The sequence below is a fragment of the Bifidobacterium asteroides genome, from assembly GCF_003202755.1.
Lineage (GTDB): Bacteria > Actinomycetota > Actinomycetes > Actinomycetales > Bifidobacteriaceae > Bombiscardovia > Bombiscardovia asteroides_F.
Genome location: NZ_QGLK01000003.1, coordinates 1 through 56,568 on the forward strand (window position 1 = coordinate 1; position 56,568 = coordinate 56,568).

General features: G+C 55.6%; 55 protein-coding genes (1 of these 55 only partly in view). 13 read left to right on the plus strand and 42 right to left on the minus strand.

Annotated elements, in window-relative coordinates; translation table 11 throughout:
• Window positions 1-128: 128 nt before the first annotated feature.
• From DKK74_RS03705 to DKK74_RS03715, 3 genes are all read right to left on the minus strand, one after another.
• On the minus strand, window positions 129-329 hold the full coding sequence (locus DKK74_RS03705; protein WP_045924384.1) for a hypothetical protein: 201 nt from the start codon (window positions 327-329) through the stop codon (window positions 129-131).
• 330 nt (window positions 330-659) lie between these two features.
• A complete protein-coding gene (locus tag DKK74_RS03710) occupies window positions 660-1,289 on the minus strand; it encodes a class II glutamine amidotransferase (protein ID WP_045924385.1) in 630 nt (209 codons plus the stop codon).
• A complete protein-coding gene (locus DKK74_RS03715; RefSeq protein ID WP_146210531.1) occupies window positions 1,289-2,113 on the minus strand; it encodes a hypothetical protein in 825 nt (274 codons plus the stop codon). Before DKK74_RS03715 ends, DKK74_RS03710 begins: the two co-directional genes overlap by 1 nt.
• Window positions 2,114-2,622: 509 nt before the next feature.
• On the opposite strand from DKK74_RS03715, the gene DKK74_RS03720 reads away from it, so the two are divergent.
• The 4 genes from DKK74_RS03720 to DKK74_RS03735 all read left to right on the plus strand — a co-directional run bounded on the left by DKK74_RS03720 (window position 2,623) and on the right by DKK74_RS03735 (window position 5,949).
• A complete protein-coding gene (locus DKK74_RS03720) occupies window positions 2,623-3,087 on the plus strand; it encodes a helix-turn-helix domain-containing protein (RefSeq protein WP_045924386.1) in 465 nt (154 codons plus the stop codon).
• A gap of 136 nt (window positions 3,088-3,223) precedes the next feature.
• Window positions 3,224-4,207, plus strand: coding sequence for an Abi family protein (locus DKK74_RS03725; RefSeq protein WP_045924387.1), 984 nt, complete (start codon window positions 3,224-3,226; stop codon window positions 4,205-4,207).
• 475 nt (window positions 4,208-4,682) lie between these two features.
• On the plus strand, window positions 4,683-4,901 hold the full coding sequence (locus tag DKK74_RS03730; RefSeq protein ID WP_045924388.1) for an alpha/beta fold hydrolase: 219 nt from the start codon (window positions 4,683-4,685) through the stop codon (window positions 4,899-4,901).
• Window positions 4,902-5,286: 385 nt separating this feature from the next.
• A complete protein-coding gene (locus DKK74_RS03735; protein ID WP_110412869.1) occupies window positions 5,287-5,949 on the plus strand; it encodes an alpha/beta hydrolase in 663 nt (220 codons plus the stop codon).
• Between the two features lie 620 nt (window positions 5,950-6,569).
• On the opposite strand, the gene DKK74_RS03740 is transcribed toward DKK74_RS03735, so the two are convergent.
• Window positions 6,570-7,697: a hypothetical protein gene (locus tag DKK74_RS03740; RefSeq protein ID WP_110412870.1), complete on the minus strand. Its 1,128-nt coding sequence runs from the start codon at window positions 7,695-7,697 to the stop codon at window positions 6,570-6,572.
• An 883-nt stretch (window positions 7,698-8,580) separates the two neighbouring features.
• On the opposite strand from DKK74_RS03740, the gene DKK74_RS03745 reads away from it, so the two are divergent.
• Window positions 8,581-9,207: a recombinase family protein gene (locus tag DKK74_RS03745; protein WP_446002665.1), complete on the plus strand. Its 627-nt coding sequence runs from the start codon at window positions 8,581-8,583 to the stop codon at window positions 9,205-9,207.
• Between the two features lie 49 nt (window positions 9,208-9,256).
• Here DKK74_RS03745 and DKK74_RS03750 read toward each other — a convergent pair whose 3' ends face one another.
• Window positions 9,257-9,853, minus strand: coding sequence for a hypothetical protein (locus tag DKK74_RS03750; RefSeq protein WP_146210532.1), 597 nt, complete (start codon window positions 9,851-9,853; stop codon window positions 9,257-9,259).
• A 162-nt stretch (window positions 9,854-10,015) separates the two neighbouring features.
• Here DKK74_RS03750 and DKK74_RS03755 point away from each other — a divergent pair, with 162 nt between their 5' ends.
• Window positions 10,016-10,387, plus strand: a complete 372-nt coding sequence (locus tag DKK74_RS03755; RefSeq protein WP_110412872.1) for a hypothetical protein — start codon at window positions 10,016-10,018, stop codon at window positions 10,385-10,387.
• Between the two features lie 1,148 nt (window positions 10,388-11,535).
• Here DKK74_RS03755 and DKK74_RS08675 read toward each other — a convergent pair.
• Window positions 11,536-12,030, minus strand: coding sequence for an MFS transporter (locus DKK74_RS08675; protein WP_146210533.1), 495 nt, complete (start codon window positions 12,028-12,030; stop codon window positions 11,536-11,538).
• A 1,404-nt stretch (window positions 12,031-13,434) separates the two neighbouring features.
• Between DKK74_RS08675 and DKK74_RS08680 the strand changes: the two genes are divergently transcribed.
• Entirely contained in the window at window positions 13,435-13,959 is a 525-nt protein-coding gene (locus DKK74_RS08680; protein WP_146210534.1) for a hypothetical protein, read from the plus strand.
• Window positions 13,960-14,684: 725 nt separating this feature from the next.
• On the plus strand, window positions 14,685-15,329 hold the full coding sequence (locus DKK74_RS03775) for an alpha/beta hydrolase family protein (protein WP_181414912.1): 645 nt from the start codon (window positions 14,685-14,687) through the stop codon (window positions 15,327-15,329).
• A gap of 76 nt (window positions 15,330-15,405) precedes the next feature.
• Here DKK74_RS03775 and DKK74_RS03780 read toward each other — a convergent pair whose 3' ends face one another.
• From DKK74_RS03780 to DKK74_RS03800, 5 genes are all read right to left on the minus strand, one after another.
• On the minus strand, window positions 15,406-16,080 hold the full coding sequence (locus DKK74_RS03780) for a response regulator transcription factor (RefSeq protein WP_110412877.1): 675 nt from the start codon (window positions 16,078-16,080) through the stop codon (window positions 15,406-15,408).
• Entirely contained in the window at window positions 16,077-17,357 is a 1,281-nt protein-coding gene (locus tag DKK74_RS03785; RefSeq protein ID WP_181414913.1) for a sensor histidine kinase, read from the minus strand. Before DKK74_RS03785 ends, DKK74_RS03780 begins: the two co-directional genes overlap by 4 nt.
• A gap of 108 nt (window positions 17,358-17,465) precedes the next feature.
• Window positions 17,466-18,266 carry an ABC transporter permease gene (locus tag DKK74_RS03790; RefSeq protein WP_110412879.1) on the minus strand — a complete coding sequence of 267 codons (801 nt, stop codon included), beginning with the start codon at window positions 18,264-18,266 and terminating at the stop codon, window positions 17,466-17,468.
• Entirely contained in the window at window positions 18,263-19,114 is an 852-nt protein-coding gene (locus DKK74_RS03795; RefSeq protein ID WP_110412880.1) for an ABC transporter permease, read from the minus strand. Before DKK74_RS03795 ends, DKK74_RS03790 begins: the two co-directional genes overlap by 4 nt.
• A complete protein-coding gene (locus DKK74_RS03800) occupies window positions 19,111-20,100 on the minus strand; it encodes an ABC transporter ATP-binding protein (RefSeq protein WP_110412881.1) in 990 nt (329 codons plus the stop codon). The genes DKK74_RS03795 and DKK74_RS03800 overlap by 4 nt, the downstream gene beginning before the upstream one ends.
• 327 nt (window positions 20,101-20,427) lie before the next feature.
• On the opposite strand from DKK74_RS03800, the gene DKK74_RS03805 reads away from it, so the two are divergent.
• Together DKK74_RS03805 and DKK74_RS03810 are read left to right on the plus strand one after the other, a co-directional pair.
• Window positions 20,428-21,231 carry a MerR family transcriptional regulator gene (locus DKK74_RS03805; protein ID WP_110412882.1) on the plus strand — a complete coding sequence of 268 codons (804 nt, stop codon included), beginning with the start codon at window positions 20,428-20,430 and terminating at the stop codon, window positions 21,229-21,231.
• A gap of 84 nt (window positions 21,232-21,315) precedes the next feature.
• Window positions 21,316-21,843, plus strand: a complete 528-nt coding sequence (locus tag DKK74_RS03810; RefSeq protein WP_110412883.1) for a VOC family protein — start codon at window positions 21,316-21,318, stop codon at window positions 21,841-21,843.
• 221 nt (window positions 21,844-22,064) lie between these two features.
• Here the strand turns inward: DKK74_RS03810 and DKK74_RS03815 are convergent, their stop codons facing one another.
• The 15 genes from DKK74_RS03815 to DKK74_RS03885 all read right to left on the minus strand — a co-directional run bounded on the left by DKK74_RS03815 (window position 22,065) and on the right by DKK74_RS03885 (window position 36,903).
• Window positions 22,065-22,694: a response regulator gene (locus tag DKK74_RS03815; protein ID WP_110412884.1), complete on the minus strand. Its 630-nt coding sequence runs from the start codon at window positions 22,692-22,694 to the stop codon at window positions 22,065-22,067.
• On the minus strand, window positions 22,691-24,073 hold the full coding sequence (locus tag DKK74_RS03820) for a sensor histidine kinase (protein WP_110412885.1): 1,383 nt from the start codon (window positions 24,071-24,073) through the stop codon (window positions 22,691-22,693). The genes DKK74_RS03815 and DKK74_RS03820 overlap by 4 nt, the downstream gene beginning before the upstream one ends.
• A gap of 98 nt (window positions 24,074-24,171) precedes the next feature.
• The gene (locus DKK74_RS03825) at window positions 24,172-25,857 is read right to left on the minus strand and encodes an MFS transporter (protein ID WP_309146455.1); all 1,686 of its coding nucleotides are present in this window, start codon (window positions 25,855-25,857) and stop codon (window positions 24,172-24,174) included.
• Window positions 25,858-26,318: 461 nt separating this feature from the next.
• The gene (locus DKK74_RS03830) at window positions 26,319-26,723 is read right to left on the minus strand and encodes a DUF2511 domain-containing protein (RefSeq protein ID WP_110412887.1); all 405 of its coding nucleotides are present in this window, start codon (window positions 26,721-26,723) and stop codon (window positions 26,319-26,321) included.
• Between the two features lie 58 nt (window positions 26,724-26,781).
• Window positions 26,782-27,642: an ABC transporter ATP-binding protein gene (locus DKK74_RS03835; RefSeq protein ID WP_110412888.1), complete on the minus strand. Its 861-nt coding sequence runs from the start codon at window positions 27,640-27,642 to the stop codon at window positions 26,782-26,784.
• A gap of 31 nt (window positions 27,643-27,673) precedes the next feature.
• The gene (locus tag DKK74_RS03840) at window positions 27,674-28,432 is read right to left on the minus strand and encodes a murein hydrolase transporter LrgB (protein WP_110412889.1); all 759 of its coding nucleotides are present in this window, start codon (window positions 28,430-28,432) and stop codon (window positions 27,674-27,676) included.
• Window positions 28,429-29,046 carry a hypothetical protein gene (locus DKK74_RS03845; RefSeq protein ID WP_146210536.1) on the minus strand — a complete coding sequence of 206 codons (618 nt, stop codon included), beginning with the start codon at window positions 29,044-29,046 and terminating at the stop codon, window positions 28,429-28,431. Before DKK74_RS03845 ends, DKK74_RS03840 begins: the two co-directional genes overlap by 4 nt.
• Window positions 29,047-29,153: 107 nt before the next feature.
• Entirely contained in the window at window positions 29,154-29,999 is an 846-nt protein-coding gene (locus DKK74_RS03850; protein WP_110412891.1) for a hypothetical protein, read from the minus strand.
• A 14-nt stretch (window positions 30,000-30,013) separates the two neighbouring features.
• Window positions 30,014-30,610, minus strand: coding sequence for an RNA polymerase sigma factor (locus DKK74_RS03855; protein WP_258334446.1), 597 nt, complete (start codon window positions 30,608-30,610; stop codon window positions 30,014-30,016).
• A gap of 201 nt (window positions 30,611-30,811) precedes the next feature.
• On the minus strand, window positions 30,812-31,345 hold the full coding sequence (locus tag DKK74_RS03860) for a ClbS/DfsB family four-helix bundle protein (protein WP_110412893.1): 534 nt from the start codon (window positions 31,343-31,345) through the stop codon (window positions 30,812-30,814).
• 316 nt (window positions 31,346-31,661) lie between these two features.
• Entirely contained in the window at window positions 31,662-33,050 is a 1,389-nt protein-coding gene (locus DKK74_RS03865) for a hypothetical protein (protein ID WP_146210537.1), read from the minus strand.
• 32 nt (window positions 33,051-33,082) lie between these two features.
• Window positions 33,083-33,814: an ABC transporter ATP-binding protein gene (locus tag DKK74_RS03870; RefSeq protein ID WP_258334447.1), complete on the minus strand. Its 732-nt coding sequence runs from the start codon at window positions 33,812-33,814 to the stop codon at window positions 33,083-33,085.
• Between the two features lie 315 nt (window positions 33,815-34,129).
• Complete coding sequence (locus DKK74_RS03875; RefSeq protein ID WP_110412896.1) at window positions 34,130-35,170, minus strand: zinc-dependent alcohol dehydrogenase family protein; 1,041 nt, start codon at window positions 35,168-35,170, stop codon at window positions 34,130-34,132.
• Window positions 35,171-35,484: 314 nt separating this feature from the next.
• Window positions 35,485-36,162: an endonuclease III domain-containing protein gene (locus DKK74_RS03880; protein WP_110412897.1), complete on the minus strand. Its 678-nt coding sequence runs from the start codon at window positions 36,160-36,162 to the stop codon at window positions 35,485-35,487.
• Window positions 36,163-36,228: 66 nt separating this feature from the next.
• Window positions 36,229-36,903, minus strand: a complete 675-nt coding sequence (locus DKK74_RS03885; RefSeq protein ID WP_110412898.1) for an HAD family hydrolase — start codon at window positions 36,901-36,903, stop codon at window positions 36,229-36,231.
• A gap of 284 nt (window positions 36,904-37,187) precedes the next feature.
• On the opposite strand from DKK74_RS03885, the gene DKK74_RS03890 reads away from it, so the two are divergent.
• Together DKK74_RS03890 and DKK74_RS03895 are read left to right on the plus strand one after the other, a co-directional pair.
• A complete protein-coding gene (locus DKK74_RS03890) occupies window positions 37,188-37,526 on the plus strand; it encodes a metalloregulator ArsR/SmtB family transcription factor (RefSeq protein WP_110412899.1) in 339 nt (112 codons plus the stop codon).
• 10 nt (window positions 37,527-37,536) lie between these two features.
• A complete protein-coding gene (locus tag DKK74_RS03895) occupies window positions 37,537-38,265 on the plus strand; it encodes an SdpI family protein (protein WP_110412900.1) in 729 nt (242 codons plus the stop codon).
• Window positions 38,266-38,711: 446 nt separating this feature from the next.
• Here the strand turns inward: DKK74_RS03895 and DKK74_RS03900 are convergent, their stop codons facing one another.
• From DKK74_RS03900 to DKK74_RS03910, 3 genes are all read right to left on the minus strand, one after another.
• Window positions 38,712-39,188, minus strand: a complete 477-nt coding sequence (locus DKK74_RS03900) for a GNAT family N-acetyltransferase (RefSeq protein WP_110412901.1) — start codon at window positions 39,186-39,188, stop codon at window positions 38,712-38,714.
• A 246-nt stretch (window positions 39,189-39,434) separates the two neighbouring features.
• Window positions 39,435-41,543: a bifunctional cytidylate kinase/GTPase Der gene (gene der, locus DKK74_RS03905; RefSeq protein WP_110412902.1), complete on the minus strand. Its 2,109-nt coding sequence runs from the start codon at window positions 41,541-41,543 to the stop codon at window positions 39,435-39,437.
• Window positions 41,540-42,313, minus strand: a complete 774-nt coding sequence (locus tag DKK74_RS03910; protein ID WP_110412903.1) for a pseudouridine synthase — start codon at window positions 42,311-42,313, stop codon at window positions 41,540-41,542. Before DKK74_RS03910 ends, der begins: the two co-directional genes overlap by 4 nt.
• Window positions 42,314-42,483: 170 nt before the next feature.
• Between DKK74_RS03910 and DKK74_RS03915 the strand changes: the two genes are divergently transcribed.
• A complete protein-coding gene (locus DKK74_RS03915) occupies window positions 42,484-43,752 on the plus strand; it encodes an aquaporin (protein WP_110412904.1) in 1,269 nt (422 codons plus the stop codon).
• Window positions 43,753-43,782: 30 nt separating this feature from the next.
• Here the strand turns inward: DKK74_RS03915 and DKK74_RS03920 are convergent, their stop codons facing one another.
• From DKK74_RS03920 to DKK74_RS03980, 13 genes are all read right to left on the minus strand, one after another.
• Entirely contained in the window at window positions 43,783-44,130 is a 348-nt protein-coding gene (locus DKK74_RS03920; protein WP_258334448.1) for a DUF3017 domain-containing protein, read from the minus strand.
• A gap of 160 nt (window positions 44,131-44,290) precedes the next feature.
• Window positions 44,291-45,664, minus strand: coding sequence for an NAD-dependent succinate-semialdehyde dehydrogenase (locus DKK74_RS03925; RefSeq protein WP_110412905.1), 1,374 nt, complete (start codon window positions 45,662-45,664; stop codon window positions 44,291-44,293).
• Window positions 45,665-45,795: 131 nt separating this feature from the next.
• Complete coding sequence (gene purH, locus DKK74_RS03930) at window positions 45,796-47,397, minus strand: bifunctional phosphoribosylaminoimidazolecarboxamide formyltransferase/IMP cyclohydrolase (protein WP_110412906.1); 1,602 nt, start codon at window positions 47,395-47,397, stop codon at window positions 45,796-45,798.
• Between the two features lie 52 nt (window positions 47,398-47,449).
• A complete protein-coding gene (locus DKK74_RS03935) occupies window positions 47,450-48,826 on the minus strand; it encodes a cell division protein PerM (RefSeq protein WP_110412907.1) in 1,377 nt (458 codons plus the stop codon).
• Entirely contained in the window at window positions 48,823-49,746 is a 924-nt protein-coding gene (sucD, locus tag DKK74_RS03940; RefSeq protein ID WP_110412908.1) for a succinate--CoA ligase subunit alpha, read from the minus strand. Before sucD ends, DKK74_RS03935 begins: the two co-directional genes overlap by 4 nt.
• Complete coding sequence (sucC, locus tag DKK74_RS03945; RefSeq protein WP_110412909.1) at window positions 49,743-50,957, minus strand: ADP-forming succinate--CoA ligase subunit beta; 1,215 nt, start codon at window positions 50,955-50,957, stop codon at window positions 49,743-49,745. The genes sucD and sucC overlap by 4 nt, the downstream gene beginning before the upstream one ends.
• Window positions 50,958-50,979: 22 nt before the next feature.
• On the minus strand, window positions 50,980-51,564 hold the full coding sequence (locus tag DKK74_RS03950) for an adenine phosphoribosyltransferase (protein WP_110412910.1): 585 nt from the start codon (window positions 51,562-51,564) through the stop codon (window positions 50,980-50,982).
• A 107-nt stretch (window positions 51,565-51,671) separates the two neighbouring features.
• Window positions 51,672-52,268, minus strand: a complete 597-nt coding sequence (locus tag DKK74_RS03955) for a preprotein translocase subunit YajC (RefSeq protein WP_110412911.1) — start codon at window positions 52,266-52,268, stop codon at window positions 51,672-51,674.
• Between the two features lie 66 nt (window positions 52,269-52,334).
• Window positions 52,335-53,411 carry a Holliday junction branch migration DNA helicase RuvB gene (gene ruvB, locus DKK74_RS03960; RefSeq protein WP_258334449.1) on the minus strand — a complete coding sequence of 359 codons (1,077 nt, stop codon included), beginning with the start codon at window positions 53,409-53,411 and terminating at the stop codon, window positions 52,335-52,337.
• Between the two features lie 3 nt (window positions 53,412-53,414).
• On the minus strand, window positions 53,415-54,026 hold the full coding sequence (gene ruvA, locus DKK74_RS03965) for a Holliday junction branch migration protein RuvA (RefSeq protein WP_110412912.1): 612 nt from the start codon (window positions 54,024-54,026) through the stop codon (window positions 53,415-53,417).
• Between the two features lie 42 nt (window positions 54,027-54,068).
• Complete coding sequence (gene ruvC / locus DKK74_RS03970) at window positions 54,069-54,650, minus strand: crossover junction endodeoxyribonuclease RuvC (RefSeq protein ID WP_110412913.1); 582 nt, start codon at window positions 54,648-54,650, stop codon at window positions 54,069-54,071.
• A 4-nt stretch (window positions 54,651-54,654) separates the two neighbouring features.
• Window positions 54,655-55,410, minus strand: a complete 756-nt coding sequence (locus DKK74_RS03975) for a YebC/PmpR family DNA-binding transcriptional regulator (RefSeq protein ID WP_110412914.1) — start codon at window positions 55,408-55,410, stop codon at window positions 54,655-54,657.
• Between the two features lie 61 nt (window positions 55,411-55,471).
• On the minus strand, window positions 55,472-56,568 hold the 3' portion of the coding sequence (locus DKK74_RS03980) for a glycosyltransferase family 4 protein (protein WP_110412915.1). It continues 190 nt past the right edge of the window; the window shows 1,097 of its 1,287 coding nt (coding positions 191-1,287); its start codon lies beyond the right edge, outside the window; its stop codon occupies window positions 55,472-55,474.

The following is a 56,568-nucleotide window of genomic DNA, read 5'->3' on the forward strand; positions in this document are numbered from 1 at the left end:
ATCGAACAGGAACGGGCACCCCTGCAAGACCCCTATTAACAACCCGACCTATTAACAACCACCCAACACGCTTACAGCCACAAGGCCAAACCCCCAACATAAACAACGCGTTTAGTTCCTATAGCCCCCTAATCCTGGCTGACTTTGAGCCGGAAGTTGGACGGGTCGTAGTTGCCCATCTTGACGAGCTTGTTGAGTGCCCTGGTGGCGCCTTGCTCGGTCTTCCATGATTTTCCGTAGAAGAAGGGGCTCTCCATCCAGTTGGGATCTGGCTGCCAGGGGTCGTCGTAGGTGGTGGGGGTGGTGAACTGTTCGATTGTGTATCGCATGTCTGCTCCTTGTTGGGTTGTCCGTTTGAACAAGTGGAGCGGTGGCGAGCAGCGCACGGAGGGCTCTCGCGTGCGGCGGCTTCGCCGACGCTCCGACGGGCCCGTAGGAGCAGCGCAGTTACAGTCGGAACGACTCAAACGGACAACCCAACAAGGAGCCTGCCGGGAGAGCCAAGGCGGGTCGCCGCTCTGTTCCGTTCCGGGGTCCTCCTTGGTCGGGGCTGGTTGGCTGTCTTGTCCCGACGGATTCCCGCCGTCGCCCGTGTCCGGGTTCCGGCGGGTCCTCAGCTCCGGTTGTCTCCTGCCGGCGCGAGTGGGACGCTGGTTCGCTCAGACCCCGTGTGTGCCGGCATAGTCGGGTATGTCGAGCCCGGCTTCGATGGCCCCTTGCCGGTAGCCGTCGTCCCATGCCTCCTGCCATATGCCGTAGGGGTCGTCCGGGTCCATGAGCGTCCAATTCGTGTTGCTCACTTGGAATGTTCCGCGCTCGCCTTCGATGTCCTGGCCGCCGGCCAGCCATTCGATTCGTCCGTCCTGGTCGATGAGGGCGAACTTGCCTTGGCTGCCGTCCGTGAGCGAGTCCCTGCCGTGCTCCCAGGCGTTGATGGCGTTGCGGGAGTCCGAGGCGTGGGGGCCGTGGGTGTATCGCTGGGCTATGCCGTTGTGGGCGATGTATCCCGTCCGCCCGTTCTTCTTGTAGGCGAAGGGGTGGGTGTTCTCCTCAGCCACCTCGCCGTGGGTGGCCAGGCGGAAGTGCAGGAGGAAGGGGGCCCGGGAGAACGTCTCGTGGTTGGCGATGATGAAGCCCAGGGTCTTGTGGTTGTCGGCGTTGCGGTAGCGGCGCAGCCGCTGTCCGTCATGCCAGGCGATGCCGGCCCCGTCGGGGTTGGCCTCGCTCATGAGGGCCAGTTGGGTGGTGGTGGGCATGGCCCCTGCCGGGGCGGTGACGATGACGCACATCAGACGGTCACCTCCTCGCGCCGGCGGACGGCCAGCCGCTCGGATATCGGCAGGGGTGCTGGCATGGCGGCCCGGTAGGCGGTGCGGCTCATGGCTTGTATGTCCGTGGCGCGCAGGGTGCCCGGCTCACTGTGTTGGAAGCAGCGCCACATGGTGTGGGCCCAGGTGATGGCCGGTATGAGCTTGCCGGCCGTGCCGTGGTGCCAGGGGCCGAAGGTGCGCAGTTCGATGGTGTCGCAGTGCTCGTCGTTGACGGCGCAGAACTTGCTCCCGTAGTGGCCGTGCGAGAGCCTGCACCAGCTGTTTTCGAGCGGCTTCATGTGGCGCATGTTCAGGTCGTCGGCCTGGTGGTCGTCCAGGCCGGACAGGGCCCAGTACCAGCGGGAGGCTCGCTGCCGGGCGGTGCGGGACAGGTGCATGTGGCCGCCCGAGTGCTCCTGCTCCATGTCGGGGCGTATGCCGTCCACCAGGGCGTGCAGGTCGCGCAGGGTGCCGGGGTCGGCGGTCAGGGGGTTGGTCTGGTATTCCAACGACCCCTCCTCGTGCATGCTGCCGTCCAGGCACCAGCCGGCGATGAGCAGGCTGTTCTTGAGCGCGTCCTGGTCGTGGCCGCCTTCGACCTCGATTTCCAGCCCGAAGGTGAAGGGGTCGCGGGCTTTGGCGTTGCCGGCGTAGGGGCTGAGGTATTGCGGCTCCGAGTGGCGCTCCTCCGAGCAGCCGGGGCAGAACGGCTCGTCGCTGTCGTCGCCGTAGGGGTAGTACACGTCCTCGTAGCAGCAGGGGTCGCCACAGGCCTGGCAGGTCCGCCGGCAGTCGGTGCACACCGGCCGGCCGCAGGTCTCGCACCAGCCCGGCGTCCAGGTCGTGTACCTCTCGCCGGGGTCGTCGTCTCTGCCGCATTCCCAGCAGTGGGGGGCGCAGTCCGCGCAGTACCGCAGGGCCCCCCAGCGCCTCGTGCAGTCCGGGCAGCAGCCCTTGCCGCATTCATGGCATTGGGTCGGAGCCTGCTTGCTGCCGCACAGGTGGCAGGTGGCCGGGGTCGTCGTGGTGTCCGTCATGGTGTCTCGCCTTTCGTGAGCTCTCGGATTGGACGGGCACGTCAGGCCAGGCGTGGCGCATGGCATGATGGGTCCGGCCAATCCGCACCCAGGCCAGGTAGAACGAGTCTGGTCCAGTGAACCGCCCTGGGGCGGTGAACGACAGGAATCAGCGCGAGCGATCCGAAGGATCGTGAGCTCCGTCTCCCTTGCGCCGCCGCAGATCCATGATCCTCTTCCGTGATATCCTTATGAGATATTTTGATATCTCTTAGCGATACGTAAGGTGCTGACCGATGACTCGAATCTTCGCCGCGAGCACGCGGTCCAAGGCCGACTTCCAGGCCCTTCGTGACCTGGTCGGCCTGAATCAGGTCGATGTGGCTGACGCCCTTGGCGTCAGCCCGATCACCGTCAGAAAATGGGAGGACCCCAAGGCCTTCGCAATGCCCAAGCAAGCCGCCTGGCACTTCCTGGAGGACGTCTTGGACTTCATCGAACACAAGAGCGCCGACCTGGCCGGCCATGCATATAAAGCCGCCCAACGAGCCCGTGACGCCGGCAAGGAGCCCGAGCCGGTCCTGCTGGTCTACTGGCGCACGCGCGAGGACTGGGACAACTCACCGATCGGCCAGTCCAACGAGATCCCGGTGATCGGCAACTACTGGAAGGTCGAGAACGCCATCACCAGGACCACGGCCCTGCGCCTGGCAAAGGACGCCACCCCGTTCAGCGTCGTCTACGCTCAGCCACGGCCCTAAGCCATAAGCAAAGCATTAGGGTTTGCGCTCGGCGCCGGCATGATGTAGACTCAATCATGTTAGAAGCCGCCACTGCCTCTACTGCCTTTCGGGGTGGAATGCATACTATGGCGGTACTTTTTTACCTGGAGGGCGCATGGCATCCACAACCGTAGCCAAGCTGCCCCCATACCCCAGCCACCCGTACCGCAGTTCCATGGACCTGGCCCAGCTCCTTGTGGACAACGGGCTGACGGGTATCAGCGTCCAGGACCTTGCCGGGCGAATAGACCTGGTCGGCTACTACCGCCTCAAGGGTTACTGGTATCCGTTCCTCACCCCTGTGGCAGGTGCCAGAAAACGCAAACTGCCCTTCCTGTCCCGCACGTCCTGGGATTCCATCTGGGAACGCTACGTGTTCGACCAGGAATTGCGCACCATCGTCTTCGACGGCATCGTCGGCATCGAGGTCCATCTCAAAAGCTACATGGCATCAGAGCTGGCCAAGGCAACTGGGCCGTTCGGCTATACCGCGCCGGATGGCCTGCCCGGGCTCAGCCCCGAGGAACACAGGAACGCGATCGCCAATATCACCAGCGACTACCAGCGGTCGTCGCTGCCTCAGCTACGACATTTCAGAGCCACGTATTCCGATCCGCTGCCGCCCATCTGGATGCTGGTGGACTGCCTTTCCTACGGTGATTTCAAGAAGATCTTCTACAAGGGCGCCGATCCTTCAATCAAACGGCAGTTGGCACTGCAGCTTGGCATCATGTCCAACAAGCCCGGCGTCAGCAACGAGAAACTGCTGCGCGACTGGCTGGAAAACATTCGAATCGCCCGCAACAAGACCGCCCATCACGACCGCTTCTGGAACTGCATCGACCCCAAGATGACACCCATCAAGCCCAAGCTGTACCCCAACGACGCTACTTGGTGGGGCAACCAATGGGAGCCCTTCCGCCGGCCGGAGTCAAAAGGCCCGGCTGGATTCCTGACCATGGAGCACTACCTGCTGAACCAGCTAGGCATCACCTACTGGCGCAACAACTTCGTGGGACTGATGAACCGTTACCCCGGCATCCCCCTGAAACACATGGGCTTCCCGGACAACTGGCAGTCACTGCCCATCTGGCAGTGAAGCCTGCACCCTTTTCACCCAATAATACTGCGACTAGAATAGGCAGGCAGTTTTGGCGTATAGCCTTATTCCAGGCTCGTATTGAGGGGCAAGCTGGTTCCGGTCGCGTGGCGACCGGAACCAGTGCGGCAGCAGTATGGTCGAGCTGATCCAGCTCGGCGGGGTTTCGGGGCGGCGGCCCCGATACAAGCTTTGCTGCCCACCTAAGTCAGATGGCTTTTCACAGAAAGTAGGACATACCCGAACCACTAGATCGCAGGCCACCACCATTTGGGCAGCGCACGGTTCCATAGTGTTATCGCTGGCCATGTCTCAATAATGCAAGATTCACCGATAGTAATCTCAAAGAGGATTCCATCAGAACCTCAACCAGTCATCCAGCTCCTCTGCTCGTTCTCATGTCCGGCTTGTCAAAGCTCTCCCCTGCCAAGCAACCCACCAACCCTGCGATGTGCGACCACTTCACCAGGAGCTGATGGACACGGACTTCACCGACACCCACCACTTCGAGGTGCCGGTCACCTTCTGTGAGGGCAGACAGGACCACCACGTCTCCTCCGCCGTCGCCCGCGACTGGTACGAGACAATCGACAGCCCCAAAAGCTGGCACTGGTTCGATCGCTCCGGCCACTTCCCCCAATGGGAGGAACCCGACCGCTTCCTGGGATGTGTGCTGCAAGACTTAAGTCAATAACTGATCGCAGAACCGGAATCCTTTTTTTGCCGAGAAAGCACTTCCTCAATATGCTTTTACTGCTGCTCTGCCACAAGCTGTCAGCTACTGTAGACTCGTCTATATGCTCCAAGTAATTACGAGGAATCCCCTGGAAGATAAGGGCGAAGCACAATACCGTCAGCTGGTGAGAGTGGGACATAAACTACTGAGTGTCGCGGTGTTCGGGGACACACATGGTAGCGTCCCGAAACTGGTGCTGCTTTCAGGGTGTGGAACCCCTTCCCCTCTGTATGATTTCAAGGCTCTCATTACTAGACTGCAAAACTCATACTGTCTGATTGTGGTGGAGAAGTCCGGGTACGGGTTTAGTGACTGGTCTCGGGACCCCAGAGATATCGACACGATGTTGGATGAGACCAGGGCGGCGCTGCACGGGGCCGGAGTGACTGGGCCCTATGTGCTCCTCCCCCACTCAATGTCTGGGCTTGAAGCACTTTACTGGACCAAGAAGTACCCTGCCGAGGTGGAGGCCATCATCGGATTGGATATGGCCACGCCACAGGCTTATGAGACGCGCAACCTGGTGCCTCCCGCCGCAGCCACAGCACTGTTGGGCGCCCTTTGCCGGACAGGACTTCCTCGTCTCCTGCCCAGACTGACCGCGGACCAGTCACCCGCCATCAAAGCAGGAAATTTGTCTGCTGAAGATAAGGCGGTCTACCGGACCCTCTTCTTCAAGAACTTCATGGATCCAGACATCCAGCGAGAGATCAACACGGTCAACGCCAACGCCCGCAAGGTTGCGGAAGCTGGATTGCCACAGATCAAGATGCTGCAACTGGTTTCCAACGGGAAAGGCACTGGCTTCAGCAAGGATGAGTGGCGATCCATCCAAGAATCCTTCAAAGCGCAGCAAGGTAACTCACAGATACGGTATTTCGATGCCCCTCATTATCTCCACGACTATGTGCCTGAAAAAATGTCCGAGGCCATCAGGGATTTTATAAGCGGAAAACCTGACCGATCCAGCAAGGTTATCCGGCACACACTTACATCTCATCCCTGAATCAGTTCCAAGCAATCTCATTTTATGCAGTCAGACGATTTCTGTGCCAATGTCATCAGACACTTCCTTCTGGCTAATCCAATCGGGCACATTTCGGGCACATCGCTACCCATAAGTACCCGTATCAGCTTGCATCAGTTCATACTTGGAATCTGCTAGAATTGGCAGTATTCCTTGGATAGTTAGCAGCAGTTAAAGGCAGCTCGCATGTACCAGAACAGCGGCTTATCTTACAAGGGGTCGCGGGTTCAAATCCCGCCGGCCCGACCAATAGCAGCGATTCGATTTTAAAGAGCCTCGGAATTATTCCTGAGCGCTTTTGGATTGATGTAAGATTGCATAGTTCGGTTTCAAATTCACTAATGCGTTGGGGTTAATTCCGACGTATTGAGCATCTGTGACTAATTAGAATTGTGCCATTCAGATTGTTCTACAAGTGTACGACGTGTCAAAATCCATAAACTATATCGGTGTACAATATTATTATTGCTACTACTGCTACGGAAAGGTGTGAATTCCTTTTTGCTAAAAATAGTTATTTGATATGTCCTGATGGAAACTTGAGAGCCATTACGTGTGACGGCAAATTTGGATGCATTGCAGTTACATCGTAAAAACCGCTACATATAAGTAATAAAGTTAGAGATTTCTAACAAACTTTTGTATATTTCTTTTTCCAGTACATCTGCCTTCATATCTGGGAATAGCGATCTTACAATGCAGTTTTCTGGGTCGGGTTTATCAAAATTTATCTGTTTTCCGGTATCTAAGTAATGCATGCAGCGATTACGGAGGATATGTCCCTGTTTGGAATTAAACAATTCCGCCACCGGACTGTACACTGTAAGGTCTTTTAATGATGCAAGAGCAGATTCTTCGGTGCTCTGGGGGATTACTTGTCGGATTGTTCTAAAAGAGTGATACGCGATAAGCACAAGTTTGCGAAAATAAGTTCCGTGGAAGTCAAACTCGATCCTGGGCGCAACGAAAAGGATATTATTGATTGCTGACTCAACGAGAAACAGTATTCTTTTTCGCGAAGTAGATAGGCCTGTGGCATATCTGTCTCTAAAATACTTCTCTGAGCAATAATCTTTGCATTCTATTGCCCAGTTGAAATCAGCAGTATTTAAGGAAGGAGGAAGTGCTGTCTTTCCAGTGAATAGTGAGTAGGTAAGACGCAAATCTGCACCATATTCTCTGCATAACTCGTAAAGGTGCATGCTGTCTATTTCTTCAGGATTGTCATAACCTAAATGAAATGTTACTGTTAAATTTGAACCCACGGGTCTATTATTTATGGTGTAAATACCTAGGTCTTTTTGAAATCGTCTCAATACTTTAATTGGATGCATGCAGAATTGGTTCTTAAAAACATCTGAAATTGTTTGGAGCTCTTTTTCCATTGTGGGAATGGAAAATTTAGTATTATCTAGTAATTTCAACCGGTGACGCATGCGCAATTCGTAATTCTTAGCTTCTTTGCTATGGGGCAGTGGCATCTTGCCCAAGCCATGCTTTCTTAATAGCTCTTGTTCCAATTGAAAGCTCTCAACAAGAACTTGCATATAGAATGGAAGCTCAATTATCATAAGTATAGGGCGATTCCATTTATCTTGTTGTATGACACGGAAACTTTCAAGACACCATTGCAGATCAGTAACGGCCATCTTGATGCCCGCCTTCTCATTGGCATCAAAGGTTCTTTTGTGCTGATTCATCTTTACCTGTGCTTCAGATGTTCCCATATCCTTACTCTAATTTGTTTCAGTTCAGTCGAAGAAATCTAACGGTAGATGGTGAGCCAAAATAGTTGTGTGGCTACGCATTGGAAAACACGCATCTGGGCAGTACTCAGGTAGCGGCGTTCATGCTCAAATATTGTGGGCAGAGCTTTGTTAATCCATAATTTGCATGCTTGCGTCGGAGTCTTGTAGGCAGCTAGTCTTGATATGATGTTGGCCTTAGTCTCGTAGAGCGCGGCTCAAGGTGTCCCGAAGAGACCGGGAACGTTTTTCCTTCTTCGACTTAGCTGTGACATCTATGGTCCGGAGAAGCGATTGCGAAAGCCGCACCGAGATCGTTTTCAGATGCACATCTGACATGTGAGGACACCTGGCCTTAATCGGTCCTACCCCAAGCTTGCCAGTTCTCCATCTCATATCCGGCTGCCATGTTGCCAAGTATCTGGTCGTCTACATTAAAATAATTATTGATTTCTTTCCTGTCCATAGTCATCAGTCATCTCCTATAAATTCTCATTCTGCGCAAGGTCTTATTGACTAGCGGTGTCGTTGGGTGATCAATCAGGTATTTTCCAGGGCCAATTTCCGCTGGGCTTTTGTGATAGGCCGCCATTTCCAAGAGTCGGCCCTTGGAATCAAGGCTAATTGCTATCCATGAGTCTGACCTATCCAGTCTTGGTGACGACATTATGGTCAATTGAGACGCATGCATAACGTCGGTAGATTCAAGCTCTTTATGCTTTCAGGAATCGAGGGTACGCAACTGGATCTGGATTAGTGGAAACAAGCAACGTTTTACGGACAAGCGCGCTCGGCCCGCAACCTGGCCTGATACAGCGTAAAGTTTGTGTAGAAATACGTCGATAAATGTATGTATGATAAAGGTATGGAATATTCAGACAGGGCCGGTCTGCAAGTCGGCTACGCGCGAGTGAGCACGCTGGAGCAGAACGAAGACCTGCAGACCGATGCCCTGAAGAAGGCCGGCTGCGAGAGGATTTACGTCGATCATGCGTCGGGCGCCAAGGCAAGCCGCCCCCAGCTGGACCGGATGCTGGACATGCTCTGTCGGGGGGACACGGTGGTGGTATGGAAGCTCGACCGCCTCGGACGCAGCGTCCAGAACCTGGTCGACCTGATGGACCGCTTCCAGAAGATGGGGGTGGAATTCCGCAGCCTGACTGAGAACATGGACACCAGCACGTCGGGAGGGGTGCTGATCTTCAACATCTTCTCGGCTCTGGCCCAGTTCGAACGCGACCTGATCCGGGAACGCACCATGGCCGGCCTGAAAGCGGCCAGGGCCCGAGGGAGGAAAGGCGGCCGGCCCAGCAAGCTCTCCGACAAGGACATCGCCATGATTCGCCAGCTGTACGATTCCAGGACCGTGACCGTCCAGGAGATAGCCGACAGGTTCAACGTCAGCCGAAGCACCATCTACAAGGCCTTGGAACACTCGAAGGAGCGGAGCCAGCAGCATAACGCACCGTTTGGGTATTATTTTCCTGCCTAACGCCCTGTTTACGACCAACAAACCATGCTGTTTGATTAAAGCCGCAGGCTCAATGAGAGAAAATAATAATTAAAACGAGTACGACAAGGGAAAGTGTATACATCACGTACATGGCGTAAATAGCCATTGAAGTATTGGCATTCGACTCTCTCAACGTCTCTATTTGAGCGCTTAGGGTTTCAATGAGGGAGGTTGTTTTTTCTTCCTTGGATTGTTTCTGATTCAGCTTCGTAATATCCTGAAGCTCCTCGTCATCCCAAGAAAACTGGATAGAAGATTTGCAGAGCACTAGTACGGCAATAAACATAGCGCTAAACAAAAGGATAATAAAGAAAACGAAAACGACCCATAATCTTCCTGTAAGACTATTCGAAGTGGAATACGATAAGAAGGCAGCGAAGCCGGATATAGCGCCGAACCCCAGCAGACGCACGGCAAGATCCATCTGCTTGTCGTGCTTATCCTGGAGTTCGTTGTACCTCAGCTGAGTCTGTTCAAGGGTCCATTGAAGTTGTTGCTTTTGGTCTTCGCTCATCTGCTGGCCCTGTTTATGGGTTTGTTGAGAAGTTTGCGTTCGGCCACCTTTCTTGCGAATGAAACCCCGTATTTTTCCCATTGGCTCTGACCATTTCGTCCTTTTCCCCATAACGGATGCCTCCCTATCATGCTGACATGAATAATATTATTGGCCGGCCCATGCCCAGGAATTCATAAAATATGTACCACTCCCTATTCAATTGAGGAAACGGTGCGAGGGCCGTATTTGGCTATTAGAGACCCGGGGAGGAAAGGAAGAGGAGGTCTGATCATGACGATGACAAGCGGGTACATCAAGGAACAGGTGGAGCTTCTGCAGCAGGTCAACCAGGGCAATAGGGCTTTCACCCTGGCCAACCCGTCGTCTCTTCGGTTTACATACCCCACGCGCGAAGAGATCGACTTTGGTTCCGGCCTCAAGCCGCTGATATGCGGGGAGGAGGGCATCCTCCTCTACGACCATGAAGCTCGGCAGTACATGGGGTACTTCCCCGGCCACCTGGAGATTGGCAAGGAGACGCAGATACGTCCATGCACCAACGGCGAGGAATACGACACGACAGGGGAAGAGCATCCGGTCGACGACCCCGTGCAGGAAGAGTACGGCACCTGCACCGTCGCCGGCCCAGTCGAAGAGCATTGAGAGAAGCGCCATGCCGCTCGCATTATTCGGGGAAATGGGACGGCATGGCAAGGCCCAGCCTATGGCCTGGAGTCAAAGCGCTAGGGTCTGGATCGAAGAATATGGATAACCCGGCATGCGGGCGTCTGGTCACCAGCGGCGGACCCTGGGGTACATCTGGCCCGCCAGCAGCTGGCCGATGACGCTGCTAGCCGCCTGCTCGGCCCTGGCTCTGTCCTCCGGAGACACTTCCTCGCCTGTCATGGCCCTTATCGTAAAGACATATGGAGAGCGTACCGTACGCCCATACCATGGGTAAAGGGCCGAGCGTACGTGCGGACGGGCTGTCAGAGCCGCGAAAAAGCATATTAGGGTTTTTCAATCAAAGGATCCGAAGCTGAAGCGAATCCTTGAGGAGGCTGCTCGCCACAGCAAGGCCGCGTATGAAAAACCAACCCTTTCTCACCTAGTGTAATATAAAATTGTATGAAATATTATGCTGCAGAAAACCGAATGGGATACATCTTCCCCCCCCCCCTCCCCTATCGCGAGAACTCAAATTGTGGTATCGGAGCAAATAGATCGCAGAAAGATCAATATTGAGATGCAGTGTTCAGATTATTCTTGCTTCAAGATTATTCATGGTATTAATGCGCCTCAAGTATACTCGACTATTGTCGGTGCTTTGCTGAAGTTTATGGGGAAATCACCGGTGTAGTTTTTTTTTTCAGTCGATCTGAATAGCGTGACTAGATTCCGGCTTGGGCCGGCTTATTGTGTGATTGGTTGTTGTGATTAGGTTCGAGGTTGCGAATTTAGTGAGACCGACCAAATGAACGTGATTACATTTTGCTTGTAATAAGCCGGTTGTTGGTAAATTCGCTCACGGTGGCGTTACTACAGCACTGTGACTCCTGCGAAGGCTGACGAGAAAACTGCCCAAATGGTACGGGCGGTGTGCGTGGTGTTGGCGGTCCACTCCCTAATTCGCTTAGACGGCCCCGCCCTCAAACACTCAACGCCGCGAGTTCCGATTGGCCGATTGCCGCGTCGGGAGTTGGAGTTTCTTGCCCAATCATAAATAGCTTGCATCTCAAATTGGGCAGGACCTCCAATGAATATCGTTGAGCTGATGGAGTGCTATCTAGTCGAGCTTTTTATCCTACAGCTCAGCAATTGGATGAGCGCGCCCGCGGCGGCCAAACAACTCCAACGACGGCCACCCTGGTCCATCCCCAAATTAACAGGATTGGCATCACTAAGGATGAGCCTATGGCACCAGCTGCGTAGTAGAGAGTGAGATACACGCTGCTGTAATTGCCAAACTGAGGTGGATTGATGGATACTACGGCGACTCGGTTAGCTGTTTGGTCGCCGAAGCAACCGGCATCAAAGATGGCGAGCCCGATTACACAAAGTACGGGGTTGCCGATATCGATGAGCAGGATGGTCGCGCCGATTGCGGCTGCGATCAAACAACCGATGACGACGACATGCGGACCGTGACAGTCGGTCAGGCTGCCGGCCCATCTGGTCACGAGCAGTCCCAAGACACCGGCGAGGCTATAGAGCCCAATCTGCGTAGGATTCAGACTGTAAGGCGGTTTGGAGAGTGCTATTGAAAGGCTGACCCAAACGAGATTGAAAGCAGAAAACCAGAGCATGCCGGTTGCGGATGCCAGTCGAAGTGCTGGAGAGATGCGCAGCAATCGAGGAAGCGCTCGCAGAGTGGCAAAGTACGAACCTTTGTTTCCAGTTTGTTCCTGATGTCGAGGCTATACGATTGCGCAGAGCATGCCTGTCGCTACGAGCAGGGCTGCGAAGCAGATAAGCATGCCACGCGCCATCCAAGCAAGCTCGTCAAGGCTCCTCCGACGAAGCGGCTGAGAAGAATACCAGCCGAATTTCCTGCAAGAACGATTCCTACTGGGCTACTACGAACTTCGAGCGGCGTGAACCGCCCGACGGCAGAAACGGCTTCTGCAGCGACTGGGGAAGCGACCCCGACAAGTCCGAATACGCCTACCAATACTCCTGCAGTAGGAGCGCTGGTTGCGGCTGCTAGCACGATGCAAGTCCAACCAATTGAATGGGAACTAATCGACCAGGCGAAAGCGATCAGCCAACGGAGCCAGCAGTACCAGTCCGATAAGATACCCGGCCATCTCAGCAGTAACAATCTGCCCTGTCACAGCTGTTGAAACGCCGAAGTCAGCGGCGACGCTGCCAAATGCCGGTTGTACCGCATATCACACAATGATTATTTAGTGGTAAGGCGTTGATGATGGAACCAGCAAGATTCAAATACCTATAACTGCTCTTTCTGTTACCTGAGTCGCTATAGGTCACATGCATTAACAGTAAAGGTTATTGAAGCCTTACACAAAGATGGTATTTTCTAAAATAGATATAACGATGAGAGAACAATGAACGCATTATAAATGCTATTGTGAAAGCAATGATCAAAATAAAATAATCGTGCGTAAGACTGTATTATATATATCTTATGAGGATAAAGTAAGAAAAATGTAAAGATACCCGCAGCAAAATAGACAAATTTAAAAAAGCCACTTCTTCTTCAAATGCTCAATAATCATTTGCTAGCAAGATATTGTAAAATAGATAACGACTGAGACAAACTAGTTTTGCAAACAAGTCAATTTTGGAATTAGCTACTTCTTACGGCATTGATAGAATTGTCGTAGTTTCTCAAAGACAAAATAATCGTATATAAATGAAGGATTAGTGCAAAGAATCCCAATGAGCAAGGAATTTCTGAAGACCCTTGAAAACATATAAAAGCTATTAGGATAAGACAAATAGCGATACTTAGGCATAGCAAAGCAAGCAGTGCCGAGGAGTCCATAAAAGTCTAGAAGACAACTTTGGTGGCTAGGAATGACAAAGATCTAAAACAAGCTCCACATAAAGAATCTTGGACCGTAATTAATGCTATTGCAAATTCTCAGAAATCTGCTTACGAACCAGCTTTTAGTACATGATACATATACTAAACTATTGAGGTATTAGATGAATTTTCAGATCACTAAATATGGAGGAAAACAAAAATGGATTCCTACCCTATTGGCATTGCATCGCAATCATTGAGGATTCCTGATGAGGGGGCTACATTCCACACAATTCCAGAAGCACTTACTTTCATGGCGCGAAATACGGTTAGTTTTACAAATCAACAAGTTCCGTCAGTTTACAGCTTCTATCAGCATTCCTCATGGTCGTCAACGGTATCTACTGGTTTAAATGCAAAAAATTCACCTCATGTCACTGCTGCCTCTCCAGGTTTAACCAGCCTTCAAATATCATTTTTTAAAGAAGGAAAAGATAATTGGGACTTTGTTTCATCTACACCAAATAGAAAATACATTATTGAGCGTTGGCCAAAAGAAGGGAATTCCAAGCGTGATGGTAATTCAATAGGTCTTAAACGCCATATCTTCATAATGTATAAGCAAGACACAAGACGCAACATATACACATATCTCGGTCAATACAGAATTGTTGCTCTGTTCCCAATCACAGAAAATGAGGCACGGACCGAAGGTTTGCAGATAGCTCTATGGGAGAGAGAGTAATCTTGTTCAAGAAACATGATTAGTCTATATATTCCATCTTCTGTCTTGTAACAATGCAACCCTTGCATAAAGGCATTGTGATCAAAACTGTTAGGACAACTCTATACAACTTTGTCTCAAATTCCACATCTAATAGTTAGATTCCAATTACTATTCGATGGTGGGAGCCGAGTCGAGTTTTATACTGCTTATACGCGTTTGTCTAAACTAATGGTGCGACAGGACGCACTCTAATCACTTATATGGAGTGGTACGCGATTTCCTGGGTGGGTTTTTGGAGGCGGTACTTAGTGAAGCGAGATGCATGGACAGCATGCTAATGGGTTCCGTGTTAGGTTTTACGTTTCGTGTCCATGTCAGTGATCTAAACAAGTTTCTTCAACTCGATGGTGTTTTATTACGTGTTTTGGGAACCATTATGCTCGTGGAATATGAATTCTTGAAGGTTGGGCCAGTCTTATTCGACGTCCAAATACAGCTAAACGACATTAGAAGGTTGAGCGCGATGAGCACGAGCTTAGATTTGCCGGATTTGAGGCTGAAGGGGTTGGGTCGGTCAGTCAAGTGTTTCGTAATACACCTGTAAAGGAACAACGCCGGACATTGAGCAATAGTCCGATTTATTGTGCCCGTACGACCATATTCGATTGCTTTGTGTTAGCACCCCATGTGGTCTCGTAGTATTTCGGATAGATAGCGCTTTTAAATCGTGCTATAGCTGTGGTTTGCCAGGGTTTTGGTATTTTACCCATACTCCCATCGAGATATGTAATCGTCTAATTTCTCTTTTCCTGTTCGGACAGAGCTGGGGAGGCTATGCCGTCGGCGCTGTTCTCAACCTTCACCCAGAGGTCAGGGCTGCAGTCATGGTTTCTGGATTCAATCGTTCGATCGATATGATGCGTCAGCCTGGCAGAAAAATCGCTGGCCCTGCCGTCTCGCTTATCCTGCCCTGCCTGGGCTTGTATGAGCATATAAAGTTTGGGAAGTTTGCGGGCTATACCGCCTTGGATGGCTTGAAGAAATCCAAGGCGGGAATTTTCATAACTCAGAGCCGTGACGATCAGGTGGTCCCGGTCAGATATAGTTATGACCTCTTACATGAGATATTTCAGTCCAACCCACGATTCCTTTTTCGTGAATACCAGGATCGCGGGCACGCCTATGTCTACTATTCACAGGACTCAGTGCGATACTGCAAGCAATTCGACCAGGAATACAAGGAACACATGAGACGACTGGGTCAAAAGCCCTCTAACGAAAGCTATAACGCATATTCGGCCAAGCATTTCGACAAGTCGAAGGGCTTCGAGCTGGATGTGCCGTTGATGAACCAAATGGCGGACTTCTATCGCCAATATAAGAGTTAAAGAGTTAAGACGTAGAAATTCCAGTCAGAGGCGGTTCTTTTTCATCCACGGATGAGCGAGCCAGCATTCAACACGATTACTGGTTCGTCATGTTGGCCTGATACCAGAGAACGGCAATGTTGATCCGGTCCCTGACCTTGATCTTTGCCAGTATGCGGCTGACGGTCTTTTTGACCGAGTCAGGCTGTAGCTGGAGATGCTCAGCAATCTCCGCATTCGTCAAGCCTTGGCTGACCAGCGAAGCGACCTCAAGCTCGCGTTTGCCCAGCTGGGCGAATTTTTCGCGAGCCTTAGACTCATCACTGGCTCTTGTCTTTGGGACTCCTCTCCTGATCACTTCGGCCGTGATGCGCGGCGTAAGAATGGCATCGCCTGCATGCACCGCATGGATGGCTCTATTCAGATCGGCTGTCTTGACATCCTTGAGCAAGAAGCCGGAGGCGCCTGCCCCTAAGGCTGTGAAGGCATAGTCATCCTCGTCGTAGGTGGTCAGAATAAGAATGCTCATTTCAGGGTGGAGCTTTTTGATGCGGCTGGTGGCATCCAGCCCGTCCATGACCGGCATTCGCACATCCATCAGAATCACATCAGGCAGGGGTTGCTGATTTTCGATGGCTGTGGCCAGTTTTTCCAAAGCTTCTTGGCCGTTGGCCGCCTGTGCTACGACATGCAAGGTTGGATCCTTGGCGACCATGAGTGCCAGTCCCATGCGGGTCGGGCGCTGGTCGTCGACGATCATGACACGGATCATGCACTTTCCTCCTTACCCTTGTTGTCAGCTGCCGTAGCAGCTAGCGAGGGTATACGAGCCTGGAAGATCCAACCGTCAGGACCAGGACCTGAATGGAAGCTGCCGCCATGAGCTTGCAATTCGGCTCTTAACCTGGCAAGGCCTGTACCGTTGTCACCGCCATCGTCAGCATCATTGTTCAAGAGCTGGCCATCATCACGAACGATGATGTCTATACAGCCCTGGCTGTCGTGATCCCAGGAGACCACAATGCGATTGACCTTCCGTCCATGGCGGAGGGCATTGGTGACTGCCTCCCTGGTCACGGTGAAAGCGAGGTTGGCCTGTTCGGAATCCTGCGGTCGATGGCCTGTCTCTGTCAGGGCAGTGCTGATTCCGGCTTGGCGGGCGTGGTCGAGAATGGGTTTGATGTCATCCCAGCCATGCCCCTCCCCTATGGACTGCGCTGGGTTGTTTTCAGTTCTTGCCTTTGATTGCAGGGTTTTTACAGCTGTCCGGGTGTCATCCAATCCCTGCCGTGCCAGGTCGTTGATCATAGAGACGGCCTCATCGATTTCCGGCTTTCCGCTGGCATGATCCATCCCCTCGGATAGGGCGATGATGGCGGTCAAGTCGTGACCCACGCTGTCGTGCAAATCGGCGGCGACCCTGGACTGATACATGGCCTGATCCCGCTCATGGGCCAGGGTTAGAGCATGCGAGTGCTCCTTCTCCAATGCCTGCTCTGACAAGTGTGATTGCCTTACGGAGCGTGAGAGGAAGGCGACTGTCAGGCATAGGGCGAATGCCAGACCAGTTGGATACAGAAGGTCGGTGAAGTGGACATCATGATGCCAGTTGGCAGAGAGCGCAATGCAGAGCAGGCCCAGAATGGCGGAACTACACAGCCCGGCTGCCAATGATGCCATGGTCTTGGCTTCTACAGCGCAGGCGTAGAGGCTGACGAGCCAGGGAATGATCAGATAGGTGCATCCCGAGCCATAGATTGCGGCAGAGAGCGCAAGCAATCCACTGACCGCCAGTAGGGTCGCCAAGGGATATAGTCGGCGCAGGCATAGGGTGACAAGTGTGAGAAAAATAATGACCACAAACAGGGGCAATCCCCAGCTGGCGGACTTCACTACCTGGTAGAGGGTCCGGTTGGCGCTGCTCGGGGCGAGGATCAGCCTGGTCAGCATCATCGTCTCGTAGAGGGCGCAGAAAAAGACTGCCACGAAAGCCGTATATGGCCGGGTCCACAACTGAATCCAGCCTTGAGTTTTCTTGCCTGCTCTCATCGGTGAGCCTCTTCCTGATAACTGCCGGTATTCCATTATGCTGTCAGACACTGAGATATGCGACCTTGCGAGTGCTGCATCCTCTTATTATGGATTTTGTATTTGAGGCTAAATGGCTCTGCGGGCCTGGTGTCGGAACATGAGGAGGCTGATCAGCACCCAGAGGATTGCCGCCATGCACGAACCCGCCATAGAAATCGTGGACGCGATATTGCCCATGTCGCGGGCGGCGGATGCAGTGGTGATCAGGGCCAGAGGATAAGGCAGCGCCAAGGCTGGTGCGGCAATCGACAGCGCACAGCCTGCCAGAGTGAGCAGAAACATGATGCTCATGGTTGAGGCAAAGGATTCGGCTCTGGCAGCTATGGCCTGGGTCAGAGTCATAATGACCCACACTGCCAACGTCATCGGTATGCCACGCATAAGATAGGGACCGAGTTCCGCTGGGTCGAAGCCTCCTACCAGAACACCCACGAGTATGAATTCGGATTCGAAGATGGTGACGGTAAGGAGGGAGGCCAGCAGTCCATGCATCACCTTCCCGGCTAGGGCAGTCCCGACCATGCCTGAGGCATTAAGACGCTGCCAGTTTCGTCCCTTGTGCTCGTTGGCTTCAACCTGGGCTGCAAAGGCCGCGACCAGGACTGGCATGAAGACCATGCTTGGCAGAAGGATCGCCTGCCCCCAGACCGCAGCCCAGGTCACCCCTTGAGCCTGGAAGTCCGGTTTGTAGCTCTGATACTGGTCCCAACCGTTGAAGATTCCTACGGCGTCGAAGAGCATGGTGGCCAGCCAGTACCAGAGATTGCCGGCCTTGCGGATCTCCCATTTGAAGGCGGCCGCGATCGATGGCTTGTGGCGATGCATCGGGGTGATGGTTATAGCGTTTGCAGGGTATTGCCTGTTCATCGGCCTGACTCCTTGACCTTGATGATGAATGCTGATATTCCCGACCAGATAATGCAGGCCAGAAGGCTAGTGAGGACTTTTGGCCAGGGATTGGCGACCAAGGTCATTCTGGCAAAACCATCAGAGCTGGCTGAAAACAGGAACGGGCTGGCCGCGGAACTGATCCCGGCTGGGAAGAACCAGCCCAGAGCCGGCATATTCATCGGGCCCAGTCCAGTCCCGATCAGACCGGCTATCACACCCAGACCCAGGCCTATGGCCTGCCTTTCGATAGTCAGGGAGAGGGCGAGTTGTATGGCCGTGACAGCCATGGATGACAAGCAAGCAATCAGTGCCGGAAGGAGTATGTATTCGGCCAGACTGCCATCGAGATGGAACCCTTGTGCTGAAGCTGCCAGCGGTATCCACACCAAAGGAATCACGAAACATAGCGAAATCACACACCCCGCAACTACGAGCTTGGCAAGAAACCTCCCAATCGCATTCTGGCCTAGGGATCGCCATTTGAGATCCATGCGCTCGCTGCTCTCCAGAACGGCAAGCCGGCTGGTCAGCAGCGCTGCAAGGATGGGTGCCAGCAGACCGACAGTTTGGAAGATCTCACCTTGTGCAAGGGCTACGGTACGAGTGGCGGAGTTCGCAGACTCGGCTCGTTTCATGAAGGCCAAGCCCGACCATGCCGAAACCAGGGCAATCATGCCCAAGGCCATCCACCAAAATGAGGAGCCTTTCAACTTGCGAAGCTCCATCGAAAGCAGAACAAGCAGCCTTCCTGGATGGGATGAGCGTGGCGGCTTTCCCGATCGAAATTCTTTGGGCCGCATGGAGAATGATTCGACAGAGCTCATCGTGCGCTCCTCTGTTTATGACCGAACGGCTCCACAGGGCCCTGCGCAACATGGTTCTGCGGGTTTTCCACTAGTTCAAGGAAGGCCTCTTCCAAGCTCTTCCGTTCGGCGGCGACACGGTATACCTGCAGACCATGCGATACCAGTCGAGTTACCAGCGACCCGATTTGCGGATCTGGTATCTCGGGAATGCGCAGGGTTGCGCTCTTCCTGATATATTCGTGTTGAATGCCTTGAGTTTCGAGCATCTCTGACGCGAGCCCAGGATCGGACACCCGTAGATCCATATGACCCTCTTCCCGCAGGCTTTCCAAAGTTCCCTGGTAGAGCAAATGACCATCGGCAATGATGCCAACCACCGGAGCCATCTTTTCAATCTCCGACAGGATATGGCTGCTGATGATGACAGTGACCCCCTCCGAGGCGGCCAAGTCCATAATCATTCGTCGCACCTCGACCACCGCCTCGGCATCCAAGCCATTGGTGGGCTCATCCAGGAGCAGGAGCTCCGGACGCGAGATCAGCGCCATGGCGATGCCCAGCCGCTGCTTCATCCCCAGAGAGTAGGCGCCCGCCTTCCTCTTCTCGTATCCCCGTAATCCAACCTTGGTGAGCACTTCTGAGGCAGCCGAAACTGGCAGATCCAGATAATCGGCTACCATGCGGCAGTTATCGAGACCTGATAGGCCTGGATAGAAGCTGGGTCCTTCAATCATGGAGCCCACACGGCCCGGCTGAATCCTGCTCTTCTTTCCGACCTGCTGTCCAAGCATCCATATGCTTCCAGCAGTCGGTTTTGTCAATCCCAGGAGGAGTTTCATGGTGGTCGATTTTCCGGCTCCGTTTGGTCCCAGCAGTCCGTAGACCCCGCCTGCCGGCACCCGTAGATTCAGTCCATCCACGGCTTTGAATCCGCCATAGGCCTTGACCAACCCCTGTGTGGACACAGCCAGTTGCGGTTCGTTGTTTCCGTCCGTATATGCCATTGCGCCTCCCCTTCCAATCGGAATTCAACTGATTCCTATGCAAGTTCGACGGGCGCAATCCTTCAACGCGGGAAAAGAAACTGTCCCCTGTAGGGGACACGTCGCTGCTGACGAGGCTGATTTACATCCGGGAGAAAGGCGCCTCGCTGGATTGAGTCGTCTTCATGATTGGATAGAGAACACTTCGCAAACGAGCAGGACCAAAGCATCCTCCCCAAGAACCTGTTATTGGGATGCTTGGGGCCGGTGTGTGCATGCACTGCCTCATCCATCCCCAGGAAACAATTGATTTGACCTTGACATGATGGCAGGGTTTAGGGCCAAGGCATGACACGTGAGAGCGAATTCAGTGGCGAAGGCAGCAAGAGCGGCTTGAGCATCGGTCAGATGTCTGAACTTACAGGGGTCAGTAGGAGAATGCTGCGCCACTGGGAAGAGGAAGGACTGATCTATCCCATTCGTGGACTGTCGAATTACCGGCAATATATGCAGGATGATGTCGCACGGCTGGAGCGAATTGTGACCTACAGGGAGATGGGATTCAATGCCAGACAAATGAAGGCATTGCTCAATTGCAAGACACCCTTGGCCTTGGACGAGTTGCAGGGACAGCGCTCGCGAATTGATGAGAAAATCCAGCATCTTAGGAAAGCTGCGGATCGTCTGGACCGACTCATAGCCCTTGCCGAGGGAAAGTCAGGTAATGATTCAGCTCCTACGAAGATCGATCAGGAGGACCGGTACTTTTCGGAAGCGTACGAACGCTGGGGTGCTAGCAGACAGTGGCTTGAGTATGCGGAGCGAAAAGCTTCCCGCTCCGAACAAGAACAGAAAAAGGACATGACCCGGCTTAAAGACGTGGAAAGTGAGATTGCACAAGCCAAACGAAAAGGGCTGGCTCCGACATCAGATAAGGTTCTCGAACTGATTGACGAACATCGGCAGGCTTTGTCATGGTTCCATGTGACGCCGTCCATGCATGTCATTCTGGGGCGAATGTATGTGGCCGACCCGCGTTTCAGGCGCCATTACGAACAACTGGAACCTGGATTGGCGAAATGGATGCTGGTTGCAATCGAAACTGCAGCGCGTGCAAACGGGATAGATCCGGCAACCGTCAAATGGGAGTGATGCAGTCAGTATCTTCCGTCTACGTATCACTTTTTCTGTTTGACTACCCAATTCAAAACACTTCAACTAAGGAACGAGGTAACCATGGACAACCATGACCAGCCCAAAGCTACTGCTTATGCAGGTGCAGGCATAAGTCCAGTGCCGGAGCCGGGGAAGGATGCGGAACCGCCGGAGCCTTATAGGGGCATCTATCTCATGCTCATGTTCATGTGCCTGTATAGCGACGATCTAGATGAATCAGAGGTTTTCTGGACGCAGGGATTGGGTTTCATCAATTTATACACCATGCCGGGCATGATGATTCACTTGAGGCGCTGGGCCTTTCAGGATGTGCTGATTCGTAAGAGTGGTTCCAATACTTGTGGCCCTGATACAGATATGGAGTCCATAGGAAGTCTGAGCGTAGCAGTCACGGAAAAGCAGATCAGCAAGATTGTGGATGCATGCGAGCGCCTTCGTCCTGGCTCCACTTCAGCTCCATTACGTAAGCCGTGGAACTCACTCGAAGCCAGGATTCACACTCCGGAAGGCCTGATTCTTATTCTGACAGCCGCTTTGGCTGTCGACAAACAGAAGGCTCAAGTTTATCTGAACTCGCACGGTCAATGAACAAAGATGAAGTACCTCCCCTACTCGTGATTTGATTGAAAGAGCAACGATTAGATGTCTCGAACGGCCGAATGAAAAATATATAAGACTTATAACGTTTGTTCTTGTATAAAGCCGGTTCTTGCCCCTGGATTCGAAAGAGGCTATCGCTTAAGGGGCTATCGGTTAGCGGGCTATTGGTTATTGAAGTTAGTCCAGTTATGGAAGTTAGGCCAGCAGGTTTACTGCTCGGATTTCAAGCCTAGAGTTTCGATGGCTTCCGCTACTGCAGCCGTGCGATCGCTGACCTCCAATTTGGCGAAGATCCGACTGAAGTATGTTTTTACTGTTGCCTCGCTGATGTATAAGTGTTCTGCGATTTGCCGATTGGTCATGCCTTTGGCGGCCTCGCGCAGCACACGTGTCTCTTGTTCGGACAGTGCTGGTCTGGTCGCAGGGCGCAGCGCCTTGCTGACTGCTTCCGCGGCGGTCGGATTCAGGACAGTGGACCCTGCAACAGTGTCACGGATAGCTTGGGCCAAGACATGAGGTTCTACGTCTTTCAGCAGATAGCTATTGGCTCCGGCTTCTATGGCCGGCAGAATATCGTGGTCGGAATCGTAAGTGGTAAGGATCAATACCTTGGTTTTGGGATAAGAAGCCAGCACTTTCCGGGTGACTTCAGGACCGTTCATATCAGGCATCCGCAAATCGAGTAGCAATAAATCCGGACGTGTCTTCGCTACAGCCTCTATGGCCTGGGCGCCATTACATGCTTCGGCAACCACTTCAAGGTCTGCATGGCGTTTCAGCATGCTGCGTATGCCCTCCCGAACCATGGGGTGGTCGTCGGCCATGACAAGTCGGATCATCTTTCCTCCTTATCTGGTCGAGTAGTGTTACTTGGTCTTTCGACAGGAATATTTACAGTTATGGAGGTGCCTTGCCCGGGAACGGAGGTTACCGTACAGCGCCCACCCGCGTCTTGAGCTCGTTTGGCCATATCTCGCAGACCATAGCCATGACCAGCCTTTTCCATCTCCTGGAAATCCAAGTTCTGAATATCAAAACCACAACCATCATCCTTGATCTGAAGTTCCAGGAGTTCCGGCCTTTTCAAAAGCAAGCTCACCTGTACATGCTTGGCATTGGCATGCTTGGAAATATTAGTCAGGGATTCCTGGACTATACGCAGCAGGTTGACCTCGGTCTGCTTAGGCAAGGGCGGCAAGGTTCGTTGAATCTGGCACTGTGATTGAAAACCTGTCTTTGCTGCGGCGGCATGCACTGTCCGCTCCAGGGCCGTCTTCAGATCCCTGCCATCCAGATCGGCCGGTACCGAATCCGCAATCATTCTTCTGGTGTCATCCAAAGAACCCTTCGACGTGCTGGCGATCATTTCCAAATGTTTCTGAGCTGCAGGTATGTCGTCGATCAGTTCTTCATGAGCTACCCTGGCCAAGGCCAGAATGGAAGTCAAAGACTGGGCGATCGTGTCATGCATTTCGTTGGCCACACGTTCACGCTCGATGGACGCTCCTTCGGCTCTGCTGAGTCTGCGAATCGTCTCTTGTTGAGACTCCATTTTGTCCAGCAGCATTTGATTATGTCCGTTGGTCAAAGCCAGGACATTAAAGGACTTTCCAATCATTGCGGAGAATACCACTACGAGAATCATGAGCATAAGATTGCCGGTTAGGTCGGTACCTAAGAATCTCTTTCCTGCTAACACCATGGCCAAATAGGCTATATTCAGGACTCCTACCAACCCCAGAGCAGGAAGGTAGGAAAAAGCGATGAAGAGTTGTGGCACGATAAACAGCTGAGCCAGAATAGCGGTACCATCCAACCAAGCGCCCATGGGCAGGCAGGCCAGCGTCAGCAGAGCGAAAATCCAACCATATGGTCCTGTTTTGCTTACTGGCTGATCTGCCGTTTGCCGATCAAACCTTTCAGACTTGTCATATACCCTAGGCAGAACCAAGATCATGAAGAATAGGCAGGGCAATAGGATGAGAAAGCTTGAAACAAGTTTATAGGTCATGGATGCAGTCGAGAAGAAGCAATTGGCTCCTACTACGCAGCCTGCTTCCACAATGAAATACCAGTTCCAGGTGTTATGAAGACGTTGACGCTGGGCATCGGTTCTTGCGGTCGCGTCAAGTTGACCGTCGCCGCAATCACCATTTAGATTCATTGAAAGCTGGTCTTGCTGTTGGTTTTCTCGATTAATTCCCTCAGTGATTTTCACTCATGTCTCCCATGACTTGCACACTTATTCACCCTACTGCCAAAATGCCTGTAGAAATCGTCGGGTTTTCCTGTTTCCGAGCCTCGAAACCGGGATCTTCATTGGTTTTTGATTGTCTTACCAGCGAAAATTTGCTTGCCTTTTCGGGGATACAAGAGAGCCAAGGGAATGAATAGCAAGGACAGACAACCCATTGCTAGGAAGACCTTGCTGCTGCCGCTGGCATAGGAGGCCCTGATCAGAGGCTTGATCATATTCCGCATGGATCGGGGCATACTGGCGAATTGTGATTGAGCACCTGCCGAAGTTCCGGATCCAATAGTATCTGCGATGGCTTGCGCTCGGGATGCACTTACTCCGTACTTGCCCAAGGCTTTATGAATATCCAGGGCAAAATAATGGGTGCACAATGGTCCAAGCATTGCCATGCCCAAGGCGCCGCCGAAGTTTTTGAAGGTCTGATTGATGGCAGTGACTTCGCCATAAGAGGCGTTGATGGCCCGATTGACCGCATCAGTGGATGATGGCGAGAACATGAATCCGATACCTGCACCCGCAACCACCATGGAAAGTGACAGCCAGACGGTATTGGAGGGCAGACCTTTATCGAGTGAACCGGCTGTAAGCGACATGAGGGAGAAACCCGTTGCGGCTATCAAGCCGGCAATCAGCAATACCGGTTTCATGCCATGTCTGTTGAAGAGTTGGGCGCCTAACAAGGCGGAAACCAGGAAACCTAAGAAAAAGTAGAGGATGAATAGGCTGGTCATCAATGTTGACCGGTTGAGTGCAAGGAGCCCATAGACGCTGAGGAAGTACATGATGGGTTGGAAGATCACGGCGGCTACCAACATGGCGAGCTGGGAAATGTCGAATGGTGGGTTGCGGAAGATTCTGAGTTTAATGATTGGATTGTCAACGTGCGAATCCCAGAAGCCGAACACCAGGAATAGCACAAGGCTGGCACCAAAACTGGCAATAATGCGCCAATCCGACCAGCCAACGGTGCTGCCCTGTTGAATCGGCACGATCAGAGCTATCATGGCGAGTCCTACGGCCAGGCCGCCAGCCCAATCAATATGCTGACTGCCGTGTTCGGTTGTGGGTGAGTCCTTCGGAATCATCGAGACGATCATGGCGATTGCCGCCAGAGCCAGAGGCAGATTGATGAAGAAGATGTCGCGCCAGGAGTATTGAATCAGCCAAGAGCCCAGAATGGGGCCCAAACATGTCATGGCTCCTGTGATGGCGAAGAACAGAGCCATGTTTCCGGCCCTCCTGTTTTCGGCCGAGTAGGAGAACAGAATACCGATAGCGGCCGGGAACATCATGGCTGAACCAATGCCTTGGAGCGCTCGGGAGAAGATCATCAGCATCAGCGAGACTGAATTTGCAGGAACAAGTCCGCAACATAAACTGCCAATTCCAAAAAGGAATGTACCTGAAAGCATGATGCGCTTGTAGCCCGCTAGATCAGACAGATGCCCGCAGATGGGGAAAGTGGCGGCCGCAGCCAGCATGTAGGCGTTGACAATCCACTGTATGCCGCTTGCGGTCAGACCCAGACCTGATTGGACTGCCTGACTCGATAAGGAGACGATTGTCGAATCTATGTTGGTCATAGAGACGGCGACAATAAGTCCAATCATGATCAGGCTGAGTTTTTTGTGATTGATAGGAGGTTGTGAACCCTCAATCACTGGCAAGGGGTCTTCTTGTCTTTTGACTTCGCGATCTTGCATGCTGTCTCTCTTTCGTGTTCGCGCAATTGGTATCGCTGTAATCGGCTTTGGAGGCGCTACACCATGAGAGTAAAAAGATCTGCTCGCTTCTTATGTCATCCCAGTCGCTATATCTCTGTCCCCCATTCGGATGACATGATGTCAGCCGTGTCAGAGCTGGGGCTAGAAGATTAACGATGCAACAGTTTGCGGAAATCTGACTGTGTGAGTTATAGGGCCCTCTAGTGCTGGGAAAAGTACTGTCTCGCAGTTTATCGAATGATTTTATAAGCCAATTGGTGGGGGGGGGGAAATCAATAGTGATGGCAGGCAGATTACCCAGAAGACCCGTGAGCAACTGCCTTCTCCACTGGCCAATGTGAGCGGGATTCGCCTGACGCTATGAATGAGTAATATCAGCGACAGACAATGCAATGTGAGGACATTCTCCACGCGGTCAACCTGGTTGACCTGTCGTCATTGTTGCCCACCGTTTGGCTATCTGTTGGGCACTGTAAATTGGTTTATTTTGATATGTCGCAGACCGAGAAGGCGAAACTCATCAGAATTCCTACTGACTTACTCTTATCTGATTTTAATGTTTCAATGCTTTTGAGATTCTCATTGTCTTGTACCTGGTTCAGCGCGTACTGTGCGCCATCTGAGGTGGTAAAGCGGAGGATGGGGTCTCCATGCTTACTGAGCTTGCATGATACGGTGCCCTCATCTACCTTGAGAGGCCAGGTGTGTCCCAGATCTTCTTTGGAAATTGTTTGTGGATTACTGGTAGCTGCAACCTTATTGCTTCTATCAGTGGAATATTCTTCAGGGTGCTTCATGCCATCAGTGCAGCCGACAACCCCCACTGTCAGCATAATTGTGGCGCATATAAGGGAGAGGGTCCTGAGGCTCTGCTTGGTTCGCTTCATAATTATTCAACGTTCTTTCGTACCTGAGTATTAGGTGTTCTTATGTAAGAGGCGGTATCTAGCTCTCACTGGATAAGACCATATATCCGTCCTCGAGATTGGGCGCAGTTTCGACAGAGCCCGCGGGCGGTGTATCGGTAACTATGCGGTACCTTGTCCCCTGTGGTGTGGGTTCCGCGTTGACGATTGTGGCATTATCCGGTGGGGCTGCGATGGGGGGCGTGATCCAGGTATGACCGGCAGCTTCATGGATCAGCCCCTCAGTCGGCCCGTCATACTGGTTGCGTCCGAAACGTAATACGCACACCCAAGGGCAGGATTGTGCAACGTCATCGAGTATGTGGGTGGAGAGGATAACGGTTCGATCCTGTCCCAGTTGGGCAAGGAGTGTGCGGAACCGCATGCGCTCTTCGGGATCCAACCCCGCTGTGGGTTCGTCGACTACCAGTAGCTGGGGGTCGCCCATAAGGGCTTGTGCGATGCCGACCCTGCGCCTCATACCCCCGGACAACCCTCCGATAGGTTGGTTCGTCACGTCTTCCAACCCCACTTGTTCCAGGAGGGTATGTGCCTGCTCCTGCCGTACACGTTTATTGTCGATCATTTTCAAGATGCCGATATAGTCAAGGAATTCAAGTGGCGACAATTTGTCGTAGGGGGTGATGTGCTGTGGCAGATAACCCAGGTGTCGCTTTAGATTTCGCCTGTTGGCCGGTGAAGAGAGGTCTTGTCCATCAATAAAAATCTTACCTTTAGTCGGTTTGATTATTCCGGTGAGAATACGCATGAGGGTTGTTTTACCGGCACCATTTGGACCAATAAGTCCTATCATGCCCTGTGGAAGATCAACGGTCAGATTGTTTAAAGCGGCCGGTCTCCCCCGAAAATCCTTGCTCAGATGGTCAATTGAGATAAACATGTGGGTAATTCCTTTCAAAGTCGGTAGATAGTCAGACCCGAGCTTTTATGTGGTTGGAGGCTATGTTTGCACCAGTGAAAAGGAGGAAGATAATACACACCTGCCAGAGTAGGGATATGACTCCTGATTGGACGGTAAAGGGGCCGTTCGCCGGTACGTACATAGGATTGGTATGGAACCATCCCTGTGCAATGGGATCGCCAATGACGGCCAGCGGGCCGCCATTGAGTGTTGGAAGTGGCAATAGGGGGGTATAGAAAGCCAGCCAGGCCCATGCCAGGACGGCAAGAATTCGGGCTACGATTGTGGGCAACAGGGCTCCTAGCAGGGCGGATATCCCCATAGCTATCAGCATTGATGGCGAGAGTATGACAAGTGCTACTGCCAGGGCCACGAGTATTGCCTTGCCATTGCCGTGGAAGGTTTGGTAGACCGCGATCAATACCAGGAAAAGCAGGGAGGATGATATGCAGATGACCCATGCTCCCAGGACATGAGCTGAGCGGATGACAGCCATAGGTAAGGGGGAGGTGGATTCAAGCTCGTCCATTCCTGTTCGTCTGCCGGCAGTCATCAGGTCGCTAAAGGATGCTGCGTATGCCAGCGCGGTGAAGATGGCAAGAACCTGTCCGGTAAAGACAAGACCCTGTATGGTGTTGAGTCCAGGTGACATGGGAGAGGCATAGGCCAAAAAGAGTGCGAAGAGCGCCAGCGGTATGCTGGCTATCCACAAGGCTTTGCGCCGATAAGACATCAGTAGCGTGATGCGTATAAGGCTCAGTATCCTCATAGGGCAGCGACCTTTACGACATTGCGCTCCGCATCACCGCACATATTCCATCCGAAGATTGCGCCTGCCGCTGCAACAAACAATGGAATGAGTCGTTGCCGGACCGGATCGGTTATGTATGGATCCCATATAAAACATAGAAACAGCCAAATAGTTATGGAAGCCAGCGATGACGTTGGCATAGACAGGGTGAGTACGGCTATAAGGAAAACCAGACAGTTGACAATGAACATACTGCCAACCGGGGTAATGATGCTCACCCATCCCATGTCACGTGGCCAAAGTTGCATCACATGCAAGCCGATAAAGAGAAGGCCTGCGGCAGTAAGATTTGCCCCGGTAATGATAAGCAGCCTGGTCACTTGAACTTTCCGCCATCCAGTTGGAGTTGACTCAGCAAGTTCAATGATTGGGTCACCATTGAGCACAAAAGCTGCGCATAGGGCAGCAGCAATTACTGGCACCTGAGTGAGAACCATCATAACTGGTCGTATGCGACCCGGTGACCAACTGCCTTCCAGTATGAAGCCCGCAAGAAGAATACCTGCGGTCAGTATGAATGGCAGTAATACCAGCCTATAAAGCCTTTTGAGCTGTATACCTACGAAAGCCAACCTCGTCCACCTTCCTCATATCTGGTTTTGGCCTCGGCTGCCGCCAGACATTGCTCGCTACACGTTCCGTCTGCTTAGTTAGTAGCGAGAGAGGATGGAAAGGTTCATTAATTTTTATCTCCACCGGCGAGTCGAGTATGCCAGGCAAGGGGGGCTGTAAGGATAACAGCAGATATGAGTCCCACTGTAACGAGGATGAACCCTGCCCAGGCTGCGGTTGTAGTGGGTGCCGAATTGACCCATGCCGGTAGGAAAAATGATGACCTAAAACCCTGCCATGTTCTCAATAGTGGTGCAAGTACCCCTAGGAGCAGTGCAATCCAAGAGCATTGCCATATGCATAAGAGGGCCACGATATTCGCCAGGAGTGTTATGGGGGCTATGGTTTGGGCAATAACCGGCAGGGGCCTTATTCCAGGGTTGATGGCAGCGACAATCAATAAGGCTGCTCCCCCGACGACAATATTGGAGATAAAGGCCAGCAATAGCCTAGAAGCTACTACAACTTGAGGTCCCAGGGGCATACTGAGCATTAATTCACGATCATCTTTAATGGAAAAGACCAGGATCATGGTCAGTGCCATGTTGAGCATGAGTATATTTGAAAAGATATGCGTACCGAGACTGCCATACCGTGCACCTTGCATAACGTTGCTAATTAAAACCGCGCATGCTGCTATCGCAATTTCCACCAGTAAGATATATCGCGGTATGAGGCGGAATTGGGCTCGAACAAGTGGGCTACAGGAACGTACTCGACGCATGAATGGTATCGGTTGATCCGTTACCAGTGACGGCTTCTGGTGGATGGCCTTCATTACGCTAGTAAAAGCCGGAACTGGTGGTCGGGCATTCTGCTCTTTTTCCCTAAGCGCCTCTTGAACTTCACCCCGGTATTCTTCGGTGACCGGGCCTGTGCTGTCTGGGCTTGTGCTCTTATATTTGTCTGTCATAATCACCCCTTCAATTATCTCTGGCTCGGCACTTTATGGGTTTTGACAGGAGCGAGGTCGGTCAACTGCGGGCGCAGGATCTGTCTTGCCCGGGCAATACGAGACTTCACGGTCCCGACCGGAACGTCGAGCAGGGAGGCTATTTCCGGGTAGGGTAACTCGTGAAGCCATGCCAGCGTCACCGTGTATGCCATTTCTGCTGGGAGTGCGTCTATACTTTGCCGTATTATTTCCATCGTCAGATCTTTACTGACCAGTTCCACAGGCTCCAGCTGATCATCGGTTATCGAGTCAAGTTCCATCTGATCCATTTGGTCAGGTGGTTTCGGTTTGCGACATTTCATATAGATTTGCCGTCGGGCAATGCTGAGTATCCAGGTAAGCACCTTGCTGTCTGCACGAAAGGTTTTTGAGGAACGCCAGCAGCCCAGCCAAGTGTCAGCAAAAACTTCGCTGGCATCCTCATCGTCGGATATTCGCAAGGAAATAAAGGCTTGGACGGTATGGGCATACTTATTGTAAAGTGCTTCAAAAGCCGATTCATTTCCGTCAGTCACCATCTTGATCAGCCTTATATCATCAGTATCTGGATCAATGCGAGATCGTTTCACTGATGATGTCCTTTTCTGTATTGTCTACATCCTAGATATGGTCTTGCATACCGCTATGCAAGCGGTTATCGCGGTTATGCTTCATTGCTATTACGAATATGCTGAGATGCTGCTTCTGGGGTCGCCCATACTGTGAATCTGGTCGCAGGGCAACCCATTACTGTCTTGTATGAAGCTGATTCCTTTCAGGTATCCTGGCGCTTATTTACGCCCTTTCAAGTACTTCCGTATCTTCTTCAGGGCCCAGTCGTAGTGGCTGGAGGTCGAAGAGATGAAGGTAGAGCCCAAGGTAGAGTTTCCGGTCCATGGGAGGGCGCCCTTGGTGAACAACTGTTCGTTGGTGAACGATTGCGCCAGGGCCATGACTTTCTTATGGGATTCGATAAACAGGTCCAGAGCCTGATTGTAGGTGGTGTCATCATGCTTGTCCCGCAGCTTCACATTCATCTCGCCGTAATTACGCCAGTTGTAGCCCTCAGGAAGAAAGTCGTGCGTTCTGCCCTGCTGGTTGTCCTCCACCCAGTTCAACAGCAGCTGATGCCATTCGTAGAGATGGACGAGCACATCCTTGATGTTCCTATCGCGTGCCCAATGGGCCCCCTTCTCCTTGCTCAGGTCGAAGGAAAAGCGGCCATTGCGTTCTTCAGGTGTCAGCGGCTCAAGCAGCGCCATGATTTTGTCGAAGCCATCATCAGCCGCCTTGATGAGTTCTTCCTTGGTGGTAGGTCGCGCCATGACGGTCCTCCATTTGTCTGTTGTTGACAAGATTTGACTGGTCCATCGTCACCTGTCTCAGTTTGTCATCGACTGTACCCTATATGAGCCTTACAAATGCTCGCGTGTAGGAAATCGTCGCGAACTCAAGTGCTTACGTGTACTGGTGGAAAGCCATCAATTACTCACAGTCGCATCTACCTACCAATTAAATTCATTAAGCCGAGCGCTGCATATACCGACTTAATTTATTTAGCAAGAGACATGAAGGAATGGCAGAGGTCGGCAGGCTTGGCTTGGCTCAAATATGTATTCGCGTGCATGCAGCGAGGCTTTATTACTCGCCGATGGCATGCGATATGACACTGACAGAGTTCTCGAATCTGGTGGTCAGGGCTTGGATTCCTGTGGCTGCGGCACCAAGCAGGGATGCGATGAGCACCACTACAATCCAAGCGCCCCATTGCACGCTCATCTGTGCTTTGCCCATGAAGCGTGAGAACATGAAAGTCAGGGATGAGGTGCAGAGCAAGGTGATGACCAGGGAGAACAGTGTGCTGGTAATCATAGTGATGATGCCGTCAAGCGCGCCCAATACTCTGAGCTGGCCGATTCCAGCACCTGATACGTAGGTCAACGCCAGATCAAGTCCTCTGCCTTTGGAAGTGATCAAGGTGCCTGCAATTGCACCTGTTATCGCGATGATCAGTGGCGGTCCAGTGAGCGCCGAGAGACTCGCAAACATGTCTGTGGTCGCCGGAACAGTGCTGCCTGGTGTGTGGGGAAAAGCGACTAGCAAGGTGGTGATCATTGTGCTCAACCCTCCGCCGACGGTCATCAGCAATGATAGACCCGCAGTCATCGGGATTATCGTCGCTCCCTGGCGCCGTATGCTGCCGACAGCCTGCTGGCCTGCCAGCCTCCAGGTTCTGGATGGCAACGCCACAATACGTGTCCATATCGCCGTGAAGCCGGGCAAGAGGTATGGCGCGAAAGCCGCCAGCGAGAATATCAGGAGGAACATGCCGCCCATGGCGAAGGCGAGAAATACCGTCATCCGATCCGCAGCGGCATCGCTGCTCATCTGACTGGCAGGAGGGTTAGTTGCAAGTGCAAAAGCTGGAATCAGCAACATGCAGCCAGCACCAATCAAGCATACGAGTCCCAGGAGGAAGCGGAAGACGCCTATCCGCTTTGGCGGATTCTGGGATTGCCTGAGGGCTTCCATTGGTCGTATTTTCGAGAGCGAACGGATAGTCAACAGGGTGCTTATGAAGATGGGCGCAGAGCTGAAAGCGAGGCCTTTGCCCGGCGAATCGAACAGGTGGCTGCCGCCATAGGTCAAATGCAAATCTAATGGATTTGTCACCATGGCGAAGGTCAAGGGCGTAATCACCGGCAGCAAAAGGCAGGTGGCTGCAACAGACAGGATGAATAATCCAATGACTATCAGCAGATTCCAGGCCAGCAGTTGCCAAGGCAGAGCGCCTTGTAAAACCATGAGCGCCAGTTGATGCCGTCGTTGATTCAGTGCTGAGTTCATGACCCATAGCAGCACAGCTACGGTGATGATCACACTGAATGCTAAGGCGGGACCAGTGTATGTGGATCCAAGTTCCTGCTCCGGGCCCTGATAGTCCTGATCAATGATTGCGGCGACCGCAATGAGGGAGCAGATGACAGTCTGGGATACGACCATGGCCAGTAAGACGGCGCTCCAGACCATGGGCGCTGCTTTGAGTTCGGACAGAGCGCCTCTCATGCCATGGGCGCTTTCGCAGAGAATGATTGGCTGATACGGCCATCGCGCACGGCAAACAACCGATCGCACTGACCTGCCACCTCATTGTTATGCGTCACCAGTACGATGGTTTTCTTTTCGTGGTTGGCAAGTTCCTTGAGCACCGATATGACCTTTTCTCCGGATTCCTGATCCAGGGCGCCAGTCGGCTCGTCTGCGAATACCACGTCTACGTCGGACAACAGGACCCGGGCCAGGGCAACACGTTGCTGCTCGCCGCCAGACAGCAGGGTGACGCTTTTCTTTTTCTGATCGATCAGGCCAAAGTACTTCAAGAGGGAATCCGCCGTCTTTCTAGGAAAGCGGGATCCGCGAAGGGTGAATGGCAGAGCCAGATTCTGTTCGACTGTCATGCTGGTGATCAGGTTGTAGGACTGGAATACGAAGCCTAGATGCTGGCGTCTGAACTTGGTCATGGCCGACAGCCCCAGACGGGTTATGTCCTTGCCCAGCAGAAGCACATTGCCGCTAGTGGCCTTCTCCAGCCCAGCCAGGCAGTACAGCAGCGTCGATTTGCCGCTGCCTGACGGCCCTATGATGCCGGTCATCTCCCCCGGATAGGCAGTGAATGCTATGTCATTGAGAATGGTCAGTGAATCGCCGCGGCGCGGGGAGACCACCATGGACAGCCCCGTAGCTTCAATCGTTGGTGTCGGGCCTCTGCTTTCGCTTACGTTGGGGTTATTCATAGTTGCATCTTTCCCTTGGATGATCATCGACGACCTTCCAGACCGAGGCATCTACGCTCAGTAATGCTGATTCGCCTCGCAGATGTCATGTGCCCTCGTTCGTCGCTTGACCCTGTATGACGGTCATCCTTGTCGTCATCAGTCACTTCCATTGATATCAGCGAAAGAAGGGATGAAATACCCTGATTTACCCTGAATTATCCCTGACTCGGCCCTGATTTTTTCGGAGTAAGAGGCATGTTCAGGCAGGCATGCTTACGCGGCGCCACCGGTAATGTCAGCAGCGCCGAGAATCAGCTCATTACTGCTGCAGCCTCATTCGCCAACAAGCAGCAGGGATTTGATGGCGGTGCGCTGGTCCATGGCCTCATAGGCCTCCTGGATGTGATCCAAGGCAAAGCGCTTGGTGAAGACCTTGCCTGGCTGGATGCTGCCCTTGAGCACCTGATCAAGCAGCAGATGCCTGTCATATGTGGTGACTGCGGCCGTGCCTCCTCGCAGCCCAACATTGCGCCAGAACAGCTTAGAGGTGTCCATGGTAGCCTGCTGTGGCACGCCCACCCGGCCGACCACTGCGCCGGGCCGGGCCACTCTGACGGCAGTATCGGTGGACAGTTCTGTGCCCACGCATTCCAGAACCGCATCGGCTCCTGCTCCGTCGGTGAGGGCCATGACCTGCTCCACAGCAGCGTCGCCGCGTTCAGCCACGATGTCAGTGGCTCCGAATTCACGCGCCAGCTTCTGGCGGTCCTCATGCCGGCTCATGGCGATGATGCGTTCGGCCCCACGCAGCTTGGCTGCTATGACTCCGCACAGACCCACCGCTCCATCGCCCATGACCACGACCGTGTCGCCTTCTTTGACCTGGGCAGTTGCGGCTGCATGATAACCCGTGGCCATTACGTCGGAGAGGGTCAGCAGAGAGTCGAGCATGTCGTTGTTGTAGTCCTCAGGCTGGCCTGGAATCTGCACCAGCGCCCAATCCGCGTTAGTGAATCGCAGATACTCGCTCTGGTAGCCGCCGCTCCCCCGCCTGTCCGGATCAAGGCAGTCACCGTCGAAGCCGGCCCTGCAGGCCGCGCAGTGCCCGCAGCCATGGGTGAATGGCGCTATGACGAAGTCACCAGGTTTGACGTGGGTGACATCGGAGCCCACCTTTTCGACCAAGCCGATGGCTTCGTGCCCTACGTGACTGCCTGAGGGCATTGAGGAAATCCCCCGGTACCACCACAAGTCGGATCCGCACACGCAGGCCCGGACGATCCGAATCACGACATCTCTGGGCTTTTCGATGGTCGGCATCGGCGCTTCCTCCAGCTCGATGCGGCCCGGCTTTACAAACTTTGCTGCCTTCATGCTCCTGCTCCCCATTCTTCACTACCTGGCATATATGTCTGCCAAGTATGCGGATGAAACATAGTCTACGGAGTTCAATTCGCTTGAAGTCAAGTCGATGCCTTATTGCCTTATTGTGTGCGATTCACAGAGGTGCGGACAAGATTGTCACACGGGAATACGGTCATAAGATGCAGCCATATATAGGTGCTGTATAGGGGTGCCGTATGAGGGTTGCTATGTAGAGGTGGCGTATTGAGGTATCGTCATACGTCTTGTGATAAATCGTATGCATCCTTGCATGCACGTCATAGGCCGAACCTCAACGATTCAACTCATTTGGAGGAGCTTTGTGGGCTGCCAAGTTCAGTAAGGAAGGCAGCGTAGGCCTGGGGGTTGCGATGGTTTTTGCCTGCTTGGACAATCAGCCCGTGATATTCACGCAGATCGTTCAGTGGCCATTGATCAACCCGGATAAAATCCGTCTCGTACTCTTCGCCCTCCTGGTATGACCGCAAGGAGGCCCACCCCAGACCGTCCAACATCCGGCGTGCATAGGCGTCCCAGATGAAGCAGGGCTGGCCGAATGCATAAAGCCGTATGACATCCGCCGTCTCGCGTCCAACCCCGGCAATCGTGAGCAGGCTGTCACGCAGACCTTGATCCGCGCAGTCCTCCACATCGGCCGTGCGGATGCCATGAGCCAGCAGCCACTGAGCCAGGGCTTTGCAGGTGCGTGCCTTGGCCTTCATGAAGCCGCTTGATCTGATCAAGTTTGTCAGCCTTGTCAGGTCGACGTCGGCCATGTTGCAGGGGTTGAGCAGGTTGGCCTTGCGCAGCTGCTCGATGGACATGGCCGCGTTTCCCCAGGCCGTATGCTGGACCAGCACAGCTCCGATCATCATCTCGAAGTCGGTCTCTGCCGGCCACCAATTCTGCAATCCCAGACGAGCGAGCAAACGTGAATACAGCCACTTTGAGCAACCGGCATTTATCCTGCCTGAATTGCCCATAACGCCTCCACCAAACTACTTGACGCTTTTCATGGTAACAGCTGGCTCCAGCCGGTGCGGAGCGAGTCAGAGAATGGCAGGCGCCTGGGCGAAGTCAGTGATAGCGCCATCAGCCTCAGAGCGAATGGCATCCCAATCCTTGGCCGAAGACTGGTCGTACATGGCCCAGACCTTCATCCCAGCCCGCTTGGCGGAATCGACGGCGACCAGAAGATCCTCGAACACTGTGCATTGGTTGGGCGCGACGCCCAGCATCTGTGAAGCCAACAGGTAGATTTCCGGTTCCTCCTTGCCGATGCTTTTGGCATCATCCACGCTGCAGACCTGGTCGAAACAATCGGTCATCCCAGCGTGCTTCAGAGCAGCCTGTCGCAGGCGCGGAGGGAGGCTGGTTGCCACAGCCAGAGCGGCACCGCTGGCTTTTAGCGCCTGCAGGTAATCGAGTGCATGTGGTTTGGGCTGCACAGCTGTGGCGTAGAGCAGGAGTGCGTCCTCGTTCCACTCCTCCACAAGATCTTCTGGGCACTCGTCAAGGTGGAAGCGGTCGATGGTGTATCTGGCGATGGCACCGGTCTGCATGGAGGCCACCACAGATGCGTAATCATCCGGCATGGGGATGTTGCGGCGAGCGAAGAATCGTTGGTCGATTTCCTTCCAGACTCCCATAGAATCCAGAAGTGTGCCGTCGAGATCGAAGATAGCAGCCTTGCAAATGTTGACTTTTATTCCATTTTCGCCCATGCTGCAAATTCTCCTATTCGCCGAAGTTATTTATAGTAGCATGACCTCAGATCGGGTCTGGCTCACCGGTTTTGAATCAATGTTCTCGCCAATCAGCCTTGGCTTCAGAAAAGTAGGTATGTTCAACAGTTTAATATTGCCATGCAAGCTATTAATCTCAGCGATTGTCAATTATTTTGCGCTCAGCGAGCGAAAAGCACATAAAAGTTGAAGAATATATACAATATTGGTTGAAACAATGTTAGCATGCAAATACTAGAGAAAATCATCGAAAAAGGAGACTTATGGCTATTCAAGAAACAACAGCGGCTCTGGCTGATCCCCTGCGTCGTCGTGTGCTGGATCTTTTGGAGCAGGGCGGCATGGAGGCGGGACGCCTGGCCGAAAAACTGGGAATGACGCCATCCAAGCTGTCCTATCATCTGCGGAAGTTGAAAGAAGCAGACCTGATTGTCGGCCACAAGCAGGGCACCAGGGTCATCTACGAACTCAATCTGAGTGTGCTGGACAGCACTATTCAGTGGCTCTACCGCCTGCGGACCAGCGCCAGCGACAAGAGAAGTCTGCCCGAGCCGCAGACTGTGAGCAAGGAAACTGGTTCGACGACAGTTTCCGAGTCCTAAGGAGACTCTCATGACGGATGGCAGCAAAGCGGGTCGGTTCGTCCCGACCCTTGTCGCGGCTCAGTGGTTGCCGGGGATAATCATGCTGGGCGTAAGCCGCATAGTGGTCAATCGTCTGCCGAATGAAAACGTCCCGCTTCATTGGAATGCACAGAACCAGGTGGATCGCTGGGGTTCTCCCCAGGAGCTGGTTTGGATGCCCTGCTTCTGCCTTGTCATTGCGCTGATTTGGACCATCCTCATGCTCGTCCTGCGCGCATATTTGATTAAACGTGGTGATGAAGCGGGGCATACCTTGACCGTTTTTCTGCTTGGTGGTCTATGCATGCAGATTATTTTTGCGGTTATAGATCTGTTCGAATTAGCTGTTGCTGATCCGCATTGGGACTGGTGGCCGACGGATTTCGGCATCGATAAGGTCGCCATGCTTTTGACCGGTCTGACTCTCATAGTCATCGGCAATCTTGCTCCTAAAACCAGACCCAACGGCATCAGCGGTTTTCGAGTGCCAGGTGCCTACGCCAGCCGCGAGGCTTGGCGCCGTTGTCAGCAGTTTGGCGGGGTGCTCTTCATGATTCTGGGCGTGGTCATGATCCTGGCCGCCCTGGCTTATAGCGGAGTCAGGCTCTACTGGATCTGTGGAACCGCTCTGGCAATCGTCCTTGTACTCATATGTGCCTATGGTTCATACGCTGGCAGAAAGTATGCCGGGCAGGGAGAACCTATCTACCACCGTTAGTTCCTGTATGCAATGCGTGAGCTAAAAGAGACTGTAAATGACAGCTCAGGATACAAGTAAGAACTTCCTGAGTCCGTTGAAGGACTCAAAGCTGATTTAGATCAAATCAAGCACCCGCCAACACGGTCCTTCATCATCAGTATCATTTCACGAGCCAAGCTGCAACAGTCTGGACAGGCAATCTGCTCTCACCCTAGAAACTGGAATAACAGACACCGCACAAACCCTGTATTTCATGGCAACAAGGTTGAATGCACTCGAAATGAGGACGAAAGCAGTGCGCTCCTATCGGGGATTGTTGGAGATGTAAGAGCTTTAACATCACCTTTCTCATCTAATTACCCCAATAACGACCGGCTACATACTAGGCGATCTTCTGCATGCACGCTATAAAATTCGTTTAGCTATTTAGTCAGTTTAGATATCAGGGAAGTTCGTACGTCCTATTACCGATCCATAGTCTTGCTTAAATTAAGGAATTCATATACGCCATCGTTCGATTTTTGCATTTTAGAACCCGTTATTTTAAATCCTGCGCCCTGATAAACTTTAATTGCACGTTTATTGAAGCTGGCTACTGAAAGAACAATAATTCTATAATTAAAATTATTCTGCATGAATTCTTCGATTCCTTTGACGAAATTTAATCCCAACCCGTGTCCAGTCAAATCCGGTCTCAATCCTAAACCAACTTCTACTTTTTCCTCTGATAGCCTTTCCAAGCAAAAATAACCAACCAGTTCATCTTGATCATCCACAACCTGGTAATACTTATCTCCACGCAACTTCGGAGTTATTATCTCTTCAAGATCCTCTAGATCATTTTCCATATCATAGAAGCTGTATTGGCCACCATAGTGCCATTTTCTAGCGATCTGGTCTGCATTTGCCTGAGTTAAGTGTGCTATTTTCTTAAATATCATATTTACTCCTTACTCAATGTGCAGACTCCGAATTAATATCGGTAGAAATAGTCAAGAGATCTTGTTTAAGTGACCCAAAGGTTAATCAATAAAACCCGAACTGGGGGACAGACACAAATACTGTCAGCCAAGTTTGCATTGCGAGGCTATTGGAGTGAGATGATCGATGTGCTGCGCCCAATCTGCAGGGGTATGAAAAGGTCCCTAGGCTGACTTAAGAGCCGGGCTAGGGACCTTCTACCATCTTTATTTGCGCTTCTTTTTCTCGCGGATATGCACGGAGATCTGGATGGGGGTGCCTTCGAAGCCGAACTCCTCGCGCAGGCAGCGTTCCAGATAGCGGCGGTAGCCGTGCTCCAGAAAGCCGGTGGCGAAGATCACGAAACGCGGCGGTCTGGTGGAGGCCTGGGTGGCAAAGAGAATCCTCGGCTGCTTGCCGCCCCGCAGCGGATGCGGGTGCGCAGCCTGAACCTTGCCCAGGAAGGAGTTGAGCTTGCCTGTCGGTATGCGCTTGTCCCACGATTCCAGAGCGGTCCGCATGGCTCTGGCCAGCCGGTTGGTGTGCCAGCCGGTCTTCGCAGACAGGTTGACCCGCTCGGCCCAGGTGACCCGGTCGAACTCGGTCTGCCAGAGCCGCTCAAGACGCTGCCGACCGAAGTCGTCCAGCAGATCCCATTTGTTAAAGACCAGGACGATGGCCCGACCAGCATCCACGGCCTGGCTCATGACCTTCAAGTCCTGGTCGGCTATGGGTTGGGAGGCGTCGAAGAGGATGAGCGCCAGTTCCGAGCGTTCGATGGCCGCCTGCGTGCGCAGGCTGGAGTAGTACTCGGCACCCGAAATCTTGTGCAGGCGGCGCTTGATGCCGGCGGTGTCGATGAAGAGCCAGTCCTCGCCGTCCACCTGGACCACTTCGTCGACCGGATCGCGGGTGGTGCCCGCCACATCGTGCACGACGGCCCGCTCCTCGTGGGCTAGCTGGTTGAGCAAGGAGGACTTGCCCACGTTGGGTCGTCCGACCAGGGCCACCCGGCGCAGACCCTCAGGAGTGAGGAAGCCCGAGGTCTTCTCGGCCTTGCTGAGCTGTTCCAGCGCTGCGTCCAGCAGGTCGCCTATCCCCCGGCCGTGCATGGCGGAGATGGCATAGGGTTCGCCAAGGCCCAGCTTCCAGAATTCGGATGCGGTGTAGTCGGCCATCCGGTCGTCCAGCTTGTTGACGGCCAGGACGACCGGCTTGCCGGCGGCCCGCAGCATGGTGACGATCCGCTCGTCGCTGGCGGTCAGCCCCACCTGGCCATCCACGACCAGAATGACGGCATCAGCCAGTGATACGGCTACCTGCGCCTGGGATGCGATGGCGGATTCGATGCCCTCCACATCGCTCTCCCAGCCGCCAGTATCTACCAGCTTGAATTGGGTGCCTGCCCACTCGGCTTCGTAGCTGACACGGTCCCGGGTCACGCCAGGGGTGTCTTCGACCACAGCGGCACGACGGCCAAGAATCCTGTTAACCAGGGTGGACTTGCCCACGTTGGGCCTTCCCACCACGGCCAGAACGCCTACGGCCTTAAGGCCTTGGTCCTGGTCATTCTGGTTTTCAGAGCCGCCCTCCAGCAGGGCACGGTCTTCTTCGTCCAGTTCATAGTCGTCAAGGTTGCGAGCGTACTCGTCATAGGAGTCCTCCTCCATGGCTGAGGAGACCAGGTCAATCAGGACCTGCAGGGTTTGTTCGAAGGTCAGATCGGAGTTGTCTACAGTGGTAACCCCGTCGGCGGCGCTCATGAAGGAGGTGACCTTGGAATCCCGGGCATCCCGGGCAGCCAGATCCTCGGCGCCGGCTGATCCGGCCTGAGCCTGGCCGCTGCGACGGGCCTGGCGGACCTCTTCACGGGCTGTCAGCAGCACACGGACCTGGGCGTCCGGGGCCACCACGGTGGTGATGTCTCGCCCTTCGGCCACCACACCCCGCTCCTGGTCGGCCATGATGGCTCGCTGGGCGGCGATGAGGACATGTCGCACAGCTGGAATCGAAGAGACCACGGAGACGTGTTCGGATACCTCGGTTGAGCGTATCTCTTCATCCACGTCACGGTCATCCAGGCTGACTCTGGGACGTTCGGGGTCAAGCCCCATGACCAGGTGGCCGCCGGTGATGGAATCCGCCACGGCCTCGGTGATCGCCTCCTGGTCAGGCTGGTCCGCGTCCAGATCCAGCCCGCGATCCATGCACCATAGGGTGACCGCCCGGTACATGGCTCCGGTGTCCAGATAGGCCAGTCCGAAATGCTTGGCCAGGGCACGCGAGGTGGAGGACTTGCCCACCCCCGCAGGGCCATCGATGGCGACGGTGATCACAGTCCGACCTCCTTATCAAGAGCCTTAATCTCGGCGGCGGAGAGCACCCGGTAGGAGCCCGGACGAATCTCGCCCAGTCGGATGGGTCCGATCTGGGTGCGCACCAGCCGGGTAACCGGGTAGCCGATGGCACCGAAGATGCGCCGGACTATCCGGTTCTTGCCCGAGTGCAAGACCACCTTGACGATGGTGTGCTCGCGGTTGTGGTCGATGATGGCGCAATGGTCCAAGCGAATCAGGCCATCATCCAGCTCTACACCCTGGGTGACCAGCCGTCTGCAGACATTGCCGCCAATGTGGCCGCTGAGTGTAGCGATATAGGTCTTCTCCACCTCGTAACGCGGGTGCATGACGTGTTGAGCCAGCTCCCCATCGTCGGTCATGAGAATCAGGCCTTCGGAGTCATAGTCCAGCCTGCCCATGTGGAAGACCCGCTCATAGCGGTCTCCGATGATGTCGCGCAAGGTGAACCGGCCCTTGGGGTCGTCCATGGTCGAGAGGACCTTGCGGGGCTTGTTCAAGGCCAGGGTGACATGCTTGTCATTCAGGTGGATGCGGGATCCATCCACGCGGATCTGCTGGCGGGAGGGGTCCACCCGGCTGCCCAAGGTGGTGACCAGCTCGCCGTCGACCTCGACCCTGCCCTGGGTGATGATCTGTTCGCATTTGCGACGAGAGCCGAATCCGGCCTGGGCCAGCACTTTCTGGAGGCGGATGCCCTCCTCTTGCTGTTCGTGCGCTCTGATCGCCTGTGTGTATGGATGTGGCATCGTTCTCCCAACGTGGCCTGATAGATATGTAACGGATACCGTTCTGAGCGACCGCAGCCGCCGAAAGGTCATATCATACTATATCGGAGCCTAGGGAAGTGTTGTTGGCTTGCCCTAAGCTAGAAACTGTTGTTGTTCATTGTTGTCGAAGGGATTGCAAGGTGGGGAACATGACTATGGAAGCAAGTGCTGAGCCGGTCCTCGAACAGGCCGACGGGCAGGTTGCCGCAAAGCCCGTCCGCAGGCGGATCAGGCCCCGTGATGTTCGTTGGATTCGTGCGGCCGCCGAGCTGGCGGGGACCTTCTTAATCTGCGCGGTCATCTACTTGTCCTACAGCTTCGGCCAACTGGTCATGGGCCAGCCCAGTGTGGTGCTGCCGGTCCTGGGAACCGCCCTGACCTACCTGGCCGTTACAGCCATGCTGGGCGGCGTCTCCGGTGGACACTTCAACCCTGCCGTCACCGTCGCCGCCATGTTCACCTCGCAGATCGGCATGGTGGACGGTCTGATCTACATCGTCGCCCAGGTGATCGGCGCTATTGGCGCCGGTGCGATCGCCGTCGCCCTTATTCCGGTCAGCAAGTCCGTGCCGGACAGGACCTGGCTCATGTTCTCTGTCAACGGTTTTTCCGGCGGTTCGCCTGCTGCAGCTACCCTGGGCCAACAACACATCGCCTTCGGGGCGCCCATGGCCATCGTGGCTGAGCTGATCGGCTGCATAATCGTGGTGGCTACGGCCATTACCACCTTGCGCTCCGACGGCCGCGCACGTCGCAACCATGCCCTCTATACTGGGCTGGCCTACGGCGTCGGTGTGCTGGTCACCTACCCCATCACCTGCTCGGGACTGAACCCGGCTCGTTCCACCGGCATTGCCATCTTCGCCCAGTCCAAGCACATGGCCGTCAGCCCGATCTCACAGCTCTGGCTCTTCTGGATCTGCCCCCTGCTGGCTGCCTCTCTGGTGGCGTTGGTCATCATCATGACCAACATCGTCACCGACAATATGGCCATGCGCGCCATGGGCACCGCTACTGATGCCCAGCCAGTTGCACAGGCGGGCGCAGATGCTCAAGCACAAACACAACCTGATGCCTTTGCTGCGACCGGTGTCCAGACTCAGGCGGGCGCTGAAGCACAGGTTGATGCCTTTGCTGCCGCGGGTGTCCAGGCTCAGGATCAATCGACCCAGGCATCTCCTGCACCGATTCAAAACGCTCCTGCAGACACCACGGCTCAGACTGTTGATGTATCGGCTCTTTCCGATGTCGATGCTGGCCATGACGCCAATTCAGGCAAGAATGCTGAGGGTGGCCAGGATGATGTTGCCCCTGCCGATACAGGAACCATTCCCGATCTTCAGGTAGAGCCCCTTCGCACTGCGTCCAAAACAGAAGACGGTGACGAGGCATCCAAAAACAAGCCCACTGAAAACTGAACCACCGAGGACCGAAAAGCCTGAAAGGGGTCACAGCAACAGCTGAATGCTGAAGTAGGTGACCAGAAGGCCGATGCCCAGGGCGATGCTGATGAAGGCATCGAAGGGCACTGATCGAACCTTCCAAGGGCTGCGATCCTTGAGAGTCAGACGCAGAGCGCCACAAACCAGGGCCGCGACGGACACTAGTCCAGTCGCGGCCCAGGTGTATCCGAGGAAGGCCACGAGCGCGGCAATCAGCACCACCAAAAAGATGATGCCCTCACAGATAGGACGACCCTCCTGAGCCTCCGAGACGAAGGGATGGCCTCGACCAGATGACTTGGACGGCTGCGGGGGCTTGATATCCGGGTTCTCGGCCTTATCTGCGTCTGCCATGCTCCCCAGTTTGCGCATTCCCGACGACCTCCATTTGTTGCTGCACTTGATCTGTCGGTTCGAGCCTACCAGCGCTGCTGACGCAAAGCGACCGTGCCGCCATCGCTCTTGGACGATGACGGCACGGTCGCTGTTTCAACAAGAAGCCGGAGCAGTCGGATCAGTTCTTGTGCTGGAAGATCAGATGCTCGTTGGCGAAGGTGTCGAAGCCCAGGCTGTAGAGCTCGCGGCCATAGCCGGAGTTCTTGACGCCACCGAAGGGCAGCTCAGGCATGGTCACCCATCCGCCGTTGATGAAGGTCATGCCGGTCTCGATGCGACGTGCCAGAGCATCCGCATGGTCAGTATCCGAGGAGAAGACCACACCGCCCAAGCCGTAGCTGGAGTCGTTGGCCAGTTCAATGGCCTCATCCTCGTTGGCCACCTTGTAAATGGAGGCCACAGGGCCGAACATCTCCTGGTTGTATACAGGGTTGTTGCGGTCGATGTCCGTCAGAACCGTCGGGGTGAAGAAGGCCCCCGGCGAATCGTAGGGTTTGTTGCCGTAGGCGACCTTGGCTCCACCTGCCACAGCGCTTTCGACCTGCTTGGCCAGGTTGTCGCGGGCGGAGACCATGCACATGGGTGCCAGCGTGGTTTCGGGGTTGCTGGGATCGCCCAGAACCGCGTGCGAGAAGGCGTCGACGATTAGCGAGACGAAGTCGTCGTAACGGTTCTCCGTGACGATAAAGCGCTTGGAGGAGGTGCAGACCTGGCCGGCGTTCGTCAGCCTGGCGCCTGGAGCCACCTTCTTGAGCAGATCCCAGTCAGCGTCATCCAGGACGATGAAGACGTCGTTGCCACCCAGCTCCATGGAGGACTTCTTCAGGTTGGCTCCGGCCGACTTGGCCACGGAGGCGCCGCCGCGCTCCGACCCGGTCAGGGCCACGCCAGAGACGCGGGGATCGGCGATAGCATGGTCCACCTGCTCATAGTTGACGAAGAGGTTGGTCAGGCTGCCCTCGGGGGCTCCTGCTTCTCTTACGGTCTGCTCGAAGGCCACAGCCGAACCTGGCACGTTGGAGGCGTGCTTGAGGATCATGGGGTTGCCCAGAATGAAGTTGGGGGCGAACACGCGCATGATCTGGTAGTAGGGGAAGTTCCATGGCTCAACCATGAACACGATACCGGTGGCCTGCTTGACGTAGTAGGCCTTGCCAGCGGGGTTGTCCAGGGGGACGGGAGCCAGCAGCTCCTCGGCGTGGTCGGCGAAGTAGTCGGCGATGTCTGCGCACAACTCCACCTCGGCGCGGGCCTCGCCCACTAGCTTGCCCATGTCCAGGGTCAGGTTGGCAGCCAGGGTGTCCTCGTTCTGGCGGAAGAGTTTGGCGACCTGACGCAGTTGTGTGGGACGGTCTCCGGGGCCTTCTTGCTTGCGCCAGGTCTTGTAGAGGTCATGGCCGCGGGCCAGGGCATTCTCCAGGTCCTCGTCGGTGGCATCTGGATAGGTCTTGACCAGTTGATTGTTAAAAGGATTGACTGTCTGATAGGTCACAATATCTCCTTTGAATTATGGGTACCTAGTCAGCATCATCGCTGCTCAGTTCATCCAGCATAGCACCGTATTGGACCCTGCGGTCAAGGATTTTGTCGTAGGGCGACATTTGACCGCGGGGTCCGGTTTTATCAGTGGAAGAAGTGGCGGGTTCCGGTCAGATACATGGTCAGATCGGCATTCTGGGCGGCCTTGATCACCTCGGGATCACGGATGGATCCTCCCGGCTGTACCACGGCCCTGATGCCGGCCTGGATCAGGTACTCCAGACCATCGGCGAAGGGGAAGAAGGCATCGGAAGCGGCCACCGAGCCCTTGGCCCGGTTACGGCCTTCATCCAGAGTATTGGCCCGCTCGACTGCTAGGTGGCTGGAGTCCACCCTGTTGACTTGGCCCATGCCAATGCCCACAGTCGCTCCTTGGTTGGCCAGGAGCACGGCGTTGGACTTTACGGAGCGGATGGCGCGCCAGGCGAAGGTCAAATCATCCATGGTCGCCTGGTCGGCGGGGTTGCCGGAGACCAGACGCCAGGTGGAGGGATTGTCGCCAGGGGCGTCAATCAGGTCGGGCGTCTGGACTAGTGCTCCCCCGTCGATGGGACGGATGACCGGGCGCTGACGCGGGCGGCGTTGTACAGACAGGATGCGCAGGTTCTTCTTAGTCCGCAGCAGGTCAAGGGCCTCGGGCTCATAGCCTGGTGCAACAATCACCTCGGTGAAGACCGGCTTGATCTGCTGGGCCATGGCCAGGGTGACTGTGCGGTTGGCGGCAATGACCCCGCCATAGGCGCTCATGGGGTCGCAGGCGTGGGCGCGGCGGTGGGCCTGGGCGATGTCCTCACCCACGGCAAGACCGCAGGGGTTGGAGTGCTTGACTACGGCCACTGCGGGCAGGTCGGGGAAGTCCCAGACCGAGCGCCAGGCGGAATCCGCATCTACATAATTGTTGTAGCTCATTTCCTTGGCCCCGCCCTGGTGCTCTGCCGCAGCGAAGCCGTCCCGGTCCAACGGATCCAGATAGAGGGCAGCCTGCTGGTGAGGGTTCTCCCCGTAGCGTAGCTGACTGGCTAGACGCCAGGTGCGAGTCAACTTCTGGGTTGGTTTCTGATCCTCTACCTTGTCCAGCTTGTCTTCAACCCATGTGTGTGCTGTCCACTCGGCGATGGCGGCATCATAGGAGGCGGTCAGGGCGAAAGCTTTTGCAGCCAAGCGTGCGCGTTCGGCCAGGCTGAAACCGGTGCCTGAAGCAATGCGCTCGGCGGCCAGAGCATAGTCGTCCGGGTCGGTGATTACAGCCACGCTGGCATGGTTCTTGGCTGCGGCCCGGATCATGGCAGGGCCTCCGATGTCGATGCGCTCCAAGCACTGGTCGGCATTTGCACCATCAAGGACGGTCTGCTCGAAGGGGTAGAGGTTGACCACTACCAGGTCGAAGGGGGCGATGCCCAAGTCTTTGAGCTGCTGGACATGGTCGGGGTTGGTCATGTCGGCCAGCAGACCGGCGTGGATGTGCGGATCCAGGGTTTTGACCCGGCCGTCAAAGCTTTCAGGAAAGCCGGTGACCTTTTCCACCGGGGTGACCTGGACACCCAGATCCTGCAGCTTCTTTGCGGTGCTGCCGGTGGAGATGACCTCGGTGCCTGCCTGGCGGAAGGCCGATGCCAGGGCCTCAAGTCCCTGCTTGTGGTAGACCGAGACCAGTGCTCGGTTGATGGTTCGATTCGTGGTGACCATGGAAACTCCTACTCCTATGCTTGAATGCCGAGGCGCCCCGCCACCCTCGGATCTACTTGCTTGGTCTGCGGGTGGACGAGACCTGTCGTGGTGTGTCTGCTCGGTCGGTTGCCTTGGGCTCCTTTCCCTCCTGACCGCGTGATTGGTTGTGTTTTTTCTTGTTTTCCGCCTGGGCGGAAGTCTTTTTGGCGTCTGCCTGGCGCAGATAGTCAATCAGGACGTCCTTGATGATGATCAGGGCGGCGATGACAAGTGCCAGCAGCCATATTCCCAGCAGGCCGACCCCCAGGGAGGTCCCGATCATGCGCAGGGAGGAGGCTATGGGCACGCCCACTCCGGCCAGTCGCTGGCGGCCCAGGGCCCCGTTGGAGAGCTGGAAAAGCAGGGCAAGACCGAGCAGGGCGACCATCCAGGCCAGGACCATGGCCAGGGTTGCCATCAGGAAGCAGACTGCGGTGTCTCGGGATTTCAGACCTGCTTGGCGCACGGCAGCGTGAATTCTGACACCCCAGGGCCCGGTCAGCAAGAGAATGCCGACAACCACTCCGGCCAGCAGGGGCAGGTTGAGCAGGAGCAGACGAACCCCCTGTCGGAAGACAGGCTCTGGGAAAAGCCCAAAGAGGGGCAGCGAGGGCAGGCTTGAGGCGTGTCCGGACCAGAGGGTGAAGGCGGCCAGCTGGCCTATCTTGAAACCGTCACCGAAGAGCCAGGAGGCAGCCCAGACAATCAGATTGGGCAGCCAGGCCAGGGACGCCAGGCTGGTCGTCACAGCCGAGGCGGTGCCCATACGTGTCAGTTTGAACAGGCGGCCCACGTCTCCGTTATAGAGAATGATCCAGACGATTAGGGCGATCAGGCCGGCGGCCAGCATGGCAGCCAGGAGGATCAAACCGGCAGTGAGGCCAAGACGAGCAGTCCTGCGGACCTGAACAGGCACGGCCTCTTTGATTCGTGTGGTAAAGGTCTGGCGGAACGGTTCAGAGCGGACCCAGGCCCAGCCGTAACCCAGCAGAAAGACCAGGCTGGTCCGCAAAAGAATGACCGGGGTGGTATCGACCTGGATGGTCTGGCTGCCCTGTATGAGGATGAGACTGCACAGCATCCAGACGACCAGACCGGCGATGCAGCCGCCGACTGACATGCCCATGCGGCCGACCAGAGTACGGATTATCCATATCAGCAGGCCAGTCAGCAGCAGAGGGATGATGGTCAGGGTCAGGGCCCCGGCTGTGAATCCGCAGCCCTGGGTGAGCAGGGTGATCGTTTCTGTCAGGGCCACGGTGGCCATTGACAGGGATGGCCCGCCCTCCTCGATGGAAATGATGAGCAGGAGCAGGGCCATGCATGCACCGAGGGCGACGGTGTAGATAAGTATGGCTAGGAAGGCCTCTAGGGCCCCCCGGAGCCATACTTTTACCCTGTCGGTCATATGATGGCATGCTCCCGTAGCAGATCGCGGGCCAGCTGGGCAGTCTCGCCGGGTGTGGTGCCCACCTTGATGCCGACGGACTCTAGCACTTTCTTCTTGTCAGCGGCTGTGCCCTTGCCGCCCGAGATGATGGCTCCGGCGTGGCCCATCTGCTTGCCCTCCGGGGCGGTAAAGCCGGCGATGTAAGCCACGATGGGCTTGGTCATGTGGGTGGAGGCCCAATGGGCTGCCTCCTGTTCGGCCGAGCCGCCGATTTCGCCGATCATGACACAGGCCTTGGTCTCAGGATCTCTGTTGAAGGCTTGCAGAGCCTCTAGCATGGTGGTTCCCACGATGGGGTCGCCGCCAATGCCCAGGCAGGCGGTGAAGCCTATAGAGGACAACTCCCCCATGAGCTGATAGGTCAGGGTACCGGACTTGGAGACCAGGCCAAGCGGGCCTCGACCGGCGATGCCCTGCGGGATGATGCCCAGGTCTACGCCGACGCCGTTGGGCCGGCCAGACATGGTCATCAGTCCTGGGCAGTTGGGACCGACGATGCGGCAGCCGCGTTCCCTGGCCAGGGCCACGCAGTATGCGGTATCGGCCACAGGAATGCCCTCGGTGATTACCACGATTAGGGTGATGCCGGCCTCGATGGCCTCGACCATGGCATCCTTGGCGAATCTGGGCGGGACGAATACCACCGAGGTACGGGCTCCGGTCGCCTTGCACGCTGTTGCACAATCGGCGTATACGGGCACATGACGGGCCTGACCATTCGGACCGTCGAAATCCACCGTCATTCCGGCCTTGCGGGCATTGACTCCGGCCAAGATATTGGTGCCGGCCGCCATCATGCGGGCCGTGTGAACCATGCCCTGGTGACCGGTCATGCCCTGGACCATAACGGGGGCGCCGTCCTCGATGAAGAGGGTCATCGTCCCGTCTCCTTTCCTGCCTGAGCGGCCAGGGCCACGGCCTGGTCTGCCGCCTCTTCCATGGTGCGGGCCACCTTGAGCCGAGGTTGCTGGGCCTTGGCCAGCAGGTCCAGTCCCTCTGCAGCCTCATTGCCGTCGAAGCGGACCACAATGGGCTGGTCGCCGTATTGGTCTTGCTTGCCTGCAGCATCCACGGCTGCCAGGATGCCCTGGGCTACCTGCTGGCAAGAGGTGATACCTCCATAAACGTTGACCATGACCGAACGAACCTGGGGGTCGGAGAGGACCACGTCCAGGCTGGTGCGCATGACCTCTGGAGAGGCACCGCCACCGATGTCCAAGAAGTTAGCCGGTCCAATAGGAACACCCTGTCGGCGTCCTGATCCGGCGACCGCATCCAAGGAGCTCATGACCAGTCCTGCACCGTTGCCGATGACACCCACCTGGCCGTCAAGATGGACATAGTGCAGGCCTGCGGCCTTGGCCTTGGCTTCCAAGGGATCCACCTGTGCAGGGTCCGTGAAGCGTTTCCAACCGTCGTGTCGGAAGGCTGCGTTCCCGTCTAGGGAGATCTTGGCATCGAGGGCGTCCAGATGCTTGGTGGCCTCGTCATCCGGGTCGCCCACCTTGGCCAAGGGGTTGATCTCGACCAGGGTCGCGTCGCTGTCCTGGAAGGTGTGCCACATGCCTAAAAGTATCTGTGTGGCTTGCTCCAGATCTGCGTGGTAGAAGCCGATGCGCTCGGCCATGGTGCGGGCGGCCTGCCTGTCGAAATCCTCCAGTGGGCCGATGTGCAGGCGCCGGACCGATTCGGGGTGCTCACGGGCGATGGTCTCCACCTCGGTGCCGCCGCTGGCAGTGGCCAGGACATCGTAGTCCCGGGAGGTGCGGTCCACTGAGATGGACAGGTAATACTCGTGCAGGATATTACGGGCTTCGGTGACCAGGATCCCGCTGACCGGATGGCCATCGATGTTCATGGGCAGGATGGCCTCGGCCAGGGCTACGGCCTGATCGTGATTCTCGGCTCGCTTGACTGCTCCGGCCTGTCCCCTATGGCCAATGGTGGCCTGGCCCTTGATCATGCAGGGGTAGCCGATGACGTCGGCTGCCTGGCCGGCCTCTTCTGCGGTTGAGGCATAGACGGCCCTTGGTTGGGAGATGCCATGTTCAGCGAGCAGCTGCCTGGCCTGGTATTCGTACAAATCCATGGTGAAGATCCCCCAATCGTGCTCAGGCGGGCATGTTCATCAGGCAGGTGACCGGGTAGGCGCCCAGGGCCTTGCGGCCGTCCAGACCGTTGAGTTCCATGACGAAGCTGAAACCAGCCACCTGGCCCCCTGCCTGTTCCACCAGACGTGCCGCTGCCTGGGCGGAACCGCCGGTGGCGATCAGGTCGTCGACAATCAGGACCCGCTGGCCAGGGCGCAGGGAGCCCTGCTCGATTTCGATACGGGCGTTGCCGTATTCAAGGGCGTATTCCTGGCTGTAGGTGGGCTCGGGGAGCTTGCCGGCCTTGCGCATGGGCAGGAAGCCCTTGCCCAGATCGGTGGCCAGCTGGGGACCGATCAGAAAGCCGCGTGCCTCAAGCCCGGCTACCAGGTCGAAGTCCTCCGGCTTGACGGGCAGGGTGCGCTTCATGGCGTCGAGGATGATGGCCAATCCCCTGGGATCCGACATGGCGGGGATGAAGTCCCTGAAAAGGATCCCCTTCTTGGGAAAGTCCGGAATGGTACGGATCAATGAGATCAGATAAGCGGCGTCATCATCGCCCACCTGCTTAAGTTCTCCAACCTTGATATCGTCCGATTGAGCCATGATCTTCTTTCTGTTTTGCTCCTTGGAAGTGGTTGCGGGGCCATCATACGCGCGCCGCGTTTCCGTTCGGAGTCAGCCTGACGGGAGGTGTGCCGCGCGTATGAGGTTCAGGACTTGGTGGAAGTCGAATCCGAAGTCTTGGAAGCCTTGGCAGCCTTGGACGCATCCGATTCGTCAGTGTCATCGGACTTCTCCGCAGTCTCTTCCTTGTCCGATTCGTCTTCATGATCCGGCTGGGTATCCGACTTAGCCTCGGCATCATCCTTGCCTTCTGAGGCGGCAGAGTTTTGGGCGGCAGCATCATCGGCGGCGGTTTCCTCACTGTCGGCATTGTCGCTGGCTTTGTCGTCTTCTTCAGCGGCGGTGACCTCGGCGGGCGCATCCGCGTCCTCGGGCAGGGGGTTGCCGTTTTCGTCAACCTCGTCATCGTGGATGTATGCCGGAACGATGGGCGGCTTGGTGATGGCCTGGATGCGCCAGCGGGACTGCGAACCTTCGGAGTCGATGACCACCTGTTCCTTCTCCAGGTCCACGGAGACGACCTTGCCCAGAAGACCGGTGGTGGTGGCTACCTCGTCACCGGGCTGCAGGGACTGGCGGAAGTCCTGGATGGCGGCCTGCTGCTGCTTGCTCTTGCGGGAGCTTCCCCACATCATGGCGATCATCAGGGCGATGATGACGATCATGAAAATCATGGATCCCATGGTTGTTTCCACTCCTTGTTTCGGCGGTTATCAAACGGCGATATGCATTGCTGCGAAAACCCCAGTCTAGAACAGCTTCATGACATCCTCGGGCGGTTTGCGACCCAGGTGCTCCCAGGCCTTAGAAGTGGCCACACGCCCTTTTGGTGTACGTACCAAGAAGCCCTCGCGCACCAGGTAGGGCTCACAGACCGTTTCGACTGTCTCGGCCTCCTCGCCCACCATAGCGGCCAGGTTGTTCAGGCCCACGGGACCACCGTCGAAACTGTTGACGATGGCCTTGAGGACGGCCAAATCCAGTCGGTCCAGCCCCTCGGAATCGATCTGGTAGAGGGCCAGGGCCTGTTTGACATCATCAGGGCCGACACGGTCAAGATCGTGGACTATGGCCCAGTCACGCACACGACGCAGAAGGCGGTTGGCGATCCTGGGCGTGCCACGGGAGCGCAGGGCCAGCTGATGGGCGGCGTCATCCTGCAGGACAATGCCTAGCACCTTGGCTGATCGCTCGACCAACTTCTCCAGCTCTTCCTCCGGGTAGAAGTCCAGGTGGGCGGTGAAGCCGAAACGGGCTCGCAGCGGCGAGGGCAGCATGCCCTCACGAGTGGTGGCTCCGATGACCGTGAATCTGGGCAAGGTCAGCGGAATGGAGGAGGCTCCGGGGCCCTTGCCCACCATGACATCCACCCGGAAGTCTTCCATGGCGATGTAGAGAAGTTCTTCGGCGGCCCTAGGCAGACGGTGGATCTCGTCTATGAAGAGCACCTCACCGGCCTCCAGAGAGCTCAGGATGGAGGCCAGGTCGCCGGCATGCTGAACAGCTGGCCCCGAGGTGACACGAATGGGAACCTCCAGCTCATGGGCAACGATCATGGCCAGGGTGGTCTTGCCCAGGCCCGGGGGGCCTGCGAGCAGAATATGATCCGGGGCCACGTCCCTCTTTTTGGCAGCCTTCAAAAAGAGGCTCAACTGGGCCTTGAGCCGGGGCTGTCCGATGAACCCGTCCAGGGTTTCCGGACGCAGCTCCTCGTCGCTGACCGGCTCGCCTTCGATGGGCCTGGCCGAGACCATCCGCAGGGATTCCTCTTGCGCATCACCATTCCGGGTATCTATATACCCCGTAGACATCTGCTTGTCAGCCATGGATCAGCGCCCCCTGTCCAGCAGGGTCAGGGCCTGCTTGAGCACCTTGGGAATGTCGGCAGACTGCAGGGGCAGGGTGTAGCCTCCATCGCGGCAGGTCTGCTCCACGGCCAGCTCGGCATCACGCTGCAGCCAGCCCAGGGAAATCAGTCCCTCAACCACCTGGTGGGCGCCATCGTCGGTCTGAGCTGGCCCCTGTCTGCCCGTGCCGGCATCCAAATCAAGCTTTCCGGAGAGTTCGAGGATGATCTTCTGAGCACCCTTCTTGCCTAGGCCTGGCGCCCGGGATAGGGCCGCAGCATCGCCGTCAGCCACGGCTTGGGCCAGTTGGTCTGAGCTCAGGGTGGCAAGAATGGACAGGGCCACGCGAGGTCCGATGCCGCTGACTTTCTGCAACTGGGCAAAGAGGGATTTGGAGGTGCGGCTGAGGAATCCGTAGAGGGTCAGCGCGTCCTGGGTCAGGGACAGAGCGGTGTAGACGGTGACCGTGGACTCGGCCCGCATGGAGGCTAGATCTGACTGAGGCATGCGCACCTCGAAACCTACTCCCGAAACATCAATGACCGCCGAGCCCGTTTCGATGGCGGCCACCCGCCCGGTCAGCATTGCCAGCACTTGATCACCCCTCGATAGAATCGAACGTCTGTTCGAATCAGCTTACATGTCTCGCTGGACTCCCCGGTGCTTACCGTACTTGGCAGAGGCCTGGGCCCACTGACGCTGGGCCTGGGTCAGATGCTCCTCGCGTTCCCCGCCTTGGATGGCCCCGGCAGGCCTTAGGGCATGGCAGATGGCCTGGGCCAGAGCATCGGCGGCATCGGCAGGCTTGGGCAGCTGATTGAGCCCCAGGATGCGGGCCACCATCCGTTGCACCTGGATCTTGTCAGCCTGGCCGTTGCCGGTTACGGCCATCTTGGCCTCGGTGGGTGTGTGCAGGGCCACGGGAATCCCCCGCTGCGCAGCTCCCAGCATGGCTAGCCCTGCCGCCTGAGCGGTTCCCAGCACGGTGTTGTGATTGGACTGGGCAAAGACTCGCTCGATTGATACCACGTCGGGACTGAAACGGTCCAAGGCCGCCGTCAGCCCCTGGTAGATGGTCAGCAGACGCAGGTCCTGGCTCTGTTCGGGGTCTGAGCGCACGACGTCCACATGAACAAAGGAAAGCCGGCGCGATGCACCGGCTTCAATGACGCCAACGCCGCATCGGGTGAGCCCCGGGTCGACGCCGAGAACAATCATAAGGTCACTCGTCGTCCAACTGGGCCATGACCTCGTCGGGCGCAGTCCAGTTGCTGTAGATATCCTGCACGTCGTCCAGATCGTCCAGGTTGTCGATCAGCTTTGAGACCTTGCGGGCGGAGTCCAAGTCCAGGGTGATCTCGCTCTTGGGGTTGAGGACCAAGTCGGCGGAGTCGTAGTCCATACCGGCATCCTGCAGGGCCTTACGGACGGTGACCATGTCGCCGGGGGCAGTCAGCACGGTGTAGCTCTCGCCGTTGTCCTGCACATCCTCAGCACCGGCTTCGGCGGCCTTCTCGAAGACCGTATCGTAGTCCAGGCCCTCCGAGGGGACAATGATCTGACCCTTGCGCTCGAAGTTGAAGCTGACCGACCCGTTTTGGGCCAGGGAGCCGCCGCCCTTGGTCAGAGTGGAACGGACCTCAGCGGCCGCACGGTTGCGGTTGTCGGTCAGGCACTCGATGATGATGCCCACGCCGGCGGGAGCGTAGCCCTCGTAGACGATGGTCTCGTAGTTGGCTGCTCCAGCCTCTTCACCCGAGCCGCGCTTGACGGCCCTGGTGATGTTGTCTGCAGGCACGGAGGACTTCTTGGCCTTGACGATGGCGTCGTAGAGGGTGGGGTTGCCGTCGGGGTCACCGCCGCCTGTGCGGGCAGCGATCTCGATGTTCTTGATCAGCTTGGCGAAGAGCTTGCCACGCTTGGCGTCGATGGCTGCTTTCTTGTGCTTGGTGGTCGCCCACTTCGAATGCCCTGACATATGTCTCCTGACGATACGAATGCGTAAACGAATGGAATTCTAGTTCCGCTCTTCGACAATTTTACGGGATTTCAGGCACTTCCGTGGGGGCTTCATCGTAAGGAGAACCAGCCTTCCGACCCACTAGCCTGCCCAGCAGGCCACGGCGATGATCGGGCCGGGCTGCCAGCGCCCGGGCATAGACATCCAGAACCTGGTCGGTGACCCGCTCCCAGTCGTAGTCGCCGGCTCGACGCATTCCGCAAGAGGCCAGGTTCAGGCGGGCAGATCGGTCATCAAGCAGGTCCAGGACCACCCGGGCGCAGTCTTGGGGGTCTCCGGTGGCGAACAGACGCGCGCTGCGGCCCTTCTGGGAGACGTCCTCGAAGGCTGGCAGGTTCGAGGCCACAACCGGGCAGCCCGCCGCCATGGCCTCGACCAGCACGATGCCAAAGCTCTCTCCCCCGGTCTGCGGTGCCACATACAGGCCAAGGCTGTGGTAGAAGGAGGCCTTGTCCTCGTCGCTGATCCGGCCCAGGAAGGTGAAGTGCCGGGCCAGTCCGGGATCGACGGCTTCGAGTATTTCCCGGGCCTCCCCCTGGCCGTCACCTGCACACAGGAAGCGGGCTCCGGGCACGCGCCGAAGAATGGCAGGTGCGGCCTGGGCCAGAATCTTGAACCCCTTGCGCTCCTCCTTCATCCTTCCCAGGAATCCGATGGTGGGTTCCCGCTCGCTCCCCTGCCATTCCGGGCGCGGCCGGGCATTGCGCAGGGCTCTGGTTTCGATACCGTTGGGGATGATCTGACTGGGTATGCCCGGCTCCAGCAGATTCCGGGCGTTCTGCATGGCCGAGGGGCTGACGAAGATGGCCTGGCTGATATTGGCCAGGTATCGGCGTAGGTAGCGTCTGGTCAGCCTCAGGGCGAGCGGGGTCGAATCGAAGGCCGCATGGAAGGTGGCCACATAGGGGCAGGGAATGAATCCGGGCCTCAAGGGCTTGTGGCTCAGGGATGGCACCTCGGGCTCGTGCAGGTGCAGAATGTCGAAGTGGCCCTGCCTGACCCACTGCCGGGTCTTGTGACCGGCCACGCCGAAGTAGCTCAGGTTGGCCACGGATCCGTTGTAGGGGATGGAGAAGGAGGAGCCGGTGGTCTGCACCCAGAGGGGCATGTCCTGGG

What these genes read in the sequence shown, in the direction of transcription:
- DKK74_RS03705 (WP_045924384.1), bottom strand. Translation starts at nt 329, where the DNA reads ATGCGATACACAATCGAACAGTTCACCACCCCCACCACCTACGACGAC.
- DKK74_RS03710 (WP_045924385.1), bottom strand. Translation starts at nt 1,289, where the DNA reads ATGTGCGTCATCGTCACCGCCCCGGCAGGGGCCATGCCCACCACCACC.
- DKK74_RS03720 (WP_045924386.1), top strand. Translation starts at nt 2,623, where the DNA reads ATGACTCGAATCTTCGCCGCGAGCACGCGGTCCAAGGCCGACTTCCAG.
- DKK74_RS03725 (WP_045924387.1), top strand. Translation starts at nt 3,224, where the DNA reads ATGGCATCCACAACCGTAGCCAAGCTGCCCCCATACCCCAGCCACCCG.
- DKK74_RS03730 (WP_045924388.1), top strand. Translation starts at nt 4,683, where the DNA reads ATGGACACGGACTTCACCGACACCCACCACTTCGAGGTGCCGGTCACC.
- DKK74_RS03735 (WP_110412869.1), top strand. Translation starts at nt 5,287, where the DNA reads ATGTTGGATGAGACCAGGGCGGCGCTGCACGGGGCCGGAGTGACTGGG.
- DKK74_RS03740 (WP_110412870.1), bottom strand. Translation starts at nt 7,697, where the DNA reads ATGGGAACATCTGAAGCACAGGTAAAGATGAATCAGCACAAAAGAACC.
- DKK74_RS03745 (WP_446002665.1), top strand. Translation starts at nt 8,581, where the DNA reads ATGGAATATTCAGACAGGGCCGGTCTGCAAGTCGGCTACGCGCGAGTG.
- DKK74_RS03750 (WP_146210532.1), bottom strand. Translation starts at nt 9,853, where the DNA reads ATGGGGAAAAGGACGAAATGGTCAGAGCCAATGGGAAAAATACGGGGT.
- DKK74_RS03755 (WP_110412872.1), top strand. Translation starts at nt 10,016, where the DNA reads ATGACGATGACAAGCGGGTACATCAAGGAACAGGTGGAGCTTCTGCAG.
- DKK74_RS08675 (WP_146210533.1), bottom strand. Translation starts at nt 12,030, where the DNA reads ATGCTCTGGTTTTCTGCTTTCAATCTCGTTTGGGTCAGCCTTTCAATA.
- DKK74_RS08680 (WP_146210534.1), top strand. Translation starts at nt 13,435, where the DNA reads ATGGATTCCTACCCTATTGGCATTGCATCGCAATCATTGAGGATTCCT.
- DKK74_RS03780 (WP_110412877.1), bottom strand. Translation starts at nt 16,080, where the DNA reads ATGATCCGTGTCATGATCGTCGACGACCAGCGCCCGACCCGCATGGGA.
- DKK74_RS03785 (WP_181414913.1), bottom strand. Translation starts at nt 17,357, where the DNA reads ATGAGAGCAGGCAAGAAAACTCAAGGCTGGATTCAGTTGTGGACCCGG.
- DKK74_RS03790 (WP_110412879.1), bottom strand. Translation starts at nt 18,266, where the DNA reads ATGAACAGGCAATACCCTGCAAACGCTATAACCATCACCCCGATGCAT.
- DKK74_RS03795 (WP_110412880.1), bottom strand. Translation starts at nt 19,114, where the DNA reads ATGAGCTCTGTCGAATCATTCTCCATGCGGCCCAAAGAATTTCGATCG.
- DKK74_RS03800 (WP_110412881.1), bottom strand. Translation starts at nt 20,100, where the DNA reads ATGGCATATACGGACGGAAACAACGAACCGCAACTGGCTGTGTCCACA.
- DKK74_RS03805 (WP_110412882.1), top strand. Translation starts at nt 20,428, where the DNA reads ATGACACGTGAGAGCGAATTCAGTGGCGAAGGCAGCAAGAGCGGCTTG.
- DKK74_RS03810 (WP_110412883.1), top strand. Translation starts at nt 21,316, where the DNA reads ATGGACAACCATGACCAGCCCAAAGCTACTGCTTATGCAGGTGCAGGC.
- DKK74_RS03815 (WP_110412884.1), bottom strand. Translation starts at nt 22,694, where the DNA reads ATGATCCGACTTGTCATGGCCGACGACCACCCCATGGTTCGGGAGGGC.
- DKK74_RS03830 (WP_110412887.1), bottom strand. Translation starts at nt 26,723, where the DNA reads ATGAAGCGAACCAAGCAGAGCCTCAGGACCCTCTCCCTTATATGCGCC.
- DKK74_RS03835 (WP_110412888.1), bottom strand. Translation starts at nt 27,642, where the DNA reads ATGTTTATCTCAATTGACCATCTGAGCAAGGATTTTCGGGGGAGACCG.
- DKK74_RS03840 (WP_110412889.1), bottom strand. Translation starts at nt 28,432, where the DNA reads ATGAGGATACTGAGCCTTATACGCATCACGCTACTGATGTCTTATCGG.
- DKK74_RS03850 (WP_110412891.1), bottom strand. Translation starts at nt 29,999, where the DNA reads ATGACAGACAAATATAAGAGCACAAGCCCAGACAGCACAGGCCCGGTC.
- DKK74_RS03860 (WP_110412893.1), bottom strand. Translation starts at nt 31,345, where the DNA reads ATGGCGCGACCTACCACCAAGGAAGAACTCATCAAGGCGGCTGATGAT.
- DKK74_RS03865 (WP_146210537.1), bottom strand. Translation starts at nt 33,050, where the DNA reads ATGGTCTGGAGCGCCGTCTTACTGGCCATGGTCGTATCCCAGACTGTC.
- DKK74_RS03870 (WP_258334447.1), bottom strand. Translation starts at nt 33,814, where the DNA reads ATGAATAACCCCAACGTAAGCGAAAGCAGAGGCCCGACACCAACGATT.
- DKK74_RS03875 (WP_110412896.1), bottom strand. Translation starts at nt 35,170, where the DNA reads ATGAAGGCAGCAAAGTTTGTAAAGCCGGGCCGCATCGAGCTGGAGGAA.
- DKK74_RS03880 (WP_110412897.1), bottom strand. Translation starts at nt 36,162, where the DNA reads ATGGGCAATTCAGGCAGGATAAATGCCGGTTGCTCAAAGTGGCTGTAT.
- DKK74_RS03885 (WP_110412898.1), bottom strand. Translation starts at nt 36,903, where the DNA reads ATGGGCGAAAATGGAATAAAAGTCAACATTTGCAAGGCTGCTATCTTC.
- DKK74_RS03890 (WP_110412899.1), top strand. Translation starts at nt 37,188, where the DNA reads ATGGCTATTCAAGAAACAACAGCGGCTCTGGCTGATCCCCTGCGTCGT.
- DKK74_RS03895 (WP_110412900.1), top strand. Translation starts at nt 37,537, where the DNA reads ATGACGGATGGCAGCAAAGCGGGTCGGTTCGTCCCGACCCTTGTCGCG.
- DKK74_RS03900 (WP_110412901.1), bottom strand. Translation starts at nt 39,188, where the DNA reads ATGATATTTAAGAAAATAGCACACTTAACTCAGGCAAATGCAGACCAG.
- DKK74_RS03910 (WP_110412903.1), bottom strand. Translation starts at nt 42,313, where the DNA reads ATGCCACATCCATACACACAGGCGATCAGAGCGCACGAACAGCAAGAG.
- DKK74_RS03915 (WP_110412904.1), top strand. Translation starts at nt 42,484, where the DNA reads ATGACTATGGAAGCAAGTGCTGAGCCGGTCCTCGAACAGGCCGACGGG.
- DKK74_RS03920 (WP_258334448.1), bottom strand. Translation starts at nt 44,130, where the DNA reads ATGGCAGACGCAGATAAGGCCGAGAACCCGGATATCAAGCCCCCGCAG.
- purH (WP_110412906.1), bottom strand. Translation starts at nt 47,397, where the DNA reads ATGGTCACCACGAATCGAACCATCAACCGAGCACTGGTCTCGGTCTAC.
- DKK74_RS03935 (WP_110412907.1), bottom strand. Translation starts at nt 48,826, where the DNA reads ATGACCGACAGGGTAAAAGTATGGCTCCGGGGGGCCCTAGAGGCCTTC.
- sucD (WP_110412908.1), bottom strand. Translation starts at nt 49,746, where the DNA reads ATGACCCTCTTCATCGAGGACGGCGCCCCCGTTATGGTCCAGGGCATG.
- sucC (WP_110412909.1), bottom strand. Translation starts at nt 50,957, where the DNA reads ATGGATTTGTACGAATACCAGGCCAGGCAGCTGCTCGCTGAACATGGC.
- DKK74_RS03950 (WP_110412910.1), bottom strand. Translation starts at nt 51,564, where the DNA reads ATGGCTCAATCGGACGATATCAAGGTTGGAGAACTTAAGCAGGTGGGC.
- DKK74_RS03955 (WP_110412911.1), bottom strand. Translation starts at nt 52,268, where the DNA reads ATGGGATCCATGATTTTCATGATCGTCATCATCGCCCTGATGATCGCC.
- ruvB (WP_258334449.1), bottom strand. Translation starts at nt 53,411, where the DNA reads ATGGCTGACAAGCAGATGTCTACGGGGTATATAGATACCCGGAATGGT.
- ruvC (WP_110412913.1), bottom strand. Translation starts at nt 54,650, where the DNA reads ATGATTGTTCTCGGCGTCGACCCGGGGCTCACCCGATGCGGCGTTGGC.
- DKK74_RS03975 (WP_110412914.1), bottom strand. Translation starts at nt 55,410, where the DNA reads ATGTCAGGGCATTCGAAGTGGGCGACCACCAAGCACAAGAAAGCAGCC.